Origin of the sequence: Corynebacterium propinquum DSM 44285, from assembly GCF_000375525.1 — a bacterium.
GTDB classification, from domain to species: domain Bacteria; phylum Actinomycetota; class Actinomycetes; order Mycobacteriales; family Mycobacteriaceae; genus Corynebacterium; species Corynebacterium propinquum.
Map to the genome: position 1 here is coordinate 1 of NZ_AQXC01000014.1, position 52,449 is coordinate 52,449.

Here is a 52,449-nt window from a genome sequence, read left to right on the forward strand (position 1 = left end):
GATCATGGCCGGTTAAAGCGGATCCTGGGGCCGAAAGGAGCATTCAAAAACCAAACGTCTGCCTACCGGACGTTGAAAGGGATGGAAGCGATGCACTCATTGCGGAAGGGGCAGGGCACGATGTTTGCCTATGGTCACCCGAATCCGGATGCAGTGATTGTTAGCCGGGTATTCGAGACGGCCTGACAACACAGGCACATAGCGTTGATCACACAATAAAAACGGAGCTTTCTTGGCTCCCGCCCCAAGTTGCAACAGCACCCCGAAAAGTATTGCGCAACTTCATACTGACAAAAATAGAGCAGGCAGCAACAGTTACTACACAACCTAATATTTGCCATAGAGGGTAGTCACCAGGTGGTTCAGGTACATGCTGCGCCCCATAACTAGGCGCCCATGTCAACCAAACAATCGGGGCAAATACACCGGCTGCCGCACCACACATCAGCAATAACCAAACCGGATAAGAACGCTGAGGCTGGTCTATCCTCCGCTGCATCTTAGGGTTCGACGCCGATTGCTCTTCACGCAGAACTTTCCTCCGCGAAAACAAATAGCTGAGCCAAATGACGCCTCCGATTATCGTCGAAGGAACAACGCTGAACAATAACAGCAAGTTTAGAAAAATCGGGACATTAAAATTATCCACAATGACCTATTCTTTAAAAAATTACGATTCTCTTCGCTCCAACCCTTTTTCACATTATTTTAAATAGTTACCCAATCAAACCCTTTAACTCCGATTGTGTAACTATCCCGTATTCGAGCACAAGGGCCTGCCCGCAGCCACGTCAAAACACCGCGGACCACCCATCCTCTCATACTGGGCACAGATCGCACCACACACTCGGAACGGTTCTTCGCCGAAAAACCCTCAACATGGTTTATATCACTTTATCCAGTTGGAATGATTACCCTCATAATATAGTTTCCAGCCCAAAAAGCAAGAGTTTCAGCGAAGATCGATCAATAAAAACTGGGCTTCCCAACTACAACCTCCAACACGCTATATCCTGGGAACCTATGCGTCCCGAACTGCGCCATCCCCTGCACCACACACGCCGCCATGCCAGCTTAGCCCGGTCGATTCGCCTGCTGCGTTCTTTCGATTACGAGCAATCCCAGCCACGCAAATTTTATGAACCGCTGGCCCGTGATACCGCGCAACAACTGGCAGCAATCCACCAGGATGTGCACGGCACGGGGCTGGACAAGCTATCGGTGCTGGATGTCGGCGGTGGCCCCGGGTATTTTTCGGCGGCTTTCGCCGAGCACGGCGCGCACTATATTGGCTTGGAACCAGACGTTTCAGAAATGACTGCAGCCGGAATCACCTTGGATACCGCGGTTCGTGCTTCCGGCACAGCGCTGCCTTTTCGGGATAACAGCGTCGACATCGTCTATTCCTCCAACGTGGCCGAACACATCGCGCGCCCCTGGGAGATGGCCGAGGAAATGGTGCGGGTTGCACGCAACTTGGCGGTCATCAGTTACACGGTGTGGCTCGGGCCTTTCGGCGGGCACGAAACAGGGTTGTGGCCACATTATATCGGTGGGGATTTCGCCCGGCGTCGTTACGAACGCAAGCACGGGCATCCGCCAAAAAATATCTGGGGGCATTCGCTTTTCGACGTCTCCGCCCACGAAGGCCTCGGCTGGGCAGCCGAATGCGGCTACCATACCTACTGCTTCCCGCGCTATCACCCCAGCTGGGCCTGGTGGATTACGAAGATACCCGGGTTGCGGGAGTTGGGCACTTCAAACCTGATGATTGTGGTGGATAAGACGCGGAGCTAACGCATTCAAAGTTTCATTCGGTTTGCCAGCAAATCGGCCCTGGAATTGGTTTCACTCCCGCCCGGGATGATCTTGCCTATTGCTGCTGCCACGACGACATTGACCAGGGCCGCAAGCAAGGCAAACCAGATGCTTTCGGCTACGAAGAAATACAAAAATACCAATAGGACTAGAGCAATGATATTTTCAATGGCCTGCTTATGAAATATCTCTAGACCAGATAAAAAATAAGCAGCACGTGCTACGGTGCGCACCAACCCATCAAGTGAAATTCCCACCAATAGTGCAATAATTCCCCATTGCAACATGGAGGCCAAGCTAGCGGTTGCGAGCCCACCTAGGATATGCACGGTTCCCAATGCGACTACAAATGGACTGGCCACAATAAGAATGAGGAAAACTATCCTCGCAATGAGGCTGGCGAAAATTTTCACATTATCCAAACTGCACCTTTCCTGATCCACGAAATCCAGCTTCTTGATTCGTGACCTTTTGCTTTTGCTCGAATAACCCTACAATCCGGGTATCGCCACGCTGTTTAGCCGAGAGTGTCTGTTCCAGATTTTCCCATCTACTCAAACGGAACAAAACCTGGGACACTTCAGACATAAGACCGGAAAGATCCCACCGTTTATGTTTACTTGACGTTTATAGGGTGTTAGCACCACGCAGGGCACCGGCACGCCGCAACAAAAGATAAGCACCGGCCCACAGCGCTGTAATTACCACCAGACCAAAAACTAAGCCTGCCCGATCGTCGGAAGATATACGCCACGAAAATAACACCGAAATAGCGCTCGCTACTGACACCCCCAGGACAATATGGGAATGCATTTCATTGCGTAAAATCTTCAAGCGCAACCAGAAAGATATCAGCATAGTTACCAAGATCATCAGAGCACTCAGCCAAATATGGTCGAAGAATCCTAAAGCAAACCCAGCAAGCGAGAAAATACTGGCACTAGCTATTCCCTTCATCAAGCTAGACATAAGCATTGCTTACCTCCTCGTTTCAGACTTTCCATTACCGAATGTCCAGCTCCAACGTGAGGGCCAGGCATCAGGACGGAAAGATCCTTCCGATAATGTTCTTCGTCACGCCGTTTTCGCATGCAAAAAGCGCAAACGGAATGATCTTTCCGTTTGCGCTCAAACACCAGGCCCCAGGCAGGAAGTCTTATCTCAGCGCTTTCCTGCCCTAAACCTGAACCGGCAACAGAGCAGAATGCCAGATTTACTTCGTTGCAGAAGCTTCCTCGATGCGGGACTTCAAAGCCTCGAACTGCTCCAGAACCTCATCTGGGACCCGTGAGCCCAAGAAGTTGAGGTACTCAGCGTTGTCGTCGACATCGCTAGCCCACTCTGCAGGATCCACAGCAAGGACTTCTTTGACCTCGTCCAAGCTGATTTCCAGACCGGTCAGGTCCAAATCCTCAGCACGCGCGGTATTACCCACGATGGTCTTTTCTGCGCCGACCTTGCCATCAACACGCTCGGTGATCCACTTCAATACGCGGGAGTTTTCACCGAAGCCAGGCCAGATGATCTTGCCGTCGTCGTTCTTGCGGAACCAGTTAACCAGGAAGATCGACGGCATCAGGTCGCCGCCCTTCTTGCCCATGTCAATCCAGTGCTGCAGGTATTCACCAGCGTTGTAGCCCATGAACGGCAGCATCGCCATTGGGTCGTGGCGCAGCGCACCGACGGTTCCCTCGGCAGCGGCAGTCTGGCCGGAAGCCAGCAGCGAACCGATCATGGTGCCGTGTTCCCAATCGAAAGCCTCGGTAACCAGCGGGATGGTGTCGGCACGACGTCCACCGAACAGGATGGCGTCGATCTTCACACCGCGCCAGTCGTCGTATTCCGGGGCAGCGACAGGGCACTGGGAAATTGGCACGCAGTAACGGGAGTTCGGGTGCGCAGCCTTCTCCGCAGAATCCGGGGTCCAGTCATTACCCTTCCAGTCAATCAGGTGCTCTGGGGCTTCCCCATCCATGCCTTCCCACCAGACGTCGCCGTCGTCGGTCAGCGCAACGTTAGTGAACAAGGTATTGCCTGGTTCGATAGTGCGCATCGCAATAGGGTTGGATGCATAGTTGGTGCCCGGCGCGACGCCGAAGAAGCCGTTTTCTGGGTTCACGGCATACAGGCCGTCTTCGCGCAGGTGCATCCACGCAATATCGTCACCGACTACCTCTGCGGACCAGCCATCCAGCGTTGGGGTGATCATGGCCAGGTTGGTCTTGCCACAAGCGGATGGGAATGCCGCAGCAACGTTGTAGTTTTTGCCTTCTGGGCTGGTCAGCTTCAGGATGAGCATGTGCTCAGCCATCCAGCCTTCTTCTTTCGCCATGACCGAGGCGATGCGCAGCGCGTAGCACTTCTTCGCCAAAATGGCGTTACCACCGTAGCCGGAGCCATAGGACCAGATTTCTTTGCTCTTCGGGAACTGGGTGATGTACTTCGTTTCATTGCATGGCCAGGCAACATCTTCCTCGCCTGGTTCCAGCGGGGCACCCACGGAGTGTAAACAGCGCACGAAGGAGCCTTCGTCGCCAAGCTTATCCAGGACTTCCGTGCCCATGCGGGTCATGGTGCGCATGGACATGACGACGTACGCCGAGTCCGTCAGCTGGATGCCCAGTTTTGGGTCTGGATCATTGATCGGACCCATGCAAAAAGGTACGACGTACATGCGGCGGCCTTTCATGGCGCCGGTGTAGACGTCGACCATTTCCTCTTTCATGGCCTGCGGCGGGGCCCAGTTATTGGTTGGGCCGGCACCTTCCTGGTCTTCTGTACAGATGAAAGTGCGCGATTCCACACGAGCGACGTCCGATGGGTTCGAGCGTGCTAGGTAGCTGTTTGGACGCTTTTCCTCATTGAGCTTGATGAGGGTTCCTGCGTCGACAAGTTCGGCTGCAAGCCGATCCCATTCTTGTTGCGAACCATCGACGAACACAACGTCTTCTGGTTGAAACATAGCAACGGCGTCGTTGATCCAGTTGATCAATTCTTTGTTCTGCGTTGGCGCTTCACCAACAAGTCCCGTGATTGGGGCGCTCATTTAGACTCCTGATCGGTCACTACAGCAGGTTGGACATGCCCCAGGGTAGCGACTACCAGGGGTGAAAGGTAATAACCACGTATAAGCGTGTATGCACGCACTGCCACTACCCCTGCTTATCCACATTTTGATTCTGCAAAATGTGCACTTGCCACCCTCATACAGGGGTAATATCGCGCAGGTTTGGATCACCCGAAAACACCTGTGCCCACAGTGAAAGCCCCCGAATTGTTCTACTATTTTTGACAGGGAACAATAGGCAATAATGAATAACGCAATGAATACAGTCAATACACACAATAACCAGCAATCCCGCGGCATCGGCGAATTTCCTGCCGGTCGGCCCCCACAGACCGATTTCAACGAGGTTTTCAACAATGACCTCGACTACCCGCGGCTAGGCACCGTGACTTTTCGCCGCGGCTCGCTCAGCGACAACCAGCTGGCGACCTTCGAAAAGCACTGGCCAGAACTCGGCGCGATGCTTGCCGACGAACACGTCGACGTCGACAAGTGGTTTGGCCGCAGCGGCGCACCCACGATCGTGGAAATCGGCTCCGGCACAGGTACTTCAACCGCGGCAATGGCACCAAAAGAAGCAGATACCAATATTATTGCCGTCGAGTTGTACAAGCCCGGCCTGGCGAAGCTACTTGGGCAGGTAGTACGCGAAGACATCCCGAATATCCGCATGATCCGCGGCGACGGCATGGAAGTACTCATGCGCATGTTCGCACCAGAATCGCTCGATGGCATCCGCGTGTTTTTCCCGGACCCATGGCCGAAAGCCAAGCACCACAAGCGCCGCATCATCCAATCCGGGCCGTTGAACCTTTTTGCCTCTCGCCTAAAACCCGGCGGAGTGCTGCATGTGGCCACCGACCACGCGGACTATGCCGAATGGATTAACGAGTTGGTCGAGGTCGAGCCGCAACTAGAATACAAAGGCTGGCCATGGCCGGAATGCCCGCAGCTGACCGACCGCCAACTGATCACCAAATTCGAAGGCAAAGGCCTAGAAAAAGACCACATTATTAATGAATACTTGTGGGTGAAGCGCTAGGCAGAAATGCCCCGCCCCATGAACCCGCAGGATCCGTAGCAGCTGTGCGGCACATACAGCACGTACGGCTGCACACCCCGTGGCCGCATAAAACCCGAAAAAATACGAGAAATACTGGATATACCGAAAATATGGACGCACATACCGCACACACCGCGCAGAATCATTCTGCGCACACTAGTTCAGCGCACAACAACACTCTGCTGATGATCTGGGACGCACCAAACCTGGACATGGGGCTGGGCTCCATCCTGGGTGGCCGCCCCACCGCTAATTCCCGTCCGCGTTTCGACGCCATCGGCCGCTGGATTCTGGAAATCTCTGAAGAAGAAAACCTCACCCCAGAAGCCTGCGTGTTCACCAATGTCTCACCCGGCGGCGCGGAGGTCATTCGCCCATGGGTAGAAGCACTGCGCAACGTCGGCTATGCCGTATTCGCAAAACCAAAAATCACCGAAGAATCTGATGTGGACCCTGACATGGTCGCCCATATCCGGCAGCGGTTCGAGGAAGGCAGCTTAAGCGAGATCGTCGTCGCCTCTGCCGACGGCCAAAACTTCCAGGAGCTGCTCGAAGAACTCATCAATGCCGGCATTCCCGCCACCGTGTTGGGTTTCCAGGAGCACTGCTCGTGGGCTGTGAGCCACGAAGATATCGGTTTTGTGGACCTGGAAGATATCGAGGGGGTCTTCCTCGAACCACTGCCGCGGGTTAGTCTGGATGCGCTGCCGGAAGAAGGCGCCTGGTTGGCACCCTTCCGCCCGCTGTCGTCACTGTTGTCTAACCGTTAGGAACCGGCATGTTTTTCAGGTGGGGGCAGTTTTCCTATGCCCATCGCAGGATCATTCCACTGCTAATCATCGCGGCTATCGCCGTGGTCTTCACGGTTTTTGGCACCAAGCTCGACGATCGCCTCAGCCAGGAAGGGTGGGAAGACCCCCGCGCGGCATCGACCACCGCTGCTGAGATTGAGGCCGAGACCTTCGGGCGGGACCGCAACGGCGATGTCATCTTGCTGTTCGACAACCCGCAAGAAAACTTAGAGGCTGCGCGCGCCCACCTGAATTACCTGCAAGAACAGTACCCAGACCAGATCGCGCAAGTCACCAGCTATTTCGATACGCGCAATCCAAACTTGCTGTCCGACGACGGCTCGGTAGCGTTCGCGGCCATCGGTTTAGCAGGTGACGACGAGCAAACTCTGCGTGATTTCCGCACCATCCAGGATGATCTCACCGGCGCCGCAACCGCCCAGGGCCTAGATATCGAGGTTGCCGGAGCCACCGCCGTTGCTGATGCTTTGGACGACGGCATGGCGCACGATATCTCGGTTGCCGAACGCGCAGCGCTACCGCTGGTGGGCTTGCTGTTGCTGTTCGTCTTCGGTTCCGTCGTCGCCGCGTTTATGCCGTTGATCGTCGGCGCACTGTCGATCATGGGCTCCATCGGCATTCTCTCGGTATTGGCCGGGTTTATCCAGGTCAACGTGTTTTCACAGGCCGTCGTCACGCTGCTGGGCCTAGGCCTGGCCATCGACTACGGGCTATTTATGGTCTCGCGCTTCCGCGAAGAACTAGATAAAGGCCGTGATACCCGCACAGCTGTCGCGATTACCACCGCCACCGCTGGGCAAACGGTGGTCTTTTCCGCACTCATGGTGGCCGTGGCCATTTCCAGCCTGCTGATTTTCCCGCAGGCGTTTTTGAAATCCGTTGCTTATGGCGCGATTTCCGCCGTCGGCCTAGCGGCGCTGCTTTCGGTGACGGTGCTGCCAGCTATTTTCGGCATGCTCGGCCACAACATCGACAAGTGGACGGTACGCAAGACCAAACGCTCCCGCCCAATCGAGGAAACCTTCTGGTACCGCGTGCCACGCTGGGCCATGAGCAAAGCTCGCTGGTTTACCGTCGGCATCACCGCCCTGCTGCTCGCACTGACCATCCCGCTGTTGGGTGTCAGCTTCGGCGGCATCAACGAGACCTATCTGCCACCGAGCCACGAAACCCGCCAGGCACAGGATCGTTTCAACGAGCAATTCCCGGAACACCGCACCGAGCCCATCAAACTTGTAGTCAAGGGGGCCGATAACCAGCAGCTTGTCGACGTCGTCTTGCAAGCCCGTGAGATCGAAGGGCTGACCTCCCCCATGGCGCCGTCCAGCCAGACCATAGACGGCACCACTGTGTTGAGCGCCGGTATTGCAGACCGCGAAGATAACGCCGAAGTTATCGAACAACTGCGCGCGATTACAGCACCGGAAGGCGTGGAACTTTACGTCGGCGGTACCCCGGCGATGGAAGTCGAATCACTCGAAGCGCTGTTTGAGAAACTGCCGTGGATGGCGCTGTACGTTATTGTCGCCACGTTCTTGCTGATGGCCGCGGTGTTCGGCTCGCTGATCATCCCGGCAAAAGCCATCATCATGACGGTGCTGACCTTAGGCGCCACCCTGGGTATTTTGACCGGCATGTTTGTCCTCGGCGCTGGTTCCGGACTGTTGGATTTCTCGCCAGGCCCACTGATGAGCCCGATCCTGGTGCTGATCATCGCCATCATTTATGGCTTGTCGACGGACTACGAGGTCTTTTTGGTTTCGCGCATGGTGGAAGCCCGCAAGCGTGGAGCGTCAACCGACGACGCCATCAACTACGGCACCGCGCACACCGGCCACATCATTACGGCAGCCGCGCTGATCATGATTGTGGTGGCTGGCGCGTTCGGCTTCTCCGATATCGTGATGATGAAATACATCGCCTTCGGCATGATCTTCGCGCTCTTCCTCGACGCCACTATCGTGCGCATGTTCCTCGTACCAGCCGTGATGCACCTGCTGCGCGAAGACAACTGGTGGGCACCGGCCTTCGTGCACCGAATTTATGAACGCATGGGGCACGGTGCATACGAAGAAACCGTGGTCCCGGCTGGGCGGATGGCGGATACTTCCGGCCCTGACGGTGACCATGAACAGTACGACCTTGCCCCGGAAAACGACCTTGCCCCGGACGGTGACTATGAGCAGTACGAGGAACGGTACGAGCTGGATGAACCGCGCGAGCTGCATGAGTCGGAAGTCGTCGCCGATACCAAAGCCATTCGGAGCGGACGCACCACCGACCAAGACAGTGACCTGATTCCGTTCTCGGAGCTCATGAAACGCTTAGAAAATGACAAGTAGGTAGTTGCCGCGATGAAGAGCACAGTAGGCAAATGGCTGCGGTGGATACTGCCCCTAGCAGTACTCGTCGTCATGGGTATTTTCTTCCGTGACGAGCTAGATTTCTTGAGCGATGGTTTCCGCACCCTTCGTCACGCGCAACCTTGGCCCATCGTCGTCGTGTTTATCACCTTTGCGTTTTCCCTATTGGCGATGGCCGAGGTGATGCGCAAATTGTTTGTCTCCGGTGGTGTGCCCGTCTCGTTCAAAGAGTGCAACAACATTGTCTTCGCCTCCAATGCCTGGTCGACGACGCTTCCCGGCGGTCCCGCGTTCGCCGCGATCTTGACGTATAAAGTGCAGCGCGCTTGGGGGGCTTCCGTGGTGCTGTGCGGCTGGTTTTTTGTGCTTTCTTCTGCGATTTCCACGCTGTGGGTCGTGTTGATCGGTTTTACCGGCGTATTTTTCTGGGGCGCGGATGTGGCGTTGTGGTCATTAGTAGTATCCCTGGCGTTGATGTTGGGTCTGTGCGGAGGCCTGTACTGGGCTTCCTGCAATACCCGGACCGTGGGGCGGTGGATTAAAAACCTGCCGTGGAAAAAGACCGACAAGCTCGTCAAACACGTCAACAAGCTCGACCAAGTGTCGTTGAACTTGGGCCAATTTTCCTGGGTGACGTTGATGGCGTTTTTCAACCGAGCCTTCGATGCCGTTGCTCTGTGGGCTTGTGCCTGGGCCGTGACCGGTAATATGCCGTCGTTCTGGCCTGCCGACGACCACACCACCATCATGGGCATTAGCGTCGCGTTTATTACCGCCAAGCTGGCGGGTTCCGCGCAGATCACCCCGGCGGGCGTCGGCACCGTGGAAATCGCGATTATCACCGCGCTAGTGGCTACCGGCATGACGGCCGTCGATGCCACCGGTACGGTGTTGGTCTACCGGCTGATCACCTTCGTTTTCTACAGCGCAATCGGCTGGGTCATCTACTTCGCCTACTACGCACGCAAGGGTATGTCCTACGCCGCGCTGCGCCAGACTGATTCGGAAGAAACCAGCGACGTAAAATAACTGGCATGTCGACGCCTACCCGCCACACACCTGCCCGTCCGATCATCTTCGATGCCATCGCGCTGGCAGTTTTCGCCTTACTTGCACGTATTGCCCACCAGTCTGCGGACATGCCACTGTCTTTCGTGGGCTGGTTATCCACGCTGTGGCCATTCCTTATTGGGCTGGGTTTCGGCTGGCTATTGCTTTCCCGCGCGACGGCGCTGACGATGGTTAGCGGTGCGCGCAACGGCCGCGGAGCGGCCATCGTGTGGTTGTGCACCGTCATCGTCGGGCTGGTCATCTGGGCGTTGCGTAATGGGGCGGTGCCGCACTGGTCATTCGTGTTGGTCGCCAGTGCGACGTCCGCACTGTTCATGTTCGGTTGGCGCGCTGCCTTCGCGCTGGCCGGTTCCCGCAAATGATACCGTTTGTCGGCGCTGCTCCCGCCTGCTGTGTCGACGCATCCGCACCAAATCAGCGACATACACCGCCACCGCGACCCAAATGATGATGAAGCCGATCCAGCGCTGCTGCGACATCGGTTCTTGCGTAATAAACAGCGCCCACAACATCAGAATCGTTGGGGTAAGGTACTGCAACATGCCGATCGTCGACAGCGGCAGCATGTGTGCACCGCGGGCATAAAACAGCAGAGGGGTGGCGGTGACCAGACCACACGACATCATCAGCAGGGTGTGTCCCCAGCCTTCACTGGTGAAAGTGGATTGTTGCTCTGGGTTCACGCTGATATATGCCACATAGCCCAGCGCGAATGGCAGCATAATCATCGTTTCTGCCCCGACGGAGAAAAACGCGGACACGGCGACTTTCTTTTTCAGCAGGCCATAGGTACCAAAGCTGAATGCCAACGCCAGCGCGATCACTGGTGGCTGGCCGCTCAGGAACGTCAGATACACCACGGCTACGGCCGCGATAGCCACGGCCACCATCTGCCAGCGGCGTAGGTGCTCGCGCAAAATCAACACGCCGAGCGCCACCGAAACCAACGGGTTCATGTAATAGCCCAGTGAGGCATCAGCGACGTGATCATTCATCACCGCCAAGACATAAGTACCCCAGTTCACGGTGATCACCACGCCAGCGGCGGCCAAACGCCACCAGGTAGCCGCGCGCACCTCATAGATTTCGCGCCACCGGCCGGTTACCAGCAAAATTCCCACCATCAAGACCGCAGTCCAGATGATGCGGTGCGCCAGAATCTCAAGCGGGCTGGCAGGATCCAACAGTGGGAAGAACGCGGGAAACACACCCCACAGCACATAGGCGGCGACGATATATTGCATTCCACTACCGTAGCCGGGAATCGACCGTGCCGACGACTAGCTGAACGAAGACTGCCACCAATCCGATTTCATCCCCAGAGGCAATCCACAGCCTTTCATCTTCTTTATGCACTGCACTCTTCGGAAATAAAAAATTTTAACAATAAATCCGAATACATCCATTCAAAAATTGCTATTCTGACGCAAAGACGAGATTCAAACTCAGGTGATATTGCTAGAGAACGGAGGTTCTGCGAGACTTACGCTAGACAAAGGTGCAGACTCACAGGCCCCCAGATTAGACCAAGGTGATGATCATGAGTACTGATGTGGATAAACAGAACAAAACTCATGGTGCAACATGGGCAATGCTAGGCCTATGCTGCGTATCCTTTTTGATTGTCGTAGTTTCTATAGCAACCGGACACACGAAAGGATTCACCAGCGCACTAATTATGCTGGCAGGTTCTGTAGGAATATTATCATCTCGATTGATGAGCAAAGCTAGGAAAAGTTTTACTAAGTCAATCACCGGGAGGTGTCACAAGTGAAACCTGCGCGTTTACTAGGCTGGGGTGCAACAATTGCCGCCTTTGTCGGTAGCTATTTGCTATGGACCATTGGTCAAGACTGGTGGTGGCCCTCAGTGGCTATTACCGGTACAGCGATAGCCGCAATTTGCGCGCTTAACTGTTATCTCGCACATAAAACAAAGAAATACGACTTGTATATCGCTGCATTGCTGTCAGCACTATCACCAGTTCTTATCATTACTATCGCACTCGGCTTCTTTTTCTCCGGTCCACCTACATAGGCGCGATCGGGTGCTTTTTCGGCAAGTCTTCCACGTGCTTAGTCGCCAACTGGCGTAGCGCTTGCCGCAGCTTCAACCGGGTCTCCGAAGGCTGGATCATGGCATCAATATAGCCGCGCTCAGCAGCTACATACGGCGAGGTCATATTCTCGTCGTAAAAGTCCATAAACAGTTTCTTCATGTACCCACGCTGTTCCGGCGGGGTTTGCTCCAACTGTTTACCCTGGATCATGACGACGGCCGCGGCCGCACCCATCACCGCAATCTGCGCGGTCGGCCATGCAAAGTTGATATCACCAGACAAGTTCTTCGACCCCATCACCGCATACGCACCGCCATAGGCTTTGCGCACCACCAACGAAATCTTCGGCACGGTGGCCTCCACCAAAGCAAAAGCAAAACCAGCGCCACGGTGAATCAACCCGGCCTTTTCTTGCTCCACACCCGGCAAATACCCAGGGGTATCGGCAACGAAGATCAGCGGGATGTTGTAGGCATCGCAAATACGGATAAACCGCGCGCCCTTATCAGCAGCATCGGCATCGATACAACCGGCAAAGTGCATCGGGTTATTTGCTACAAACCCCACCGCCTGACCATCAATACGCCCAAAAGCGGTTACCATATTCGGCGCAAAGTTCGCCTGCAACTCAATCAGCTGATCGTCGTCACCCAACAACTTCAGCACATCAATGATGTCGTAACCGGCATTCGTGTCATCCGGCATGAATTCGTCGAGCTCTGGGGTGTACGCGACTTCCTCGTCACTAGGCGCCAAAAACGACGGCGCCGGATCATGACACGTCAACGGCAGGTGATCCAAAAGATCACGCACCAGCTCAAAGGCATCTTCTTCGCTGTCAACAACGGCCTGCACGTTACCGTTGCGCTCCTGCTGGCGCGCACCACCGAGTTCCGCGGAGCTGACTTCCTCGCCGGTGACTTCTTTGATCACAGCCGGGCCGGTGACATACATTTCGGCCTCACCATCCACCGCGATGACAAAGTCCGTGGTCACCGGGGCATACACCGCACCACCAGCGGATTTACCCAACATGATGGAAATCTGCGGCGCATACCCCGACAGCGGCATCTGCCGACGTGCGATCTCGGAATACATCGCCAGCGACGTCACCGCATCCTGAATGCGCGCACCACCAGAATCCTGAATACCAATCACCGGGCAGCCGATGCGGGCAGCCATATCCATCACCTGCGTGACTTTCTGGCCAAACGTCACACCAACGGAACCGCCATAGACCGTCTTATCGTGCGCATAGATACACACCGGGCGGCCGCCGATGCGCCCATACCCAGTGACCACACCATCCGAGTACACCGCATCGTCATCGCCCGGGGTTTTACCCAGCGCGCCAACCTCCATGAAGGAGCCGTCGTCAAGCAAAGCATTAATGCGCTGCCGGGGAGTGGTACGCCCGGCCTCATCGCGCTTTGCCCGCGCCCGCTCCGAACCAGGATCCTGCGCCTTTTCTAAACGACGACGCAGGTCAGCGAGTTTCTCGGCGGTATTAGTCACCTAGTGCTCCTCCCGTGCAGCGGGGATCTTGGTCTTCATCCAACGGTCCATATGCTCTGCGACGATGCCAATCGCTGGCTCATCCGGCACCGCCAGGTGATCACCCGGCAGCTGAACGATCTCTAACTCGTCGACGATAGCACCCCAGCCGCCATCCGGATCAATATTCGCGTAGCGTGGCTCCAATTCAATTGCACCATCATGCATACGTTCCGCGCGGAACAACAACACCGGCAGATCCACATCCGCCCAGCGTGCGAAATCAAGCTTGCCCAGGATCATGTTGTCCACGAAGCTGGCGCGCTGGTGCTCCAAAACGCCCGCGGATAGCCCGTGCTCGGAGGCATCGGAACTAGCCAGGAACTGCTCCAGCATCTGCATTAAAGCTTCCTCACCGGCGGTTTCGAGCAGCTCATATGGAACTGGGAAATCCAGCCCGTAGGTGCGTTCCGCGAATGCGGCGTAGCGCTCCCAGCGGGCCTTGGTCTCCTCCAAGGTGTCCGGAATCGGCTCAGACGGCTGGGTGGTATCCAGCAGCGCAATAAAGGCGAGGTCGATGCCGTGGTTGGCGTTGTCGGCGTTATCAGCATTGACAGCGTTACCAGCGTCGGCAAGCAACTGCGAAGCCGCCTCATACGCCAACGCTCCACCAAAGGACCAGCCGCCCAGGATGACCGGGCGTCCCTTCGCATACTTGCGGATATCGCCCAGGTAATCCGCCACGCGCTCTTCCAAGCTGCCTTCGCGACGCTCCACGCCATAGACCGAAACCTCCTGCGGCAAGCGGCGCGCCAGCGGCTGGTACACCACCGAACTACCACCGGCCGGGTGGAACATGAACACCACCGGCGCATCAGCGCTGCCCTCACGCAGCACGCGAATATTGCCCTCGACGTCGGTTTCCAGGCCTTCGCGCACCACGTTGGCGATTTCTTCCAGGTTTTCTGCCTTGCCGACGAGCTCGGCCCCGATGTTCATGCCACTGCGCTCACTCAAGCGCTCGGCAATTTTGTCGGCGACTTCGCCGCTGATTTCCGGCAACGTGCTGGTGACACCAGTGGCCGCGCGACCAGTCAAACTAGCCCAGGTAGCAAACACCAGGCGCTCAGCGGCATCACGTGGCGCCACGCCGACTCCTTCTGTCTGCGTGGCATAGGACTGTTCGGGCTGCTGGGCCTGCTCTGGCTGATCGGCAGAGCTTTGCTCGGCGGAGCTCTTCTCAGAGGAGCTCTGGTCATCCCGCACTGCAGCACCGTTTTCCGGTGTTGGGCCAGCAGAGCCGTGCTTTTCCGCAACGGCCTGGTTGACCATCGCCACGACATCCGCCACCGACGCATCACGCAAAGCCTGCACCTGCAGCGGCGGAATTTGGAAATCGTTTTCCACGCGGTTTTTAATCCGCATGCCCATCAGCGAATCCAACCCCAGGTCAATCAGCGGCAACTCGCCGGGCAAATCTTCCGCGTCATAGCCCATGGACTCAGAAACAATTAAGCGCAGGCGCTCCTCGACGGTTTCGGCCTCCGGATCCCAACGCACCCCCGAATCCGCGCCAGGCATGCCCAGGTTGTTTCCGGCGGCCGCGGCGGCACCGGCTGCACCTTCGGCACCGGGTACACCAGCAGCCAGCGGTGATTCTGGAATCGGCGCCACACCCAAATTCTGCGATTGCGCGTGTGCACCAACACCGCCGTCGGCAAGCGCCAACGTAGTAGCAAAACCTTCCGCAACCACAACGCCCGCGGTCATATCGTGCACAGTCAACGCCACACCACCAACATTGCGCTGGGCAATCGTCGTCAACTCACCCTGGGCCGGTAACGTGCGCGGTTCTTCCACCGCCACTAGCTGTGCGCCCGGCTGCATCGCCTCGGCGGCTGCTTCCAGCAACGCCAGCGTCGAAGGCACCTGGTCAGCATCCACAGAAAACGCGGTGCGCCCATCCGGCAAATTCACGCGGGTTCCGGGCAGCCCGGCAGCGCCGGCACTCGGACGGGCATTCGTCCAATATCGTTGCTTCTTAAAGCGCGTGTTGGGCACCGCAGCATACTCACCGCTGCCATACAGCTGCGAGAAATCAACCGGTTGGCCCAAAACATAAAGCTGCGCCAGCAAATCCACCAGGTTATTAGCGGAATCTTCCTTACGCTTCAGCGTCTTCAGCAACTTCGCATTAGCCTTGTCGACGCTAAAGGCAGTGTTCATCATGCCCATCAACGCAACCGGGTTTGGGCTGATTTCCACCATCGTGTTGTGGCCGTGGGCAAATGCGCTCGCGACCGCATCCTGGAAATGCACCGGCTGGCGCGTCATGTGCAACCAATAATCCTCGTTATGCACCACGGCACCGCGCTGGTGGTGGATCTGATCCACCGACGAGAACAGCGGGGTGTGCAACGGGGCAGGTTCGATGCCTGCGATGGCAGCTTCGAGCTCGCCAAGCAGCGGCTCCACCATGGAGGTGTGGCCGGCACCTTTCACATCCAGCGCGCGGGCAAATTTACCTTCGTCTTCGAGCTTGTCCACCAGGCGCAAAATCGCAGCCCGCGGGCCACCGACCGTCGTCATGCCCGGCCCGGCATACACGGCGGGTTCCACACCAACGAATTCTTCTTGCTCGGCGTAGTCCGCGATCTGCTGTGCGGACAGCTCCACAACGGCCATAGCGCCTTGTGCATCACCGGTCAGTGCGCTTTCACCCTCGCCCATCAGCCGGGCACGGTGGCAGGCGATCAGCATGGCATCCTCGGCGCGCAAACCACCGGCAGCATAGGCTGCGGCAATCTCACCCATGGACATGCCAATCACAGCCGCCGGGCGCGCACCACACTGTGCCAACAGATCCGTCAGCGCAATCTGGATTGCGGTAATCGCTACCTGCGCGGTTTCGGTGTTATAGGTCTGTTCATCATCCCGTACCAATTCCAGCACGGACCAGCCGCCCTCAAAATCGACGATTTCGTCGAGCTCCGCCATCCGTGCCGCAAATTGCGGTGACTGTTCCAGCAGGTCTTTGACCATTTTCCGGTGCTGGGAACCAAACCCTGAGTAGACGAAAACCGGGCCGGGGCTTTCGGGCGCATCCCCACTGACTGCAGCGGTTGCTGCCTTGCCTTCAGCGAGTTTGCGCAGGCGCTTAATGGCCTCAGCAGCATCGGCAGCGACGACGGCTGCACGCGAACGGCCATGATTACGCTTTGCCAACGTGCGCGCAACCGCGGTGAGAGCAAAATCCTTGTTGTCCTGGGCTTGTTCCAGGTAACCGGCCAAATCACCGGCTGCTTGCCGACGCCGCGATGGCACCATGCCGGAAATCGGCAACACCACGTTGTCGCTATTTAGGCGCGGCTGGGTTTCTGTAGCCACAGCCACGTCCGCAGCCGCATCCTGCGCTGTCGACGCCGCGTCGTATTTCTGCACCACGACGTGTGCGTTCGTACCGCCGAAACCAAAACCGGAAATACCAGCAATCTTGTTGTCTGACGGCCACTCTCGTGGATCTTCGACAACCTCCAAGCGTTCTTTTTCAAAGTCGATATAACGGTTCGGCTCAGAGAAATTCACCGACGGCGGCAATGTGTCGTTCTGGATCGCCAGCACAACCTTGATCAAACTGGCAATACCGGCGGCGGATTCCGAGTGGCCGATATTCGATTTCACCGAACCAATCAGGGTGTCCGTCTCCCGGCGCGGGCCAAGCACCGCGCCCAATGCGCTGGCCTCAATCGGATCGCCGAGGATCGTGCCGGTGCCATGTGTTTCCACGTAATCGACGGTCGCGGGATCAATCCCGGCATCAGCGTATGCACGGCGCAACACGTCAATCTGTGCCTCTGGGTTCGGCGCGGTCAAACCATTCGAGTGTCCGTCGGAGTTCGTCGCGCTGCCCTTAATCACAGCCAAGATCTCATCACCAGCAGCTTCGGCGTCGGCAAGCCGCTTCAGCACCACCACACCGGCGCCGTCGGCACGCACGAAGCCATCGGCATCATCGGAAAACGCGTGAATGGCGCCCGACGGGGAAATCACGCCGAGCTCCCCAAAAGCAGTCGAGACAAACGGCGAGGCCAATATATTCACGCCACCGGCCACGGCCACGTCGCACGAACCGTAGCGTAGCTCGCGCACAGCCTGGTGCACCGAAACCAACGACGACGAACACGCGGTATCCACGTTCAGCGACGGCCCACGGAAATCGAAGGCATAACTGATGCGGTTCGGGATCACAGCCGACGAAGTACCCGTCAACGCATACGGGTGGGCCTCGGCGGGATCAGCAGTGATCAGCATGCCGTAGTCATTATTCGAACTACCCATGAACACGCCGACGGATGTGCCCTTGAGCTCATTGGCCGGCAGGTGCGCGTTTTCCAGCGCGTGCCAGGTCAGCTCCAGCATGATGCGCTGCTGCGGATCCATATTGGTGGCTTCAATGGGAGAAAGGCCGAAAAATTCCGGATCGAAACTAGCGATATCGTCCAGGTAGCCGCCGGAAAGATTGATCTTGCCCATCTTCTCCGACATCACCGGGTCAGACTGGTACTCGCTCCACCGTCCCAGTGGCAGCTCACCAGTAGCAGTGCGGCCTTCTGCAAGCAGCTGCCAGTATTCGTCCAGGCCATCTGCCTGTGGGAAGCGGGCGGACATACCGACGATCGCAATATCGCCGCCAAAGGCATCGGCCCCGCCGCGTGCACCGTTTGCGGCACCAGCGACGTCGGCACGCTCATAAGATTGCTGGGCAGCACTAGCCCGCGCACTACCTTCCGCCGGGCCGTCGACCAGCCGCTGAGCCAGTGACGCAATGGTGGGGTATTCGTAGGCGATAGTCGGATCCAACCGGGTATCCAGCAAGGTTTCCAATTCACCCGACAGGATCACCGCATCGCGCGAAGAAAGCCCCAGCGCTTCCAGCGGCTTGTTTTCCGATACCTCTTCGACAGGAAGGTCAGTAACCTTCACTACCCACTCGGTCAGCCAGCTCTTCAGCTGCTCAACTGTCATTTAGGCTTCTCCCTCAGATCCCTCATATTTCTTCTTTGCTACCTGCCGCGCGATCTTGCCTGCCGACGAGCGGGAGAGCTCGCCAGGAGCCAGGAATTGAATATCATACGGCCGTACGCCGTGCCGGGCCGTGACTTCCGCGCGAATGGTTTGAATTGCCTGTTCATCGCCGGATTCTTCGGCTTGGTCGGCTCGTTCAATCAACAGCACCAATTCTTCGGTGTTATCCGCGGCAATCGCGAATGCAGCCACGGAATCACTGCGCACGTGATCACTAGCAGACATCACGGTGTGTTCAATATCCTGCGGGTAGTGGTTGCGCCCGGCGATTACCACCATATCTTTCAGGCGGCCGGTGATATACAGCTCGCCGTCGATAATCACGCCGAGGTCTCCCGTGGCCATCCAATTATCAGCAGGGGCCTGGGCAACGCGGGAATCTTCACGACGCTCGCCAATGATGTTGTGGAAGGTGGCCGCGGTTTCTTCCGGGCGGTTCAGGTAACCAGCGGCCATGTTATCGCCGTGGCACCAAATCTCGCCGACGCTCAATTCCGGCAACTCAGCCTTCGTTTCTGGGTCGACGATAGCCAGGTACTGCGGACGCACCACTTCGCCATTAGAGATGAACGCCACGCCGTCGTCGCTGCCGGTCTCCACAGCTTTGCCCGCAGAGATCTCGTCCCGATCAAAGTACTTGATCTTCGGGCGGTCCTCAGTCTGCGGAGTGGTCACCATCAGTGAAGCTTCTGCCAAGCCGTACGACGGGCGCAGCATACGACGCGTCAACCCCTTCGGCTCGAAGGCATCCAGGAAGGAATTCAGCGCTTTCACCGTCACCGGCTCGGAACCAATGATGATGCCGTTAATATTCGAGAAATCCAGGCCGTCTTCGTTGCCGTAGCGCACGGCCAGATCCAGCGCGAAGTTCGGGATCACGGTATAAACGCCCCGGTGATCGTCGCCTTCCCGAGCCGACATCATGCGCGTCCAGCGTGCTGGCTGCTGGATGAAGTCTTTCGGCGACATCAGCTCGGTGTGCAATCCCATGATCGTGGCAAACAGATTCAGAATGATGCCCATGTCGTGGTGCAGCGGCAACCATGAGACCAGGCGCAGCGGTAGGCGCAGGCGGGCGGCTTCGAAGATTTGCAGCACGTTGGTCAGAATCGAGCGGTTCGTCAGCTCCACACCGGCCGGGGTGCGGGTAGAGCCCGAGGTGTACTGCAAGAAGGCGGGTTCGTCGATTGGCATGACCGTCGACGACGCCATGCGCTGCTGGCCTTCAATGGTTTGCTGCGGATTGACATAAGAATCTGCCAGAGAATTCGGCAACGAATCGACTGCCAAGATGCGCGGACGCTCGCGGGAAGGCAACTTTTTGAAGTGATCGCGCACCGCGGCCGCCGACGGGCGGTTGGTCAGCACCAGTTTTGGCCCGCAATCGGCAAACACGGCGGTCAGGTGGCCCTCGTGGCCCGGTTCATTGGGATCATAGAGCGGAATCGGAACCATACCGGCATACATCGCGCCGACGAAACCGAAGATGTATTCCGGGGAGTTACCCATCAAGATCGCAACCCGGTCGCCCATTTTGGCGACCTGCTGCAGGCGGGCTGCCACCGACTTGATACGGATGTTGATCTCTTGCCGGGTGAAATCAACCGGGGTGCCTTCCCGCGACTGGGAATAATCCCAGAACCGCAGGCAATGGCGGTCGGCTCCGCCGGTGTGCAGATCACCCTGGTACAGCAGTTCAGCCAAGCCCACCAAGGACAATTGCGGGGCGAGTTTCAGGTTGCCCTGGCCGTCGTAAAACTGACTCATTGCTGCTTTAAGATCCATGGTGATTCCTTTGCTGAGCTAACACCGGTACGTCTAGTACCAGTACGAAATGTTTGTTTGTCTAAGATTCCAGCCTACGTTGGCGCAGAAGTCATGCAACTACCAGGTGCTATCGGAAACAAAATAAGAAACGTTAACGTCAATACCAAATCTTATGAGTTCTAATTCACAATCACGAATCGCCACGCCGAAAAACCGCCACGCCGAAAGACTTTCCACGTGGCGGTGCTGGTGAGGTTCACATTCCGAGCAAACCTATCTGGCTAACCCTGATCGATTGTCTCAATAGCCCAATTCTTAATCCACTCATCCGCCGTCGTACCCGGAATTACTTCCTCATTGGTGCCGTACTGGGCATGCGAATTATTCGCCAGCTCCAGAGCCCGGCCAAACGCATCCAACACGCTTTCCGGCGCGGCACAGATTGGGTCATTCTGGGCACAGATCTGGAAAGTGCGATCTTGCAACGCACCGAAACCATCCCGCGCACCACGCATCGACGCTCCCGGGGTCACGCCCTGCACCAAACCTTCCAGAGGCTTCAATGCAACCTCGGCGCCTACCCCACCAACCGGGACTCCAGGATTAATCCCCTGGTCCGCAGTACGGCGGCCGTCGGCAAGCAAGGCAATGCCCCGTACACGCTCCGGCGGAATCGGCCCACGGTGATTGCCGATCTCATTAGCGATATCCCCCAGGATCACAGCGCCCTGGGAAAAGCCCGTCAGCGCGAAATCCGTCAGCGGGCATTCCTCATGCGTGGCAGCCAGGCGTTCGCGAACCTTCTGCGTGCCTTCTTCACGGGATTCGTCGTAGCTCAACTGGTCCTGGTTTTGCACATTGGCAAACTGGGCAGAATACGGCAGAGTCCACACCCGCACGTCGTCCGGAGCGTAGCGCTCCTGCAAAGGCCGGGTGACATTAAGCAAAAAGGAATGTGGATTAGCCTGCGGGTTGAACGGGTCATCATCCGCAGCGGATTCCCAGGTGCCCGGAGCAGAAATGAATTCCACCCGAGGGCACCACTCCGGCTGCACAGGCTCGTCCGCTTCTTCGGCAGGGCCGGCTTGCTCATCCGGAGCCATCGGATCCTCGCCGCTTAAATATTGCATCACCCCGGCACCGATTAACAGGACCAGAACGATCACGGCGATAACCGTGAACACTTTTCTCATAGCTTCACATTTCCTGATTGAGCAGAACCGCGGATTTTACGACCGCACCTAGCAAAAGTGCTTGCGTGCGGACTCCGCCAAATTATCAGCCAAATCTTCGAATTCTCTGTCAGTCCGGTCTTGGCCAATCAGTTGCCCGGCTACCGCCTGCAAAATCGCGGTCTGGTCATCACAGACCAAGTAACCGGCAGAGATGACCTGGCCTTCAACTCCGCCGACGTCGACACCGAGTGCACGAACATCATCGAGGAATGCAGCGTTATCGCCTTCGAAGTTGTTGGTATCCGGGATTTCGTCGATTTCCTGCGCTCCACGATCACGGCTGCCACCGCTGCCTCCAGCTTGCGGTGCTGGCTCAGCGTTACTGTGCCCCGCCGTGTTCGCGCCAGAGTCCTTCTTTTCGGACTCTTTGCTGCTCTTGCCGTCCTTGCCGTCCTTGCTGTCTTTATCAGCATCTTTCGACTTCGAAGAACTAGCCGCAGTGGATTCCGAGGCAGTCGTCGACGATTTGCTCAGAGTCTCTGGCTCTTCGTCTTCTACGGTTGCTGAACCACACGCCGCCAACACCAGAGCACCAGAAGCCAACACTGCCGCCAACGACGCTTTCCGACGCCGTGTACCAGTGCCCGGTATACCTGCTCCCGTTTTGCCGGGAGCCGTCTTGTCAGGACCCAAGCTTCGCGTAAATCGCATTACTTCTCCCGTACGCCACCGTTGATCTCTTGCAAGGTTCCGTGCTGGAACTTCTGCTCGTTCACGCCCGGCTTGGACTCGTAATCAGCGGTTGGCCAGCCATACTTGCCCTGTTCCCAACCGTGCTTGCCCCACTCGTCGAAGATCTTGCCGTACTTGATCACGTGACCACCCGACTCCGGCGAGAAGTAGATATTGCCGTTTTCGAACTCCTGTAACCAACCGCCGTTGATCTTGATCTCGTTGCCTTTCGGCAGACCCAGCTCGGCCTTGTCGACGGATGCGTACTTCTTACCAATCGCACCGTGCACCAAGTAGGTCTTACCCTCCCGGTTGCGGGTCAAGAATCCGTTCTGCATCGGCTGCACCTTGCCGCCACCCACGTGCTCATCCTTGCCCGTTGGGTAACCGGAAGTGCCGGTCTCGTAGCCGTACTCCTTCCAGCCTTCCAGCAAGTCGTTAGGAACTTCCCAAGCACCAGTATCTGGGTGCCAGTAGATATTGCCGTTTTCGAATTGCACGAACCGGCCCTTGCCATCCGGGGTGCCAAGCTCAGTGGACTTCGGGAAGCCCAGCCACGATGTTGCGCCACCCAACTGTGCATAACGCGCGTTGATGGCGCCATACACACCATGTGCGCCGGTTTCTGGCGACCAATAAGCAGTACCACCAGTGAAGTCCTGTGCCACGCCACCGGTCTCGCCCACCTGATACTCGTTAGTCAGGCACTCTTCAAAGTGCGCCTGGCCAGACACGTCAGCGGCAATCGCACCCTTGACCTCACAATTAGCGGTGCGGCCTTCATCTGGGATATCCAGTGAGTTCGCGATGTATGGCCATGCCTGCTTCAGTTCGAATTCCCAGTATTCCCACGTGTGAATACCGGTCGGGCGGAACTTCGCGACGACGTCCACATTTTCTTTCTTGGCCCGGTCGACGAAGGTCTGCGTCGACATGCGAGAGATCACTTCCAAACCGACACCCGGCAGGCTTGGGCCGTGCTTGGCGACGGAGTTGGGATCACCAAAGTCTGGTTGTCCGCTGCCAGCCGAGACGTAGACCGTCATATCGCGCAATTGCTCGATGCCCAGCTTCGGATCGTGATCAATCCAGCCCTGGCTATACAGCGGGCCCCACATCGCTTCGGCGTTGTATCCACCGCCGTCGGAAAGCGCGACCTGAATAGCTTCTGGCATGCCCTTGCTGGTGGTATCCAAGTAACCGGAGAAAGAGCCAGCAAAATTGAACAGGTGCGGGTTACGCTCTGCCATGTTGATAGCAGAAGTTGCGCCCATGGACAGACCCGCAACTGCGCGCTGCTTATTGGAACGGAACTTGTTGTCCATGATCGGGATAACTTCCTTGGTCAAGAAAGACTCCCACTTGTAGTGCTTGCCGTTGTCCGGCTGCTGCCAATCGGAATAGAAAGAAGACTCGCCACCGACCGGCAGGACGACGTTGACGTTTTTGTCAGCAAAGTAACGTTCCACATCGGTCGCGATGGTCCACCCAGATTCGGTTTCGCGGGCGCGCAGACCGTCCATCAACCACAATTCCGGGAATTTCTGGTTCGGCTTAGCGTAGTAATCACGGGCCAGCAGCACCTGGAACTTCATTTCCTGGTCCGGCATAGCAGCGGATTTAACGTAGACGAATGCGTGGCGCGGTGATTTGTATTCCACACGATCAATCTCGACGCCTTCTGGCAGGCCATCGGAGCTCGGGTACTCCGTCTCAATGGTGCTGCGCTGCGGGGCCTCTCCCGGCAGAACCGAATCCGTAATGCCGTCATTTTGTGGCAACAGATTCGAGCTTCCTGGGAATGAGCTTTGTGCCTGCGCTACAGGAGCCTGCGTAGAAATAGGCACGGCAGCCAATCCGGCAGCAACGGCGGTGGGCACCGCCAAGGCCTTCAACCAGGCGCGACCGCGGAAACCGCGTGACTGCTGACCGGTAGTCAGTGGTTGAACGTGCGGGGAAGAAGACGAGTCTAGACGCATAGTGATTCCTTGAAAGTGTGTGCAGGGTAGGCAAAATTCAGGCCTGTCCGCACCCCGGAAGTTCCCCGCTTCCGGGATACGGCTGGCCTACTCGCGTAGTTTTCAAGTCTAAAGTTTAGGTTTAACTAGACGGTTGTTGGTAAGACACTCCGCAAATTCCCAGAAAAATTCTCGCCCGGCGCGTCCGGCGCTTTCTGTCGCGCAAGTTCGCCTCATGCACAGGGCTGGATCCACCGCACCATAGACCAACGCACAAGAAAAGCCAGACTGGCGTCGCCGTGTTGCGACAACCAATCTGGCTGTGGAAGCCTCTCACCCCTGTACGGGACTAGAGATACTCAGAACTGCCTAGCGGGCACCCATGACATCCAAGATGCGATCCCGAGTCCGCTCCAACTGGTAGTTGAACTGATACCAGTTATGCAGACCCTGAGCCGGATAGTCAGTAGTGATTGGGACACCGTTCAAGCGAGCATTCGCCTCAAAGGTACGGGTACCAATCATGGACATGAACTCCAGGGCGATGCCAGGAGCCTTATGCTCTGGCCGCAGATTTTGATCTGGAGGTCCAGGAACACCGGAAGCAGCGGAAACATAAACGTCAGTGTTACGCAGATTGCCCACCAAGTAGAACGGGTCATTCTGGAAACGAGCCGGGTTGATCAGCGTGCCGTACATCGCGTTGATGTTGTAACCACCGGCATCAAGCAACGCCACACGCATCATCGTCTGCATACCCGGCGCAGTAGTAAACAGGTAGCCGGAGTAGGACAAAGCCTGACGGAACTGGTTGGGGTGCTTACCGGCCAGGTTCATCGCGGCGGTAGCACCCATGGACAAACCAGCAACAGAGTTGTTGTTCGGAGCGACGCCGAAGTGCTGCTGCAGGTAACCAGGGAGCTCAGCAGTCAGGAAAGTTTCCCACTTGTAGCTGCCGTCTTCTTCACCTGGGAAGTACTTCGGAGTACCTTGCCAGTCTGCGTAGAACGAAGCCTCGCCACCCACCGGCATTACCAAAGTGATGTTGTCTTCGGCGAACAGCTTGTGAGCATTGCCCTCACGGTTCCAACCATTCTGCTGGTTGTTCGCACGAAGGCCGTCCAGCAGGTACAGGCCAGCGTTGCCGCCACGGGAGGCAGGCTGTATCTGGACGGGAATATTGCGGCCCATGGCGGGCGAATACACATCACAGCGCTGGATCCAGTAAGCAACATGTGGATCCCACTCACAGGTGCCGGTGGCGTCTGGCCGCAACCAGTGCCGGTTATCTTGTGCGGTCGCCACCGAAGGGCTGGCCATCATCCCCAGCGCGACCGCCACGGCAGTCACCATTGTGACCACCGCACGACGCATATTCACGATCGACGTCATTGCTCCCCTTCACGGAAATTATTCATTTGCCGCCTGTATGCTCCATGGTTTTCGGGATAATACCCGCAGGCGACAACGGATTCTGATACGTGTATCGATAATCGAGATAATTTCGTTACACAGCTTGAGGCCAGTGTAGGGGCAGCAAAAAATAATCGCTAATTGAAAACGGTTGTTACTTGTACTGCTGGAACGATATACACCGCAACGACGATGCAGGCGATCCACAGCAGCGCCAGCACCTGCAAGGCGCGGTCCTCCAAGGCGATTTCATCCGGCGCACCGCCTTCACCGCGGTCCACATTCGAGGCATAGCGCAAAATCGCGATGGTAAACGGCACCAATGAGACCTGATACATGATCGACGCCAAGCCCTCAGTAGCCTCGGAAAGCTCAAAGCCCCACAAGGCATAAGACATGACAACGGCAGTAGCCGCCAGCGTCCACACAAAACGCAGATAGGTCGGAGTATAGCCTTCCAAGGCTTTGCGGATTTTCGCGCCGGTGCGCTCGGATAGCAGCAGCTCCGCGTAGCGCTTACCAGATGCCATAAACAGCGAACCGAACGCAGCTACCAGCAGGAACCACTGCGAAAGCTCAATACCGGCGGCCACGCCACCAGCCATGGCGCGCAGCATGAATCCGGATGAAACGAGCGCAATATCAATCACCGGCATGTGTTTCCAGCCAAAGCAATACCCCAGCTGCAGCGCGATATACACCGCGATCACCGCGGCCAGCCCCAGCCCATCTGAGGCCAAGAAAGACAGACCGACGGCTGCGATAATCAATCCGACGGCCATCGCATAGGCCAGCCCAACCGGAAGCACACCGGCAGCGATCGGACGGAAACGCTTGGTTGGGTGCGCCCGGTCCGATGCCACATCGCGGGCGTCGTTGACCAAATAAATCGAGGATGCACCCATGCAAAAGACGAGAAACGCCAACGCGACGTCGGCAAGCGTGCGACCATCCAGCAAAACACCGGCGCCAGCAGCAGCCGGCGCGGCAACTACCAGACTGTTTTTCACCCACTGCTTCGGACGCAGCGCCTTGATCATGCCATCAAGCAGATTCTTCGGAGGTTGACGCTTCCGGCCGGTATCCACGCCGGAGGTGTGTGGTTCCGAGTGGAACACGCTTTGGTGACCGTCGTTTTCCATCTAGCCTTGCCTCATCATTCGCTTAGCGGTCGCATAACCAATCATTGCACCCAGCAGAGTATCTGTCGGGTAATGAACCCCCAACACCATACGCGATGCCATCATCACCGGGATACCAACCAACGGCGTTGTCGAACCCGTCAATTCCGAAACCCCAGTACAAAATGCCGCCGTTGACGTCGAATGTGACGACGGAAACGACAATTTCGACGGCGTTGCCACCCCGACGCGCACATACGGATAATCCGGACGACGACGCCGCACGATGCGTTTGAGCACCACAGAGGCGGCGTGCGCAGTCAGTGCCGAGGCACCAACCCGCACCCACTGGCCGCGTCGTTGCTTGTCGACGACTGCCCCAACGCCTGCACTGGCGATCCATCCCGCAGCGTGTTCGCCGAAATGCGACAGCCCACGTGCGGTCGACAACACGCCCGGCGCGTCAAACGCTACCGATTGGATGCGCTCCAGCACGCGGGATTCTGCTTGGCTGAGTTTATTGAGCATCGAAGACCTTCTTCCACGATTCGCGTGCGGTCAGCTGCGGACGCGCACTCCGGTAGGTGGTCTGCAGCTCGTCGAAACGAGCCTCAATATCCTTCAGCAACTTCCGGGTTTGTGAGAGCAAATCGCTGGTCAGCTGTTTATCGCGCTTACGGAAAGCCACCCCGGTGCCACCAGCGGTGGTCACGGTTGCCGAATCGACTCGGGACAGGTTGAACCAACGAGCCTCGTTCGGGTTCAGATTAATCTGCGGTGCCTCGTGGTGGGCTGGATCCGCTTCCTTTGCCAGGTGGCGCAGGGTTTTCAGCGCCCATGGGATCTTTTTCACCTTGCCCAAGCGGCCACCGACATTGCGCAGGGGAACATCGGCTCCCGTTGGTGCGGGCAGATCCGCCGCGGATTCATAGATCACGGCGTCATCGTAGTTCTGGCGGATCTTCTGGATCCGTGGCAACGAGGTCTCCAGCACGTCGAAAAGCTGGTCCGGGCCCGCCAGGAAATCACGCATGGCTTCGATCTGGATGGCCATGGTGGAGTATTCCATGCACATCGCGTGCTTATAGCTGGATTTCATGATCGAGCGCGCCACGCCCTTAAAGCTGCCGCGGTGGTACATAGCGGCAGTAATCAGACGGTTACGCAGGTGGAAATACGCCTGCCAGTCGATCGCATCGTCCTTATCTGCCCAGGCCATGTGCCAGATAGCAGCGCCCGGCCAGGTGACCGTCGGGAAGCCAAATTCGGAAGCGCGCAGCGAATACTCGGTGTCATCCCACTTGATAAACAAAGGCAGCGGCTGGCCGACGGTTTCGGCAACCACGCGCGGGAACAGGCACATCCACCAGCCGTTGTAGCTGACGTCGACGCGACGGTGCAGGTCTGCACTGCTTTTCGCGTGCGGGTTGCGCTGTTGTTCTTCGGTGAGCGTGTAGCCCAGCGGGTACTCGGAAAAATCGTGGTCGTAAACCCCGTATGGGGCCGATCCCCACATGAAATCGCGGCCGTGAATAGTCTCGCCTGTGGTGCGCAGCTGGGCACGCTGCTGCAGGTTCAACATTTGTCCGCCGACGACGATGGGGCTGGCTGCAAAACGGGCTGCCTGCACGGCGCGCAGGATAGAATCCGGTTCGATAGCGATATCGTCGTCCATGAACAGCACGAAAGGCGCATCCGTGTTCTCCACGAATTCGTACATGATCCGCGAATAACCACCGGAGCCACCAAGATTGCCCTGCCGGAATTCGTGGAAGCGCTCGCCGAAGACCGCAACGGCGTCCTCATATCCCGGCTCGTCCGCTGGGTGTTGGTTGCCCTGGTCCGGCATGAGCACGTGAGAAATTGCCTGTTCGACGACAGGGTCCTCCCCCAAGGCCTGTAGTGCGGCGACGGCATCGGCCGGTCGGTTAAATGTCGGGATGCCGACGGCGACTTTCTTCTCCGCAGGCTCGATGGTGGAGCCGTCGGGAAGCGTTTGTGGCTTCGGTGCATGCGGGGCACACCAGGCGGCCTCACTGATGCTGGTGTCGGTTTCGGCGGTGACGTCGAACCAGTACCAGCCGCCGTCTTCGAAGTTTTTCAACGGCAGTTCAATGTCCAGGGTGTCGTCGACGACCAAGTGGTTGCTCACGCCAACGCGGGTGCCGTCGACCTTGGAGCGGTACAACGAGATATTGGCCGTGCCCTCTACCTTCATGGTCAACACGACGGAATCGAGTTGCGACCAGCGGCGCCAATACGATGCCGGGAAGGCGTTGAAATAGGTTTCGAAGCTGGCCTCCGCGCCGGCGGGCACGGTTATATCAGTGCGGGTATCCCAGCTCAAACGCTCTTTGTTCTGCGGGGATTCGATGAGGTAAAGCATGCAGACATCGAAAGGTTCGCCGCGCTTCGGTAACAGAATGCGTTGCAGGGCTTCGCGATGGTTCACGGTTCTCCAGTTCACAAGGGTTGATTCACGAATGGGCAGTGCAGCGGGCGTTAGTGTAGTGCCCGATAATGCAGTAGACGTTAATGCAGTTAACGTTAATGCTTAGTGGCCGCGTTCTTGCTCTAGTGCCTTACCGTCCTGGAAATACGGCACCAGCTTGTTGTCGAACATCGACAGAGCCGCGCCGATGGCCATGTGCATATCCAGGTACTGGTAGGTACCCAAGCGGCCGCCGAACAGCACGTTATTGTCGATGACTTCTTTCGCCGCATGCTTGCGGTAGGCAGCGAGTTTTTCGCGGTCTTCCGGGGTGTTGATTGGGTAATACGGCTCGTCGTCGTCACCAGCGAAACGGGAATATTCTTTGAAAATCACCGTCTTCTCGCGCTGGTAGTTGCGCTCTGGGTGGAAGTGCCGGAATTCCAGGATGCGGGTGTAGTCCACGTCTTGGTCGTTGTAGTTCATCACCGCGGTGCCCTGGAAATCTTCCACGCCGTGGACTTCTTTGTCGAAGTCCACGGTGCGCCACCCCAAACGGCCCTCACAATAATCGAAATAGCGATCCAGCGGTCCGGTATACACCACGGGAGCATCCGGCGACTGCGCGCGGATGTCATCGCGGACTGCAAACCAATCCGTGTCCAGTTGCACGTCGATCTTGTCCGAGGCCGCCATATTTTCCAACCACGCGGTATATCCGTTGACCGGCAGGCCTTCGTAGGTGTCGTTGAAGTAGCGGTTGTTGAAGGTATAACGCACCGGCAGGCGGGTGATGTTTCCGGCCGGGAGGTTTTTCGGATCGGTCTGCCACTGCTTGGCGGTATAGCCTTTCACAAATGCCTCATACAGCGGGCGCCCGATCAGGGAGATCGCTTTTTCCTCCAGGTTCTCGGCTTTATCCGAGTCAAATTCCGAAGCTTGCTCCGCGATCAATTGTTTGGCTTCTTCCGGGCTGTAATAGCGGCCGAAGAATTGGTTAATCAGGCCCAGCCCCATGGGAAATTGGTAGGCAGTGCCGTCGTGCATGGCGAAAACGCGGTGTTGGTAATCAGTGAAATCGGTGAATTTGTTGACGTATTCCCATACCCGCTTGTTCGAGGTATGGAACAGGTGGGCACCGTATTTATGCACCTCAATGCCGGTTTCTTCGTCTGTTTCGGTATAGCAGTTTCCGCCAAGGTGGGGGCGCTTTTCGACGATGAGCACCTTTTTGCCCAACTCATTGGCCGCGCGTTCTGCGATGGTGAGGCCGAAAAATCCGGATCCGACAACGATGAGGTCATATGCAGTCATGCTCTACAGACTAGTGGAGCACTACGCGCACTAGTGGGAGCAACTAAGGCGCGCGCATAATTCCGCGTGTCGCAACATAAATAACATTCTTCTCATGGGTAACTTTGAGCCTGTATCTTCACCTCTGGCACATGGATTACGCGAGTGACGTGCTTCAGGGGTGTGTTGCTGATTGATTCGCTGAATCATTCTTCGCGGAAAAATGCTTCGCGGGATCATTCAAGGAAACAGGAGTATTCATGCACTTACGTCGCCGTATTGGCACCTCCGGGTCGCTGCGAAACTGGGCCAGCGCCAGCCCAGTCGTCGCTGTCACCGCGACGGCGGCCCTCGTGGTCACCGCCGCTTTCGGAGGCCACCAGGTTTTGCAAACCCAAAACGCCGGTTCCGGACAAGCCGAAGCCAGCATCAGCACCGCCAGTTTCAGTAGCGGTACCGCCACCGTCGTGGATGACCCAGCTGTCGCTACCCAAGGCGACGGCCCGGCTCCGTCCCGCGCGGTCCAGGAGTTCACGAAGGATGAGGAATTCGATTCTTTCGCCCTGACCTGGAGCGGCGAGCGCGATATCAACGCGCATTTCCGTTCGAAGCGTGCCGACGGCAGCTGGACCGAATGGTTCGAAGCCGATGCACTACCCCACCCGGAGGAAGCAACTCAGCAGGGCACCGAGCTGATCTACGTCGAGCCGACCCACACCGTGCAGGTTTCCGTGGCTGGGCTGGATCTGTTTACTGGCGACGAAGCTGCAGCTGCAGGCTCAGAAGAATCTGCAAGCACAGCGGAAACGGCGGGCGCAGCGGAATCTGCAGGCGCAAGCCAGGCAACCACTGACGGCACGAACACCACCACGCCGGGCACTCTGCCGAAGGCTGGTTTGGAAACTTCTGCTGGTGTTATCCAACCGGTCGCAGACGACGTAGACCTCACTGACGGCGCGGGTGCCGGTGCGGGCTCCGATGCACACGCTGGTGCTACCGGCGCCGATGACCTCAACGCTGTGTTCGTCAACGGCAACGCCGCCGCTGGCGCGGGCCAAGCAGAAAACGCGATCGAGCAGACCGCCAACCTGTCCGTCGGCATGCCCAGCGTGGTCACCCGCCAAGGATGGGGCGCCAACGAGTCCTACCGGGGCAACTGCGGCGCTACCGGCATGGACTACAACGCACTGACCCTGCACCACACCGCAGGTTCCAACAATTACGACGCCGCTAGCGCTGCCGCGCAGGTCCGTGGCGCGTACCAGTACCACACTCAGACTCTAGGTTGGTGCGATATCGGATACCACGCGCTCGTCGACAAGTTCGGCACCATCTATGAAGGCCGCCGCGGTGGCCTCAACGAAGGCGTGATGGGCGCCCACGCCGGTGGTTACAACCAGGGAACCTTTGGTATTTCCATGGTGGGTAACTACGAAGTCGCACCGATCAACGAAGCCATCATCCAGTCCGTCGGCCAGATCGCCGGTTGGCGTGCTGCGCAGTCCGGTTTTGATCCATCCGGCACCATTCAGATGACTTCCGGTGGCAGCAGCTACGCAAAATACCCAGCCGGTGATACCCGCACGTTCCAGCGTTTCCACGGACACCGCGACGTCGGAGCGACGACGTGCCCAGGCCAGCATGCGGTCGCGCGCTGGAGTGATATCCGTAATGCCACTAACAAGAAATACCAGCAGGTGGCAGGCCTGATCGCGGGCAACGCAACGGGGCAGTCGCAATCCGGGAACAATAATTCCGGAAACTCCGGTAACCAGCCTGGAACCACCAACCAGAACAGCACTCAGAGCACCCAGAACGCCCACACAAACTCGAACCCGGCTAGCGACGGCCCGTTACAGACCGCGGTCAAAGCCATCGGGATCATCGCACCGCTGGTCATGGCGATTTTGCAGCAAGCTAATGGCGCCGCGAACAAAGCGCCGAACGAGTCCACCGAGGAAACGTTGAAGCGTTTGGCGACTTCCTCAGACATCCACCTTGGCGACGTTCCGGCGCTGATCACCCAGGTTGTGAAACTCACCGGCAACACGGAAATCGAGCAGACCTGGGCACGAATCAATAAGCTGATCGGGCCAGTCCTGGGCTCTCCAGCCACCGGTATTGTGCGCGCCTCGGACGACGTAAACTTCGCGCTGTTCGACAACGGCGTGATCATCGACTCCGAGACCGCTGGCACCAACGCCCTGTGGGGAGAAATCGCCAAAGCTTGGGCCAATGGTGGCTTCGAAAAACTGGGCCTACCCACCAGCGAGCAATACCAACACGGCCAGAAGATCCGCGTGAATTTCCAGGGCGGAAACATCACCTACGACCCTTCCACCGGCGAGCTACAAATCAATGCCGACTAATGGCTAGCGGCTATTAGCTGTAATCGGCGGCATTTTCCCAGCCCAGCGTGCGTTCTACCGCTTGATTCCACATGTGGTAGAGCTGCTCACGCTGGGCTTCTGGCATTTCCGGCTCCCACACCCGGTCAGCCACATAGTCATCATCCGAAAACTCCCACCAACCAATGCCGATACCGGCTGCCAGCGCGGCACCCCACACGGTGGTCTCAATCATTTCCGGACGCTGTACCGACGAGCCCAAAATATCAGCCTGCATCTGCATGAGCAGATCATTCGCCACCATTCCACCATCAACACACAGGCCCGATAACTCGCGTCCGGCATCTTTTTGCATGGCTTCAACCACTTCCCTGGTTTGAAAACACGTGGCCTCCAGGGCCGCACGCGTGATGTGGCTGCGATCGGCAAAACGGGTTAAGCCCACAATCACCCCCGCGGCATCCGGCCGCCAACGCGGAGCAAACAACCCAGAAAACGCCGGGACAATATACACCCCACCGTTATCATCGGCAGCGATCGATTCGCTCGAGGCAGCATCCGGGATAATCCCTAATTGATCACGCAACCACTGGATCAACGAGCCGCCCACTGCGACAGATCCCTCCAGTGCGTACACCGGCTTTTCCCCCTGTTGCTGGTAGGCGACCGTGGTAAGCAAACCATGCTCAGAAAATTTCGGTTCCGTGCCGGTATTGAGCAGCAAAAACAGGCCAGTGCCGTAGGTATTTTTCGCATCACCGGGGTGGAAACAGCGCTGCCCAAACAAAGCAGCTTGCTGGTCGCCCAAAATACCGGTGATCTGCACGCCGGTTAACGAACCACGGTGGCGCACCGCACCCACCTCACCGATCGACGGGACGATCGTCGGCAAGATCTGTTTGGGCACACGCACGGCTTCGCAGAGTTCATCGTCCCAGTCCAGGGTGTGCAGGTCGAGCAATAAGGTGCGCGAAGCATTAGTCACGTCGGTGATGTGTAGCGCTTCGCCGGAACCATTATCACGGTGGTCCCCACTGCCCCGATCATCGTCGTCGCTGCTGTTTTCTTCTGCACCACCAGTGAGGTTCCACACCAGCCACGAATCAATGGTGCCGGCCAATAACTCGCCGCGCTCGGCGCGCTCACGGGCGCCGTCGACATGATCCAAAATCCACGCGATCTTCGGACCCGCCGGATAAGAATTGGCCAACAAACCAGTCTTCGCCTGCCACACCGTCGCATCAGAAAACTCCCCACCGGTGCGGGTATCCTGCCAGACAATCGCGTTATAAATCGGCTCCCCGGTGGCTTTCTCCCAGACAACGGCGGTCTCGCGCTGGTTAGTCACCCCCAGGGCTTTCACATCGCGGGCGGTGATGTCGAGTTCCACCATCGCAGAAGAAATCACCCGGCGCGTGTTCGTCCAAATCTCATTCGGATCGTGTTCCACCCAACCTTTCCGCGGCATGATCTGCTGGTGTTCCAGCTGAGCTTGCGAGACCACTGTCCCGTCGCGGTCAAAAATAAGGCACCGCGTGGATGTGGTGCCTTGGTCGAGTGCAGCGATATACATGGTTGTTCTACAGCCACCGTTCTATGATTTCGGCGATCCCGGCATCGTCGTTAGACCCAGTCACCATATCAGCCGCCTGGCGCACTCTCGGGTGTGCGTTTTCTACCGCGACCCCTAAACCGGCCCACTGCAACATTTCGATGTCATTGGGCATATCGCCGAAAGCCACCACCTCTTGGGCGTCCACCCCCAGGTGCTTGGCGAGATATTCCAGGCCAGCGGCCTTGTTGACCCCTGGTGCTGCAACCTCCAACAACCCAGCGTCGATGGAATACGTCAGGTGTGCCCGACGGCTATCAACATGCTCTGCCAGCAACACGTACATCTCGTTGGCGGTCATAGCCGGGTTGCGCAGCAGGAATTTCACGGCTGGTTTGTGCCACACCTGTTCCGTGGGAGCGGTAATAAATTGCGAATCCGCCCACGTGTGCGCGTAGTTTTCCGCGGCAACAAATAGCTCGGTGGGGTCTTGCCGCACAGAATAACCGGCGTATTCTGCAGCGATGCTCACCCCGCCATAGGGAGCAAAAATGTCTTGCGCAGTGTAGTAAACCTCTTCCATCAACTCTGGCGAGATTTCCGCGGCGGTAAGTACCTCATCGGCGGCACAGTCATAAATCACCGCACCGTTGGAGGTTACGCACACCGGGCGCACGGCGAGTTGCTCCAGCACCGGCTGCAACCAGCGAAAAGGCCGCCCCGTCGCAAGTGCGAAATGTATTCCCTGTGCGGTGGCCTGGTGTACGGCATCGCGGACTCGCTGCGGCACACGGTCTGCCGAGTTCAGAAATGTACCGTCGATGTCACTCACGATCAGCCGCGGGGCCGGGCCGACGGCGTCGGTTCCGCAAGGCTGGCTCACTTGTGGTCTTTCTTTCCCGCTTTCGCTGCTTTTGCAGCTTTCTTCCGGTCACGTTCGACCCGTGCGGCGGCATCAATCTCGGCGGCTTGTTCCAGGGTTGGTGCGGCACCGCCCAACGATGCGGGCATCCACGGCAAGCCGGGCTCGAAAGGCCCGTGGCGCTCAGCGTATTTCTCGCGGGTGGTCTCCAGCAGCTTTTCCATCGCTTCTTTAAGTGTTGCGGTGTCTTTTTCTGCAGAACCGCTCAGCTCAATGGGCGTGCCGACGGCAACCCGAATCGGCACCTTGGGGCGCAGCAAATTTTTCGGCAAGCCTTTGGTCCAGACGCGCTGTGAACCCCAAATAATCACTGGCAGCAACGGCGCATCTGCTTCATCTGCGATGCGCACGGCACCGGTTTTCAAATCTTTGATTTCAAATGCGCGTGAGATCGTAGCCTCTGGGAAAATCCCCACGAGCTTGCCTTCGCGCAATTTTTGCACCGCAGCATCCTTGGATGCAGCACCTTTTCCTGCAGAACGGTCCACGCTGATGTGGCCCATCATCCGCAGCAAAGTCCCTACCACCGGCGTATCGAAAATCGCCTTTTTCGCCATCATGCGCACGGTGCGGTGCCCGCGCACGTAGGCCGGGTAGCCCCCCAAGATGAAGTCGTAATAGCCGGTGTGGTTGATCGCCAGAAGCGCGCCACCATCAGCAGGGATATTTTCGGCGCCGTCCACGGTCACTTCGATGCCCTGCAGAAACATCAGCCAGCGAGCCATCGGCACCACCGGGGTGCCATACGGAAACTCGCGGGCTTCTTTCGGGTGCTTGTTCAGCTTCGGCAGGTTTTCCGGCACACGGAGCCGAGCCCGGCTGCGGTAGCGCGTCACGCCAGGATCTCCTTGCCGACGAACGGCCGCAGGGCTTCTGGAACCACCACGGTGCCGTCGGCTTGCTGGTGGTTTTCCAGAATCGCGACCAGCCAGCGAGTAGTGGCCAGTGTTCCGTTCAGCGTCGCGGCAGTCTGAGTTTTGCCCTGCTCATCGCGGTAGCGCGTCGACAAGCGGCGTGCCTGGAAGGTGGTGCAGTTCGACGTGGAGGTCAACTCACGGAAAGTCTGCTGGGATGGCACCCAGGCCTCGTTGTCGAATTTGCGTGCAGCAGAAGTTCCCAAATCGCCACCAGCGACGTCGATGGTGCGGTACGGAACGTCGATGGCCGCCAGCATGTCCTTTTCCAGGTTCAGCAGAGCCTGGTGTTCGGCTGCTGCATCCTCAGGCTTGCAGTAGCTGAACATTTCCACCTTGTCGAACTGATGCACGCGCAAAATACCGCGGGTGTCCTTGCCGTGCGAACCGGCTTCCCGGCGGAAACACGACGACCAGCCGGCATAGCGAATCGGGCCGTCGGCAAGATCAATGATCTCGTCCTTGTGATAGCCCGCCAGCGCCACCTCCGAGGTGCCCACCAGGTACATATCATCGCGTTCCAGGTAGTAAATCTCGTCGGCGTGCTCACCCAAAAAGCCAGTACCGGACATAATTTCTGGGCGCACCAAAACCGGCGGCACCATCAATTGGAAACCGGCTTCGCGGGCTTTCTGCGCGGCGAGCATCATCATGCCCAGCTGCAGGAAGGCACCGTCGCCAGTCAGGTAATAAAAACGCGCACCGCCGACCTTGGAACCGCGGGCCATATCGATCAGGCCCAGTTTTTCGCCGAGTTCCAGGTGGTCTTTCGGCTCGAAATCAAAATTCGGGATTTCGCCGACGCGCTCGATCTCGATGAAGTTTTCTTCGCCGCCCGCCGGTGCGCCTTCGACGATATTCGGCAGCCGGTACTGGATGGCGGTGACCTCATCCTCGGCGGCTTTTTGCTCTTCCTGCGCCTGTTTGACCTTCAGTTTTAGCTCCGAAGAACCTTCCAGGAGCGCTGGGCGCTGCTCCGCAGAAGCCTGACCAATCTTTTTGCCGAATGCCTTTTGCTCCGCGCGCAGATCATCCGCGGTGGCAATGGCGCGACGGCGCTTTTCATCAGCAGCCAGCAGCTCGTCGACAAGCTGCGGGTCCTCGCCGCGGGTGCGCTGCGACTGTCGGACAAGGTCAGGGTTTTCGCGCAAAAACTTCAGATCAATCACGCCTCTAGAGTTTAGCGTGAAACGACAGGGTAAACTAGCTGCCGATGAGTACTCAGGCATCATGGCGATCAGCAGTAGCAGTGCGCACCGCGCTGGTGACTGCCCTCGCCAGCGCAACGGCATTAACCGGCTACGGGCTGTTTTCCGACGACGGCGCCGCCTCCACAGGCCAGGCGAACGACAGCACCGTCAACGCCAACCCGACAACGGAGTCTGCGCAGAAGCCGAAACCACAGGTGGCATCGTTTACCACCGCTGATGCCGGCGCGTGCCTGACCTGGAATATTGACGCCGACGGCAAGATTAATAGCTTCGAGCAGGCCGATTGCGCCGAAGAGCACCGTTTTGAAATTTCCGCGCGGGAGGATCTGAGTGCGTACCCGACTGCCGAGTTCGGCCCGGAGGCGGAAATTCCTGGCACCGCCCGGCAGGCCCAATTGCGCGAAGAACTCTGCCGGACGCCAACGTTGCGGTACCTGGATGGGCGCTTTGATCCTTCCGGGAAGTATTCCATTGCGCCAATTTTGCCGCCCGCCCCGGCCTGGGAAAACGGGGACCGGACCATGCTGTGCGGTTTGCAAAGCACTGATTCCCGCGGCGTTCCACAATTGACCACCGGCAAGGTCTCCGAGCGCGACCAGGCCCGCGTGTACAGCGCGCAATCGTGCCTGCGTATCGAGGAATCCCAGACGCTGACGGAGGTCGCCTGTGGCGAGCCGCACCAGATGGAGGTGACTTCCACGGTCAATCTGTTGGAAAATTTCGCAGACGGCTACCCGGCCGAAGAAGCGCAAGATGAGTTTCTTGCCGACGTCTGCACCCGCGCCGCCGAGGATTACTTAGGCGGCGAAGAAAACCTGTATCAGTCGACGCTGCAACCGTATTGGGGCGCACTGAGTGAGGATTCCTGGCGCAACGGTTCCCATTCGGTGAATTGCACGCTGGTGCATGCCCGCGATGGCGGCGGTTTTTCCACCATTGAAGGCACGGCACGTGAAGGACGCGGTGCGTTGACGATCGATGGCGGCCCACCGGAAGAACGCCCGGAGCGCAACCCACGGCGCTAGCTGGCCGTGGTAACCGATTGCGGTAACTGATCATGGTGGACATCAGCGACGAGGATTTCGAGGAGCTAGTGCTGGATGCACTGGATAAAATCCCGGATGATTTTGCGTATCGCCTGCGCAATGTTGCCATTTTGATTGAGGATTTTCACCCGGAAAACCCCGAGATTTTAGGCCTGTATGAGGGCGTGTCCTTGGTGGAGCGCACCCACCACCACACGGGGTTTTTACCGGACGCGATTTTTGTCTACCGCGAGGCGCTGAAGCGTTATTGCAGCAGTGTGCAGCAGCTTGCCGACGAAGTCGAGGTGACTGTGTTTCATGAGGTTGGGCATTATTTCGGTATGGACGAAGAGCAGCTGCATGCCGCTGGTTTTGGGTAAAGGTTGCTCGGTACCTAAAGCAGCACCCCCAGATCATAATCGCCCCAGCGGTCGAGCTTCCACTGCCCAAATTCCCGCCCTGCCGGGTCCAGCACGATATAGCGGCAGTTCGGCAGATACCAGTCAAATGCTTGCCGTGCGTCCAGGCCGGTGAGGTAACGTGCCACAACGCGCACCACGGTGCCGTGGCTGGCAATGACCGTGGTGTGATCGCTGACTGCGGCTTGTTCCATCACTGGTAAATAGCGCGCCAGAATCTCGGGGTAGGTTTCACCGCCGGGGGTTGCTGCGTGTTCGTCGCCTTCGAGCCACCGCAGCAAACACTGGTGATATTCGGCGATTTTCCCCATGTCTTGGCTCATCTCATAGTCGCCAGCGAAGACTTCATACAAACCTGGGGTGACCTGCACCGGGATGGTATAGGGTTCTAGCCCTCGGAATTGCTCGAAGGCCCGGGCAGCGATCTCAGAGGTTTGCTGCGTGCGGATGGCCATCGACGACCACCACTGCGGGATTTCTCCCAGTTCACGGGCAAATTCCTCACCGACAGCGTGGGCTTGCCGACGCCCGAGCTCGCTGAGTTCTGCTCCCGGCGGGCGGGTATCCAGGTAGCCGTGGATATTGGAATGCGTTTGCCCGTGGCGGAGCAAAATGACTTTTCCCATGCTTAACCCCTGCCTATGAGTTGCCGTGCCTGTGAATTACCGTGCTTTGGGCCAGGAGCCGAGGAATTGCACTTTCTCGCACCGCCGCTCCAGGGCGGCGACTGCCGCGGCCACCGGCGCGTCGTCGATGTGGCCATGCATGTCGAGGTGAAAGCGGTAGGTGCCCAGTCCGGTGCGCGTCGGCCGGGATTCAATGCGTGATAAATCCACCCCGTGGCCAGCGATTTCCTGCAGTACGCCGGCCAATGCGCCGGGTTCGTTGTGCACATGAAAAATGATTCCGGTGCGATCGTTGCCGGTGCGGGGTGCACCGTTTCGCTGCGCCGCAGTAAGTGCAATGAAACGAGTCTGGGCGCCGGAAACATCCGCCACCCCTTGTGCCATCCGCGCGAGCCCATGCAGATCAGCGGCATTATCCGGGGCAGCAGCGGCATCGACACGGCCTTGCGCGACCATGCGTGCGGCCTCGCCGTTGGATGGGGCCGGGATGAACTCGGCATTCGGCAAATGATTGTCCACCCAGGTGCGGATTTGCTGATACGCCACCGGGTGCGTCGCAATGCTGGTAATCGCGTGCGGCTTTGCCGCGATTTCTTCGGTACCAGTCAGGATGCTGAATTGGATATCCAGTGTGGATTCGGCGAAAATCTGCAATCCGGGGTTTTCCACCAATGCATCGTGCGTGGCAGTCACTGCGCCTTCGACGGAACTTTCTGCGGCTACGACGGCATAGTCGGCCTCGCCTGCGCTGACACGTCGTAAAGCCTCACCTGGCGAAGCCACCGGAACAGCGGTGATACCAGCCCCTGCATCGTGTCCCGCCCCAGCAAACGCCCCGGCGCGCTGTAGCTTGTGCAGTGCAGCCTCGGTGAAAGTTCCGGCGGGTCCCAGGTATGCCACGGTGCTCATGCCCGCTAGATTACCCTGCCACTTCACATCGTTCTGAGATTTCACATTGTTGTGCGATTGAAAAGCACGGAAGCAAATAGTGCCTTGAGGATATTTTCGTTATACGATATAGTCATGCCCGTTAAAGCAACAGAACATCAAATTGATGCCTGGGTTTCTGAAGCCGAGGCCGGTTATGACGTGGAAGCACTAAAAAAACGTGGTCGCGGCCGACCAGGTCGAGGTGCTCAACCCTCCCAAGTAATCGCTGTTCGATTAACCGCCGAAGAACTAAAAATGTTAGACCAACTCGCTGCAGAAAAGCACTTATCACGCTCAGAACTCATGCGACAAGCGATTACTTCAATGACGGCTGCATGAGAGTTACAAAATCAGCAAGGCACGACCGAAATATGCCCAGCTCCTGGACCTGAAGGGGCTTTAATTGCAAAAATTGCCTCACCACCTCCCCAACCCTGAGCGGCTGGCGGGTTGGTCGATTCCGGCAAAGGATCTTTACGACGTCGCCGGGCTTCCCACCACCTTGGGCAATATCTCCCGCAGATATATTGCCCAGCGCACCGAGCCGTTTCTGGCGCATCTGCAGGCCCAGGGCGCGCGCATAGAGTCGAAAACCGCGTCATCTGAGCTGGGCTTACGCATTGATTGCGAGCCGGTAGGCCTGCCCGCCCCGACAAATCCCCTGTGGCCGGGAGCTACCCCGGGTGGCTCTTCTGGCGGTGCTGCAGAACAGGTCGCACTCGGTACTGTGCGCGCCGCGCATGCCTCGGACGGCGGTGGTTCGATCCGTGTTCCGGCTGCGGCCTGCGGGCTTGTCGGCTTCAAACCCACCACCCCGCGGCCACCGGGGATGCAGAACGGGGCGTTGGCGGTGCAGGGATTTGTCACCACCACGGTGGCTGATTCCGCTTTCTTGCACGCGCTCAACCCCAGCGTTTCTCGTATGCGCGTCGGCCTGTTGACGGACCCAATTTTGACAGACGCCGAGGTTGCCGATCCCATGTTGCAGGCCACAGAGCTAGCCGCCGAAGCGCTTGATTCCGCGGGCCACCAGATTATCCCGATCACTGCGTTTCCCGGTGAGCGTACCCTAGACGCCTTCCGCACGATTTTTAGCTCCGCGCTCGCCACCGCGCTTGCCGACGACACATTAGCACCAGGCTCAGGCACCGTCGGCTACCCGCACTGGGTGGTGGAGCTAGGGCGTCGGCAAGCGCCAACGGATGTGCAGGCAGCGAAAAAACACGCCTTCGCACTGAATGGTCTGTTGCATTCTTTTTGGAACGTTGATGTGGTGTTATCGCCCACGCTCTCCCACGATCCACCGCCGCTGGGCCATTTTGCTGCGATGGAGCACGCCCGGTGTTTTGCCGAGCAAACCCGTTGGTCGCCATGGTGTTCGGTATTTAATATGACGGGACGGCCCGCTATCTCTATTCCGGTGGCTTTGCCTGGGCGTCCACCGGCTGGGGTACATCTGGGGTCAGTCACGCTTGCCGACGACGAGCTGCTCGGGCTCGCACTTGATGTGCATGCCTGAGTTTTTGGCTAACGAGCAGCCTGCGAGCAAGGGTAGGTAAAGTATCTGCCATGAATGATCGCGGAGAACGGCCAACTGGACGGCACGGGGAATCCCACGGGCCTGCAGAAGGTGACGTCGTCCTGGGGCGCGACGGTAAGCCGCTGCTGGATCGCTACGGTCGGCCGGTGCGACGGCGCCCGCGCCCGGCGCAAGGTGGAACGCGGGAAGGTAGTGGTCGGCATTCCGCTGGAAGCAACCGACATTCCGCTGACGGCGGGCGGCATGCCAAGCCGGAAGCTCCGCAAGAAGCTTCGCGTGTCCCTCGTGCTGCGCGCCCAACGCGCACTAATCGGGCCGATTCGCGTGCAAACCGCCCGCAAATTGATCGAGAAAAACTGCGCCGCGAGCGCGCCATTTATGACGCCCAGCGAGCCAACTCCGCGCGTAGTAATGCAAGCCGCGAACAGCTACAGCAGCAACGCAACCAGAGGAGAATCCCTGCGGAACCAACCCGTATGGATCTCGGTGGTCCAGCAGCTGGCGGTGCTATCGGTGGTGCTGTCGGTGGCGCCGCAGCAGGGTACGCGCAGGGTCGTGCTGCGGGGCATGGACGTCACGGTGAAGTGCCGCGTCGTTCCGCGCAACAATTCCCCCAGGCACCCCCACAGCAACAGCCCCCGCAACAGCGGCCGCCACAAAATTATGTCGGGCAGCCCTACGCGCAACAACCGGGGCAGTATCATCAACAACCCGGTGGGTATGGGCCGCATGGCCATCCAGGACAGCACTATCAACAACCTGGGCAGCCCTACCAGCAAGCCCACGTTGATCTACGGAATCAGCACCCCGGTGCAACCGCCGGGCACGGTTTCGGAAAGTTTAGTGCGGCCGGGTTGCGCTCGAAGCTGCGCCGCCCAAAATTCGGTTGCGTGGGGTGTCTGGGCTGGCCGTTGGCAGTGCTCGTGGTGTTACTGCTGGTCATCGCTTTTTGGGCAGACGCCCAGCTCACCCGCGTGGCTTCGGAGCCTGAGGCGCCTATCGGATCCACCAAGGGCACGAACTGGTTGTTGGTTGGTTCGGATTCACGCGTGGGCTTAAGCGAAGAAGATATCGCGCGCCTGGGCACCGGTGGCGATATTGGAACGGGCCGCACCGACGCGATCATGTTGCTGCACCTGGAAGGCACCAGTGCACAGCTAATTTCCATTCCTCGCGACAGCTACGTCGACGTACCCGGTTTTGGGCAAGACAAGATCAATGCGGCGTTTACTTATGGCGGCCCACAACTATTGACGCACACCATGGAAGCCAACACCGGCGTCAGCATTGACCACTACGCCGAAGTGGGCATGGGCGGTTTGGCCAATATTGTCGACGCTATCGGCGGAGTGGAATTGTGCCCTTCGGAGCCGATTGATGATCCATTGGCGAATCTCAATGTTGGCGCAGGATGCCAAGAAATGGACGGTGCCAACGCACTGGGCTATGTGCGTACCCGTGCCACCGCGATGGGTGATTTGGACCGTGTAGAACGCCAGCGAGAGTTTTTCTCTGCGCTGATGCACGAGGCCACCAACCCGTCGACGCTACTCAACCCGTTTGATGTATTCCCGATGATCAGCTCGGTATCGAAATCGTTTACCGTCGGCGAGAGCGATCACGTATGGCACCTGGCCCGCCTGGCATTGTCAATGGGTACCGGGGTGGAAACCACGACGGTACCGGTGGGAGGTTTCGCCGATACCGACGTCGGAAACGTGGTGCTCTGGGACGAGATTGAGGCAGAAAACCTCTGGAACTCGCTGCGCTAGTTATTGACCCTACAGATTAGAATCTGGTGCGTCCTAGTTTTTGTTCGGTTTGAATAGCTCGCAAAATCTTGACTGCGCCCAAAAATATGATCAGGCTGCGAAGGAGAGTGTCAGGAAGTTTGTGTGTGAGGTTCTAATCTGAAGGAGTTTCACCGATAATGACTACGGTGTCACCGAAGAAAAGCCATGACCCGACGAGGGTCAACGAGATCAGCGAGAAGCTGATGGAAAACCCTTAAGCTCGCCAGCTTGATCAGCGAGCTGTCGGCTTCCGCTGATGATGCAAGCGAGCTGGTCAAAGGCCTGCTACAGGCATCGATCAATGCTGGCCTACAGGCGGAGATGGATGCGCATTTGGGCTACAGCCATTCCGACCGCAACACCAAAGCCCAGGTCAAAACCTCACAGGAGAATAACCACCGCAACGGGTCGTACATCAAGACCGTCAATTCTGGATACGGCGCGGTGGAAGTAACTGTGCCCAGGGATCGTGCCGGCACGTTTACTCCCCGCATGGTGCCCAAGGGTGCACACAGGCTCACAGAGCTCGACGACATGATCGTCTCGCCCTACGCCGGCGGGATGACAGTGCGCGATATTTGCCACCATCTTTCCACCACGCTGGGGGTGGATATGAGCCCGGATACGATCAGCACCATTACCGATGCGGTCTTGGATGAGGTCATGATCTGGCAAAATCGCCAGCTCAACGAGTTTTACCCGGTGATCTTCCTTGTTAGCGACGGTCGAAATGTAGCCCAATTCCGACGGTCGAAATGTAGCCCAAGTTTGTGTTTGTTAGCTTAGCGTCTCGTTGCGTTCTGCGGCGACGGACGGTAGTAGGTCATCGCGACCAGTAATGCGATAGCTCGTTCCTTTGTGCGTGATGATTTCTGCGTGATGAACGATGCGGTCGATCATTGCAGCAGCGATGGCCGCGTCGCCGAAGCACTCGGTCCAGCGTGAAAACGTAAGGTTCGACGTCATAACCACTGATGCCTTCTCGTAGCGGGTCGAGACTAGCTGAAAAAACAAGTTCGCAGCATCAGCTTCGATCGGCAAGTAGCCGACCTCATCGATGACAAGCAGGTCGTAGCGGGCGAGCTTTTTGAGAAACTTCGTAAGCTCGCCTTGACTATGAGCTGTGGTTAGCTGGGATACCCAGCCGGCAGCGGTATCAAAAAGGACTCTAAATCCTTGTCTAGCTGCGATAACTGATAGTCCAATGGCGAGGTGGGTCTTCCCAGTTCCTGGTGGTCCGAGGAATACAACATTGTCTCCTTGGGTAATCCATGCTGAGGTTTCCAAGCGTGCAATACGCGCACGGTCTAGGCCAGGCTGGGCCGTGAAGTCGAACTCGTCGATGGTCTTTACTTGGGGAAAGCCAGCACGTTTGATGCGTATCTTTGCCCCGGATTCGGCGCGTGCTGCTTGTTCAGTAGATAAGACTGCTGCCAGGTATTCCTCAAAAGTCCATGCTCCATCGCGAGCCTGCTGCGCAGTGTGCGCATACGAGGCAGCGATGCGTGGCGCCTTCAGCGCCTGGCATAGGTGTGCGAGTTCGGAATCGATTTGGGTATGTTTTGGTTTATTCATGCGCAATGCTCCCATCCTGAAAGCGTGTCGTAGATCTTCAGATCTGGTATTTCAACCTCTGCGTCAGACGGAATCTTGGCAGGACGCGCAAGCTGTTGACGCATGGTCTTTGCTACGCGGGCATGCTCGGGATCCGTGATGACCTGGTTCTTTCCCCAGACTCGTTTATGTTTGGCCAACAGGACTCCGGTGCTGTCGGTGACTCAGACAATGTCGATGCCGATCATGATCGTGACGATTTTGCCGATAGCTGTCGGCATGACCGAGTACTTGTTGGAATCGATGTGAACGTAGTAGTTACGAGGAAGGCGTTGCTGACGCAACGATCCTGTTTGCGGCAGATAGGGCGGCAACGGCCGCATCGTGGTCTTCTCGTCTTTCCACCTATCGATGGGACGTTGTTTGAGTGTGGCATGGATACGCTGGTTGGCAACAGTGCCAATCCAGTTATCTAGCTGGTGTTGTGCATCGTGATGATCGCGGAAACTGCGACCGGGAAAGAACGAAGTCTCCAGATAGCGATTGTGCCGTTCAACGATCCCTTTGGTTTCTGGATCCCTGGGAGGTGCTTGTTTGACACCCATGCCTAAGGCCCCGGAAAATCCCAAGACCTGGTCCGTTAAACGAGCTCGGCCAATACCGGACTCGTGGTCCCAGAGGATGTGTTGCGGAATTGCTTGAAAGCGTTGTTCAAGGAGCATCCACATCCCGGATACAAGGTCACCGGTTGTTTTCGTCGGCAGGATGCATGCCGCCATAAATCATGAATACGAGGCCACCATGACCAGTACGGGTGCTGGGAATACACCTCCTGTGTCGTTAGGGATGCCGCCGGCAGGAAACATCAGATCGCATTGAATTTGCTCGCCAATGCGATGCTTGAGCGTATCGACAGGATCTTGAGGAAGGTACTCCGGCCGGATTTTGCGAATGTTCTCACGAAACCATGACATCGACCCAGTCCAGCCGACGCGTTTGGCGATGACGGTTGCCGCTATCTGCGGCTCATCATTTAAAAGTGCGCGTACCTGTGCTTCAACGAGGTCGAAAGCACCGTGTACTTTAGGCCGCTGCCTATATGACGGCGGCTCGTTAGAAGCTAAAGCGCGTTCAACGGTCTTTTTGGCACAACCGACTTCAGCCGCGATCTTTCTAATCGACATGCCCTGCGCGTGCAGTACTCGAATCTGCGCCCAATTATCCATGGAAATCACCTATCCAATTCTGATTGAATGGGCTACTTTTCGACCGCTGCTACTGGGCTACTTTTCAACCGTCGTTAACACTACTACTATCACAATCATCCGGAAACGGATACGACCGAAGCCCAAGCGGCTTAAACACCGCCTTCCACAAACCCAGGCCGATTCAGGAAACCGCCTTCGCCGTGAGTGTTTAACGTCTGGCTGATGAACTCGGGCAGTGAAACGATTCCGATGCTCATCGATGAACCGGATCATTTCTTAACAATTTGGGTCGAGTCATGAGGCGAAAAGCTGAGGCGGCTTTCAACAACTCATTGGTGTCGCGAAGCTGGTGATTTTCTCGACGCAGCTTGGCGACCTCTGCCACAAGGTCCTCAGGCAACCGTTTAGTAACGCGTCCCTCACCTCGAGCGGCCTGCGTCCATTGCCTCGCTGTGTGCCACGAAACTCCCAGCTTTGGGTGCCATGATCTTGCAGGCTGCCTGCATGGAAAGGTTCTCCGCCAGGATGCGATCTTCTACCAAGCGGACCACGCGATGCTTCGCTTCCTGGTCAAATTTTTCTTGGCATGTTCCAAATTTTCCCATCTACTCAAACGGAACAAAACCTGGGGCACTTCACAGCATCTACACATGTGCCTAGAGACAAAGACCGCCGTTCAAAGCTGAACCCGAGCACTACAGATGCAGCTTCAAGTTGTATTGTCGCATTTTAGACAAAATGGGCTGGTTAAGCGATTTGGTGGCATCATCATTGCTGCCAGCTGACCCCAGAGCTAACGGCACAATGGTAGACCCGTTAACTCCAAAGACTGGCCCACCAGAATCCCCGGTATCGCTAATCCGGCGAAAGAAAAGCTCTCCCTTCTCTCCTATGGAATCGAAAGGGCCGCAAGATAATCCCGATCTAAAACCAAGGCCACAAATAAAGTCGAATCGAGTAAATGATGCCGAAGGAGCATCTTCATAAGTCATTTCTACTGGGAGGTAACGATTTTCCAGAGGAACTGTTGCCCCCACAACAGATAGGTCAATAACTTCGATCAACGCAAAATCTGAGATGCCAAGATCGGACGTAGTCTGATAATCGGAAACAACTACCTTTCCGATGCTAACAGTTTCGCCATCTTGGTTAGTAAAAGAGAACCTATCCCCTTGAGCACCACAATGCCCGGCAGTGGATAATAGAATTTGATCTCCCTTTTCAAAAAACCATCCTGCAGAACACACCTTTCCTTTATCCTGGTTAGTAATCGCAACTCCTGGAGACAAAACTCTCGGAGCAGCTAAATAAGAGAAGCCCCGGCTATTTCTGTAAATCTTCTCAAAAGCCGGCCCTTCCACGGCATGAGATATTCCGCTAGAGAGCGAAGAACTCCCCTCCGAGGAAGAGAGAACAGTGGCGCTACTGACACCTGCTGTAAATAGGCATACAAAAAGAGCCATGACGACCCCAACCAATAGAGACTGAATTTTACGACTCACCGTGTTTTACCCATTCTTCGTTCATGCTTTGCTACAACGCGGTCCCCTAAAAAGACTAGGACGGCAAAAATAGTAATCCCCAAAAACAAGCTGCAACTAAAAACTACACCCGCATAACTGTTTGCGGTAAAAATCACTATTTCATTAACTACCGCAGCCAAGCTAAAATAGACAGCTAACGATGTAAAGTACGGCGACATTGCCCTATGGGCCATCACCCAGTTTTCTTTTGAACTCAACACACGCGGCGTAAGTATGCCGGGCAAGGAAGTATAAGTTAACGATTTATACTCACCTTTGGGGGACTCTTTCGCGATAAAAAATGTAAAAACCCCTAAAACCGAGAATGTTACTAGCGTAAAAACTGCAGATGTTATCAATTTTCGCTCCTTAAGGACCAAGAGTTAGTGTGCTACCAATTCAGTTTCACAATTACGGAACCTATCCCCCGTTAATCCATCATTCAATTTGGACGATTTTACCACGCCAAGGTAAAGGATTAGAGCACCGCTCATAATAATAGAAAAGCTCACCAACCCCATAATGAGGGCAATTCCTAGATGGAAAATAATCCCGGCGATCATCAACCTCCGCTTTGTCCTCCCCTGAGATAACCAACCAAAAGCGAGCATAAATTCGAGCAGCAGCGTTCCCCAAGTAATTAGCACTACAAACCACGGACTATTGGTAAAAAGGGAAAATATTTGTTGCCTTATTCCTACGGCTCCAAAGTTGGGATCGGATGCCCAATAGTAGATTGCGGTGCCTTCCAGCCATTCATCAACAGCTAGCTTCTCTACTGCGGCAAAGAAGTAAACGATAGACATTTGAATCCAGATGACAATTAGGCCAGTGAAACGGACCCCCGACCCAAACTCGGGCCATTGCATAAAGCGGTCGAAACTAATTCCCCTTTTCATCCATTGATTCCATCGCCAGTCAAGGAGTCCTATCGGCATCATAATGATTGCGAGATTGGAGGCCAGCTGGTCGCCCCCTTCAGGAATGGCCAATGTAGCCTGCAAGCTCCACGCTGCATAAGCAAAAGGAATGGCAGTGAGTGCTGGGAACGCCCCAAAAACTACTAGTAAAAACGTCAGTACTGCAATCCATCTACCAGCTTCAAATCCAAATAAACAGAAGAGTGTTTGATCTAAGATCTCTCCGGTCCCACAACGCCCCATTGGAAACCTAGTGTCATCAGGAGCAAATAAAATCGAGCTCCCATCCATGCTTACGGTTAGCAGTAGACCCAATGCTACTAGTGATCGACCAATGCCATAAGCACCGGAAAATGTCGAATCAGCTAGGCTCTTTATATACATTCTCACTCTAATCACAATTCACTTTCACAAAGAGGTATTTAATATCATTCCCATTTGCAAACCCGGATTGGCTATAAGCCCATGGATTGGGTTTTTGCTGAGTGATTAGAGAGGGTCCGCAAATTGTCTTGATGGGATAGTCGTTATTAACTTCTATGGGATTTTTATCTTTGACAGAGTTCAAACAATCATCACGACTGGTGGATAGACACGTCTTCCAATTCTCCGACTTGGGCCCTCCAACATGCGTTAATAGCTTAGCGAGTTCCAACCCCCTAAGCCGCGATCGTCTACTTGCACCAAAATAGTTTGTCGAAGACGCGTTAGCCACGTCGTCCGCTAACCATTTTCGGTCAGAACCTAGTTTGTAAAAATTCAATCTTTCTTCTTGAGGGTCCTTCGTGAAGAAACCCCACCCCTGGGGCACAATAGCAGTAAGCTTTTCTTTTTCGATAAATGAAACGGAGCTACGGACGGGCGAATAAGGCAGAAGGGAAAGGATCACGACCATGCAAAGAAAAAATACACTAATCATCCAAATACTAAGTGCAGTTCTTTCAATTAACTTGCTCATTAATCTTTTCTCCTTCTGGCTTTCACCCAAAATAGTGGTTGGATTACGTAGTTTTTAGTTCGTGAGCCAGAGTTGCGATCATTGTCTGTCGCTGCAAGGGTGCGTTCTCTTCAGAGACCGGGCTCCAGGTTTTATCAGGCCCCCATAGGGCTGCGTAGACGTTAATTGCGGCCCCAACATTGATCACAGCACCATAGTTCCAGGCCAAAGCAACAGTCCAAACGCAGCCACCTACACCGATTGAACAGGCTTGAGGGGTCATTTCACCTTGTTCTGCATTCTCAGGATATGCAGTCTTCACGTACTGTTTAATATCTTCTTGGCCTCGAGTAATAGCACGCTCAACAGATACCGGGTTCCCGCTAGTCATTTCTTTGGCGTACTTGGCAAAGTATTCAGGATCCTTTTCCTGGAGGGCATCCATGGTCTCCGTCGCAAAACGTGTATTTGCTTCCTCATCGAAATCAGGAGACTCCCTAATATCTTGTACCAATGTCAGGTTTTTAGCTTTCTCTCCCACCATGAAATGTACTGCGGAGAAGATCTCTTTACCTTGCTGAGTCTTCTTAGATTCATCAGTTGTCTGATCTTGTGAATCGGACGAAGAATCCCCTCCATGGTTGAAGATACCGCTGGAACCGAGCGCTGATGAATGGGCAGATGATACTGCGGGAGTTGCTGCCACGACTGCAACAATCAAACAACTCAGAAGTTTGATTTCTTTATTTTTCATATTCCGATTCTTCCCTAGTGAACTGCTTTACACGAAAGCTACCAAAAACACGGATCAGAACTTAATGTCTTCCTGTCCATGGAGCCCTTGAATGTTATCCAAGCCACAGCAGAAAAATCAAGTCTGCATAGGTGGTGTATGAGTTCTTTCAAATCGTCGGTGATCTGTTAGCAAAGATCGGGTCCGGCACGGGCCTGAGTGTGGTTGGTCATTAGGCTGCAATCTCCTTGCCTACCGGGGTGGTTGTGTCGGCGTCGATGACATCGGCTACGATCAACTCCTTAGTTTGCTCTAGACTTGTCAACGGAGCGTGTCAAGTTGTTTGTGTGTGGGGATGATTTCTTAGAGGTATTTATTGAAGCGGTCGGGGTAGGCCACAGCCATTTGGTTGATGGCTTGTTTCCAACCGGAAACTCGGGCTCCTTCCATGAGTCTTCCGGCTGTCGCCGAGACTCGTTTGCCCTGCTTCGCCCTCTTTGCAGCTCGTTTATCTTCAATGTTGCAGATCATCAACCACAACGTCTTCAGTGCTGATTCATCGTTGGTGAACTGCACCCTATTGCGGGTGGCTTTTCGCAGCTCATTGTTCATCGATTCAATGGAATTCGTCGTATAGATTACCTTGCGGGCTGCCGGAGGAAACTGCAAAAACGGGACGAACCGCCCCCACGCGTCGCGCCAGACCTTCACGGGCCTGGGGTATTTCTCGCCAAGCTCAGAGGATGCGAACTCAGCCAGTGCTGCAGCAGCACTGGACTCATCAGGGGCGGTATAAACCTTCTTCAGTGCTGCTGACACGGTCTTACGGTCCCCGTAAGCTACCCACCGGTTAGCTGCACGAATAAGATGCACCACACAGGTTTGCACCATCGAACCTGGCCAGGTTGCCTCTACTGCTTCAGGTAGGCCTTTCAGCCCGTCGCAGCAGACAATGAAGACGTCTTTAACCCCACGATTAGCCAGGTTAGAGCACACTTGTGCCCAAAACGACGCGCCTTCTTCTTTAGCTATCCACAAGCCCAGAATGTGTTTGATTCCGTCAACATCAACGCCGATGGCCATATAGGCAGACTTGTTGACTACACGTCCACCATCACGGACTTTGATACGCAACGCGTCAAGGAAGATCACGGGGTAGAACTCATCTAACTGGCGGTTTTGCCACACCATGACTTCATCNAGGACTGCGTCAGTCACAGCGGAAATCGTCTCATGGGAAATATCCACCCGCATAGCAGTGGCCATATGGTGCCTGATATCGCGGATAGTCATCCCACCGGCATACAAGCTGATGATCATCTCACTCGACATCCGTTAAACGCCTCGAGCCCTTGGGAACCATGGTCGGGATAAACGTCCCGGCTCTGTCCCGGGGGATTTCTACGGTAACCGGCCCGTAGTTGGAATCAACAGTCTTCGGGTAGGTGCCGTTGCGGTGATTATCAGTCCCAGTAGCAGTTTTAGCTTCCCGATCACCGGATTGATAGCCGAGGTGGGCATCCATCTCAGCATTCAAACCCTAGAGTCAATCGAGGCTTGCAGCATACCTCT

43 protein-coding genes and 4 pseudogenes are annotated in these 52,449 nt (G+C 56.7%); 15 read left to right on the forward strand and 32 right to left on the reverse strand.

Going from position 1 to position 52,449, the window contains the following annotated elements; genetic code table 11:
- Window positions 1–186: pseudogene (locus tag B142_RS0110640) on the forward strand (IS6 family transposase); the annotation flags it as partial.
- Between the two features lie 22 nt (window positions 187–208).
- Here B142_RS0110640 and B142_RS13705 read toward each other — a convergent pair.
- On the reverse strand, window positions 209–649 hold the full coding sequence (locus tag B142_RS13705) for a hypothetical protein (protein ID WP_126844759.1): 441 nt from the start codon (window positions 647–649) through the stop codon (window positions 209–211).
- 374 nt (window positions 650–1,023) lie between these two features.
- Here B142_RS13705 and B142_RS0110645 point away from each other — a divergent pair, with 374 nt between their 5' ends.
- Window positions 1,024–1,797: a class I SAM-dependent methyltransferase gene (locus B142_RS0110645; protein WP_018121536.1), complete on the forward strand. Its 774-nt coding sequence runs from the start codon at window positions 1,024–1,026 to the stop codon at window positions 1,795–1,797.
- 5 nt (window positions 1,798–1,802) lie between these two features.
- Here the strand turns inward: B142_RS0110645 and B142_RS0110650 are convergent, their stop codons facing one another.
- From B142_RS0110650 to B142_RS0110665, 3 genes are all read right to left on the reverse strand, one after another.
- Window positions 1,803–2,240 carry a hypothetical protein gene (locus B142_RS0110650; protein WP_021353494.1) on the reverse strand — a complete coding sequence of 146 codons (438 nt, stop codon included), beginning with the start codon at window positions 2,238–2,240 and terminating at the stop codon, window positions 1,803–1,805.
- A 205-nt stretch (window positions 2,241–2,445) separates the two neighbouring features.
- Window positions 2,446–2,793, reverse strand: coding sequence for a hypothetical protein (locus B142_RS0110655; RefSeq protein WP_018121539.1), 348 nt, complete (start codon window positions 2,791–2,793; stop codon window positions 2,446–2,448).
- Window positions 2,794–3,031: 238 nt separating this feature from the next.
- Entirely contained in the window at window positions 3,032–4,864 is a 1,833-nt protein-coding gene (locus B142_RS0110665; RefSeq protein ID WP_018121541.1) for a phosphoenolpyruvate carboxykinase (GTP), read from the reverse strand.
- A 277-nt stretch (window positions 4,865–5,141) separates the two neighbouring features.
- Between B142_RS0110665 and trmB the strand changes: the two genes are divergently transcribed.
- The 5 genes from trmB (at window position 5,142) to B142_RS0110690 (ending at window position 10,556) form a co-directional block, all read left to right on the forward strand.
- Window positions 5,142–5,927: a tRNA (guanosine(46)-N7)-methyltransferase TrmB gene (gene trmB / locus B142_RS0110670; RefSeq protein ID WP_026168083.1), complete on the forward strand. Its 786-nt coding sequence runs from the start codon at window positions 5,142–5,144 to the stop codon at window positions 5,925–5,927.
- 131 nt (window positions 5,928–6,058) lie between these two features.
- Window positions 6,059–6,718: an NYN domain-containing protein gene (locus B142_RS0110675; RefSeq protein WP_018121543.1), complete on the forward strand. Its 660-nt coding sequence runs from the start codon at window positions 6,059–6,061 to the stop codon at window positions 6,716–6,718.
- A gap of 8 nt (window positions 6,719–6,726) precedes the next feature.
- A complete protein-coding gene (locus B142_RS0110680; protein ID WP_018121544.1) occupies window positions 6,727–9,102 on the forward strand; it encodes an MMPL family transporter in 2,376 nt (791 codons plus the stop codon).
- Window positions 9,103–9,114: 12 nt separating this feature from the next.
- Window positions 9,115–10,152, forward strand: a complete 1,038-nt coding sequence (locus B142_RS0110685) for a lysylphosphatidylglycerol synthase transmembrane domain-containing protein (protein ID WP_023018804.1) — start codon at window positions 9,115–9,117, stop codon at window positions 10,150–10,152.
- A 5-nt stretch (window positions 10,153–10,157) separates the two neighbouring features.
- A complete protein-coding gene (locus tag B142_RS0110690) occupies window positions 10,158–10,556 on the forward strand; it encodes a DUF3054 domain-containing protein (protein WP_023018803.1) in 399 nt (132 codons plus the stop codon).
- On the opposite strand, the gene rarD is transcribed toward B142_RS0110690, so the two are convergent.
- On the reverse strand, window positions 10,470–11,438 hold the full coding sequence (gene rarD, locus B142_RS0110695; protein WP_018121547.1) for an EamA family transporter RarD: 969 nt from the start codon (window positions 11,436–11,438) through the stop codon (window positions 10,470–10,472). The two genes, B142_RS0110690 and rarD, sit on opposite strands and share 87 nt — an antisense overlap.
- Window positions 11,439–11,964: 526 nt before the next feature.
- On the opposite strand from rarD, the gene B142_RS13360 reads away from it, so the two are divergent.
- Window positions 11,965–12,231: a hypothetical protein gene (locus B142_RS13360; RefSeq protein ID WP_023018802.1), complete on the forward strand. Its 267-nt coding sequence runs from the start codon at window positions 11,965–11,967 to the stop codon at window positions 12,229–12,231.
- Here B142_RS13360 and B142_RS0110705 read toward each other — a convergent pair.
- From B142_RS0110705 to glf, 11 genes are all read right to left on the reverse strand, one after another.
- Window positions 12,224–13,768, reverse strand: coding sequence for an acyl-CoA carboxylase subunit beta (locus B142_RS0110705; RefSeq protein WP_018121549.1), 1,545 nt, complete (start codon window positions 13,766–13,768; stop codon window positions 12,224–12,226). The two genes, B142_RS13360 and B142_RS0110705, sit on opposite strands and share 8 nt — an antisense overlap.
- The gene (gene pks13, locus B142_RS0110710; RefSeq protein ID WP_018121550.1) at window positions 13,769–18,772 is read right to left on the reverse strand and encodes a polyketide synthase Pks13; all 5,004 of its coding nucleotides are present in this window, start codon (window positions 18,770–18,772) and stop codon (window positions 13,769–13,771) included.
- Window positions 18,773–20,617: a FadD32-like long-chain-fatty-acid--AMP ligase gene (locus tag B142_RS0110715; protein ID WP_018121551.1), complete on the reverse strand. Its 1,845-nt coding sequence runs from the start codon at window positions 20,615–20,617 to the stop codon at window positions 18,773–18,775.
- Between the two features lie 263 nt (window positions 20,618–20,880).
- The gene (locus B142_RS0110720; protein ID WP_018121552.1) at window positions 20,881–21,792 is read right to left on the reverse strand and encodes a cutinase family protein; all 912 of its coding nucleotides are present in this window, start codon (window positions 21,790–21,792) and stop codon (window positions 20,881–20,883) included.
- Between the two features lie 48 nt (window positions 21,793–21,840).
- On the reverse strand, window positions 21,841–22,485 hold the full coding sequence (locus B142_RS0110725; RefSeq protein WP_147579096.1) for a hypothetical protein: 645 nt from the start codon (window positions 22,483–22,485) through the stop codon (window positions 21,841–21,843).
- Window positions 22,485–24,485: an alpha/beta hydrolase-fold protein gene (locus B142_RS0110730; RefSeq protein ID WP_018121554.1), complete on the reverse strand. Its 2,001-nt coding sequence runs from the start codon at window positions 24,483–24,485 to the stop codon at window positions 22,485–22,487. Before B142_RS0110730 ends, B142_RS0110725 begins: the two co-directional genes overlap by 1 nt.
- 348 nt (window positions 24,486–24,833) lie before the next feature.
- On the reverse strand, window positions 24,834–25,856 hold the full coding sequence (locus tag B142_RS0110735) for an alpha/beta hydrolase (protein ID WP_018121555.1): 1,023 nt from the start codon (window positions 25,854–25,856) through the stop codon (window positions 24,834–24,836).
- A 158-nt stretch (window positions 25,857–26,014) separates the two neighbouring features.
- Window positions 26,015–27,019, reverse strand: a complete 1,005-nt coding sequence (locus B142_RS0110740; RefSeq protein ID WP_018121556.1) for a decaprenyl-phosphate phosphoribosyltransferase — start codon at window positions 27,017–27,019, stop codon at window positions 26,015–26,017.
- The gene (locus B142_RS13710) at window positions 27,020–27,526 is read right to left on the reverse strand and encodes a phosphatase PAP2 family protein (protein WP_018121557.1); all 507 of its coding nucleotides are present in this window, start codon (window positions 27,524–27,526) and stop codon (window positions 27,020–27,022) included.
- Window positions 27,516–29,450 (reverse strand): glycosyltransferase, encoded by a 1,935-nt coding sequence (locus B142_RS0110750; RefSeq protein WP_018121558.1) that lies wholly within the window; start codon window positions 29,448–29,450, stop codon window positions 27,516–27,518. The genes B142_RS13710 and B142_RS0110750 overlap by 11 nt, the downstream gene beginning before the upstream one ends.
- 102 nt (window positions 29,451–29,552) lie before the next feature.
- Complete coding sequence (gene glf, locus B142_RS0110755; protein ID WP_018121559.1) at window positions 29,553–30,743, reverse strand: UDP-galactopyranose mutase; 1,191 nt, start codon at window positions 30,741–30,743, stop codon at window positions 29,553–29,555.
- Between the two features lie 239 nt (window positions 30,744–30,982).
- Between glf and B142_RS0110760 the strand changes: the two genes are divergently transcribed.
- On the forward strand, window positions 30,983–33,091 hold the full coding sequence (locus B142_RS0110760) for an N-acetylmuramoyl-L-alanine amidase (RefSeq protein WP_018121560.1): 2,109 nt from the start codon (window positions 30,983–30,985) through the stop codon (window positions 33,089–33,091).
- A gap of 13 nt (window positions 33,092–33,104) precedes the next feature.
- On the opposite strand, the gene glpK is transcribed toward B142_RS0110760, so the two are convergent.
- From glpK to serS, 4 genes are read right to left on the reverse strand one after another with little or no spacing between them, the layout of a single operon-like run.
- Window positions 33,105–34,643, reverse strand: a complete 1,539-nt coding sequence (gene glpK / locus B142_RS0110765) for a glycerol kinase GlpK (protein WP_018121561.1) — start codon at window positions 34,641–34,643, stop codon at window positions 33,105–33,107.
- 7 nt (window positions 34,644–34,650) lie between these two features.
- Window positions 34,651–35,505, reverse strand: a complete 855-nt coding sequence (locus B142_RS0110770; protein WP_018121562.1) for an HAD family hydrolase — start codon at window positions 35,503–35,505, stop codon at window positions 34,651–34,653.
- Window positions 35,502–36,380: a lysophospholipid acyltransferase family protein gene (locus B142_RS0110775; protein ID WP_018121563.1), complete on the reverse strand. Its 879-nt coding sequence runs from the start codon at window positions 36,378–36,380 to the stop codon at window positions 35,502–35,504. Before B142_RS0110775 ends, B142_RS0110770 begins: the two co-directional genes overlap by 4 nt.
- Window positions 36,377–37,627 carry a serine--tRNA ligase gene (gene serS / locus B142_RS0110780; protein WP_018121564.1) on the reverse strand — a complete coding sequence of 417 codons (1,251 nt, stop codon included), beginning with the start codon at window positions 37,625–37,627 and terminating at the stop codon, window positions 36,377–36,379. Before serS ends, B142_RS0110775 begins: the two co-directional genes overlap by 4 nt.
- A gap of 44 nt (window positions 37,628–37,671) precedes the next feature.
- Here serS and B142_RS0110785 point away from each other — a divergent pair, with 44 nt between their 5' ends.
- Window positions 37,672–38,694 carry a septum formation family protein gene (locus B142_RS0110785; RefSeq protein ID WP_026168087.1) on the forward strand — a complete coding sequence of 341 codons (1,023 nt, stop codon included), beginning with the start codon at window positions 37,672–37,674 and terminating at the stop codon, window positions 38,692–38,694.
- 32 nt (window positions 38,695–38,726) lie between these two features.
- Window positions 38,727–39,074 (forward strand): metallopeptidase family protein, encoded by a 348-nt coding sequence (locus tag B142_RS0110790; RefSeq protein WP_018121566.1) that lies wholly within the window; start codon window positions 38,727–38,729, stop codon window positions 39,072–39,074.
- 14 nt (window positions 39,075–39,088) lie between these two features.
- Here B142_RS0110790 and B142_RS0110795 read toward each other — a convergent pair whose 3' ends face one another.
- Complete coding sequence (locus tag B142_RS0110795) at window positions 39,089–39,739, reverse strand: histidine phosphatase family protein (RefSeq protein WP_018121567.1); 651 nt, start codon at window positions 39,737–39,739, stop codon at window positions 39,089–39,091.
- A gap of 36 nt (window positions 39,740–39,775) precedes the next feature.
- Window positions 39,776–40,648, reverse strand: a complete 873-nt coding sequence (pheA, locus tag B142_RS12645; RefSeq protein ID WP_018121568.1) for a prephenate dehydratase — start codon at window positions 40,646–40,648, stop codon at window positions 39,776–39,778.
- A gap of 114 nt (window positions 40,649–40,762) precedes the next feature.
- Between pheA and B142_RS13365 the strand changes: the two genes are divergently transcribed.
- The 4 genes and pseudogenes from B142_RS13365 to B142_RS12650 all read left to right on the forward strand — a co-directional run.
- A complete protein-coding gene (locus B142_RS13365; RefSeq protein WP_018121569.1) occupies window positions 40,763–41,008 on the forward strand; it encodes a ribbon-helix-helix domain-containing protein in 246 nt (81 codons plus the stop codon).
- A gap of 64 nt (window positions 41,009–41,072) precedes the next feature.
- On the forward strand, window positions 41,073–42,188 hold the full coding sequence (locus B142_RS0110805) for an amidase (RefSeq protein ID WP_018121570.1): 1,116 nt from the start codon (window positions 41,073–41,075) through the stop codon (window positions 42,186–42,188).
- A gap of 497 nt (window positions 42,189–42,685) precedes the next feature.
- Window positions 42,686–43,981: an LCP family protein gene (locus B142_RS0110810; RefSeq protein WP_081604995.1), complete on the forward strand. Its 1,296-nt coding sequence runs from the start codon at window positions 42,686–42,688 to the stop codon at window positions 43,979–43,981.
- 158 nt (window positions 43,982–44,139) lie between these two features.
- Window positions 44,140–44,716, forward strand: a pseudogene (locus tag B142_RS12650) (transposase); the annotation flags it as partial.
- 63 nt (window positions 44,717–44,779) lie between these two features.
- On the opposite strand, the gene istB reads toward B142_RS12650, so the two are convergent.
- From istB to B142_RS12685, 10 genes and pseudogenes are all read right to left on the reverse strand, one after another.
- Window positions 44,780–45,577 (reverse strand): IS21-like element helper ATPase IstB, encoded by a 798-nt coding sequence (gene istB, locus B142_RS0110820; RefSeq protein WP_018121573.1) that lies wholly within the window; start codon window positions 45,575–45,577, stop codon window positions 44,780–44,782.
- A gap of 203 nt (window positions 45,578–45,780) precedes the next feature.
- Window positions 45,781–46,335, reverse strand: a complete 555-nt coding sequence (locus B142_RS13055) for a Mu transposase domain-containing protein (protein WP_081604992.1) — start codon at window positions 46,333–46,335, stop codon at window positions 45,781–45,783.
- A 3-nt stretch (window positions 46,336–46,338) separates the two neighbouring features.
- Window positions 46,339–46,782, reverse strand: coding sequence for a helix-turn-helix domain-containing protein (locus B142_RS13060; protein ID WP_018121575.1), 444 nt, complete (start codon window positions 46,780–46,782; stop codon window positions 46,339–46,341).
- A gap of 424 nt (window positions 46,783–47,206) precedes the next feature.
- Window positions 47,207–47,398 (reverse strand): annotated as a pseudogene (locus B142_RS12660) (hypothetical protein); the annotation flags it as partial.
- Between the two features lie 61 nt (window positions 47,399–47,459).
- The gene (locus B142_RS12665; protein WP_144736899.1) at window positions 47,460–48,266 is read right to left on the reverse strand and encodes a chymotrypsin family serine protease; all 807 of its coding nucleotides are present in this window, start codon (window positions 48,264–48,266) and stop codon (window positions 47,460–47,462) included.
- Window positions 48,263–48,646 carry an SdpI family protein gene (locus tag B142_RS13715; protein ID WP_161796694.1) on the reverse strand — a complete coding sequence of 128 codons (384 nt, stop codon included), beginning with the start codon at window positions 48,644–48,646 and terminating at the stop codon, window positions 48,263–48,265. The genes B142_RS12665 and B142_RS13715 overlap by 4 nt, the downstream gene beginning before the upstream one ends.
- Window positions 48,647–48,670: 24 nt before the next feature.
- A complete protein-coding gene (locus B142_RS12675) occupies window positions 48,671–49,591 on the reverse strand; it encodes a sporulation-delaying protein SdpB family protein (protein ID WP_147579094.1) in 921 nt (306 codons plus the stop codon).
- A gap of 7 nt (window positions 49,592–49,598) precedes the next feature.
- On the reverse strand, window positions 49,599–50,165 hold the full coding sequence (locus tag B142_RS13065; RefSeq protein ID WP_018121579.1) for an SdpA family antimicrobial peptide system protein: 567 nt from the start codon (window positions 50,163–50,165) through the stop codon (window positions 49,599–49,601).
- 43 nt (window positions 50,166–50,208) lie between these two features.
- The gene (locus tag B142_RS0110855; RefSeq protein WP_018121580.1) at window positions 50,209–50,898 is read right to left on the reverse strand and encodes a sporulation delaying protein family toxin; all 690 of its coding nucleotides are present in this window, start codon (window positions 50,896–50,898) and stop codon (window positions 50,209–50,211) included.
- A gap of 342 nt (window positions 50,899–51,240) precedes the next feature.
- Window positions 51,241–52,449, reverse strand: a pseudogene (locus tag B142_RS12685) (IS256 family transposase); the annotation flags it as partial.

What these genes read in the sequence shown, in the direction of transcription:
- B142_RS0110645 (WP_018121536.1), top strand. Translation starts at nt 1,024, where the DNA reads ATGCGTCCCGAACTGCGCCATCCCCTGCACCACACACGCCGCCATGCC.
- B142_RS0110655 (WP_018121539.1), bottom strand. Translation starts at nt 2,793, where the DNA reads ATGCTTATGTCTAGCTTGATGAAGGGAATAGCTAGTGCCAGTATTTTC.
- B142_RS0110665 (WP_018121541.1), bottom strand. Translation starts at nt 4,864, where the DNA reads ATGAGCGCCCCAATCACGGGACTTGTTGGTGAAGCGCCAACGCAGAAC.
- trmB (WP_026168083.1), top strand. Translation starts at nt 5,142, where the DNA reads ATGAATACAGTCAATACACACAATAACCAGCAATCCCGCGGCATCGGC.
- B142_RS0110675 (WP_018121543.1), top strand. Translation starts at nt 6,059, where the DNA reads ATGGACGCACATACCGCACACACCGCGCAGAATCATTCTGCGCACACT.
- B142_RS0110680 (WP_018121544.1), top strand. Translation starts at nt 6,727, where the DNA reads ATGTTTTTCAGGTGGGGGCAGTTTTCCTATGCCCATCGCAGGATCATT.
- B142_RS0110685 (WP_023018804.1), top strand. Translation starts at nt 9,115, where the DNA reads ATGAAGAGCACAGTAGGCAAATGGCTGCGGTGGATACTGCCCCTAGCA.
- B142_RS0110690 (WP_023018803.1), top strand. Translation starts at nt 10,158, where the DNA reads ATGTCGACGCCTACCCGCCACACACCTGCCCGTCCGATCATCTTCGAT.
- rarD (WP_018121547.1), bottom strand. Translation starts at nt 11,438, where the DNA reads ATGCAATATATCGTCGCCGCCTATGTGCTGTGGGGTGTGTTTCCCGCG.
- pks13 (WP_018121550.1), bottom strand. Translation starts at nt 18,772, where the DNA reads ATGACAGTTGAGCAGCTGAAGAGCTGGCTGACCGAGTGGGTAGTGAAG.
- B142_RS0110715 (WP_018121551.1), bottom strand. Translation starts at nt 20,617, where the DNA reads ATGGATCTTAAAGCAGCAATGAGTCAGTTTTACGACGGCCAGGGCAAC.
- B142_RS0110720 (WP_018121552.1), bottom strand. Translation starts at nt 21,792, where the DNA reads ATGAGAAAAGTGTTCACGGTTATCGCCGTGATCGTTCTGGTCCTGTTA.
- B142_RS0110725 (WP_147579096.1), bottom strand. Translation starts at nt 22,485, where the DNA reads ATGCGATTTACGCGAAGCTTGGGTCCTGACAAGACGGCTCCCGGCAAA.
- B142_RS0110730 (WP_018121554.1), bottom strand. Translation starts at nt 24,485, where the DNA reads ATGCGTCTAGACTCGTCTTCTTCCCCGCACGTTCAACCACTGACTACC.
- B142_RS0110735 (WP_018121555.1), bottom strand. Translation starts at nt 25,856, where the DNA reads ATGACGTCGATCGTGAATATGCGTCGTGCGGTGGTCACAATGGTGACT.
- B142_RS0110740 (WP_018121556.1), bottom strand. Translation starts at nt 27,019, where the DNA reads ATGGAAAACGACGGTCACCAAAGCGTGTTCCACTCGGAACCACACACC.
- B142_RS13710 (WP_018121557.1), bottom strand. Translation starts at nt 27,526, where the DNA reads ATGCTCAATAAACTCAGCCAAGCAGAATCCCGCGTGCTGGAGCGCATC.
- glf (WP_018121559.1), bottom strand. Translation starts at nt 30,743, where the DNA reads ATGACTGCATATGACCTCATCGTTGTCGGATCCGGATTTTTCGGCCTC.
- B142_RS0110760 (WP_018121560.1), top strand. Translation starts at nt 30,983, where the DNA reads ATGCACTTACGTCGCCGTATTGGCACCTCCGGGTCGCTGCGAAACTGG.
- glpK (WP_018121561.1), bottom strand. Translation starts at nt 34,643, where the DNA reads ATGTATATCGCTGCACTCGACCAAGGCACCACATCCACGCGGTGCCTT.
- B142_RS0110785 (WP_026168087.1), top strand. Translation starts at nt 37,672, where the DNA reads ATGAGTACTCAGGCATCATGGCGATCAGCAGTAGCAGTGCGCACCGCG.
- B142_RS0110790 (WP_018121566.1), top strand. Translation starts at nt 38,727, where the DNA reads ATGGTGGACATCAGCGACGAGGATTTCGAGGAGCTAGTGCTGGATGCA.
- B142_RS0110795 (WP_018121567.1), bottom strand. Translation starts at nt 39,739, where the DNA reads ATGGGAAAAGTCATTTTGCTCCGCCACGGGCAAACGCATTCCAATATC.
- pheA (WP_018121568.1), bottom strand. Translation starts at nt 40,648, where the DNA reads ATGAGCACCGTGGCATACCTGGGACCCGCCGGAACTTTCACCGAGGCT.
- B142_RS13365 (WP_018121569.1), top strand. Translation starts at nt 40,763, where the DNA reads ATGCCCGTTAAAGCAACAGAACATCAAATTGATGCCTGGGTTTCTGAA.
- B142_RS0110810 (WP_081604995.1), top strand. Translation starts at nt 42,686, where the DNA reads ATGGATCTCGGTGGTCCAGCAGCTGGCGGTGCTATCGGTGGTGCTGTC.
- istB (WP_018121573.1), bottom strand. Translation starts at nt 45,577, where the DNA reads ATGAATAAACCAAAACATACCCAAATCGATTCCGAACTCGCACACCTA.
- B142_RS13055 (WP_081604992.1), bottom strand. Translation starts at nt 46,335, where the DNA reads ATGGCGGCATGCATCCTGCCGACGAAAACAACCGGTGACCTTGTATCC.
- B142_RS13060 (WP_018121575.1), bottom strand. Translation starts at nt 46,782, where the DNA reads ATGGATAATTGGGCGCAGATTCGAGTACTGCACGCGCAGGGCATGTCG.
- B142_RS12675 (WP_147579094.1), bottom strand. Translation starts at nt 49,591, where the DNA reads ATGTATATAAAGAGCCTAGCTGATTCGACATTTTCCGGTGCTTATGGC.
- B142_RS13065 (WP_018121579.1), bottom strand. Translation starts at nt 50,165, where the DNA reads ATGAGCAAGTTAATTGAAAGAACTGCACTTAGTATTTGGATGATTAGT.
- B142_RS0110855 (WP_018121580.1), bottom strand. Translation starts at nt 50,898, where the DNA reads ATGAAAAATAAAGAAATCAAACTTCTGAGTTGTTTGATTGTTGCAGTC.